This window comes from Ruminococcus sp. N15.MGS-57 (assembly GCF_000980385.1).
Classification (GTDB): domain Bacteria; phylum Bacillota; class Clostridia; order Oscillospirales; family Ruminococcaceae; genus Hominimerdicola; species Hominimerdicola aceti.
The window spans coordinates 1-57,671 of sequence record NZ_LARF01000018.1 but is presented as its reverse complement, the minus strand read 5'-3'; the positions used below and the strand labels follow the sequence as shown (position 1 = coordinate 57,671).

Annotated in this window: 49 protein-coding genes and 1 other annotated feature (1 of these 50 running past the window's edge); of the genes, 35 read left to right on the top strand and 14 right to left on the bottom strand. The window is 42.6% G+C overall.

Annotation, left to right across the window (positions count from 1 at the left end):
* The 3 genes in view from WS40_RS05205 to galT are tightly spaced (at most 11 nt apart) and all read right to left on the bottom strand, a layout consistent with a single transcriptional unit that may run on beyond the window.
* Window positions 1-460, bottom strand: partial view of a YfhO family protein gene (locus tag WS40_RS05205; protein WP_046440748.1) — the 5' end (the start) only. It extends 2,060 nt beyond the left edge of the window; 460 of the gene's 2,520 nt are visible here — the first part of the coding sequence; its start codon is at window positions 458-460; its stop codon lies beyond the left edge, outside the window.
* Complete coding sequence (locus WS40_RS05200) at window positions 447-1,310, bottom strand: PIG-L family deacetylase (RefSeq protein WP_325208436.1); 864 nt, start codon at window positions 1,308-1,310, stop codon at window positions 447-449. Before WS40_RS05200 ends, WS40_RS05205 begins: the two co-directional genes overlap by 14 nt.
* Window positions 1,311-1,321: 11 nt before the next feature.
* Window positions 1,322-2,827 (bottom strand): UDP-glucose--hexose-1-phosphate uridylyltransferase, encoded by a 1,506-nt coding sequence (galT, locus tag WS40_RS05195; protein WP_046440746.1) that lies wholly within the window; start codon window positions 2,825-2,827, stop codon window positions 1,322-1,324.
* Window positions 2,828-3,113: 286 nt separating this feature from the next.
* Window positions 3,114-3,347, top strand: a binding site (T-box leader).
* Between the two features lie 90 nt (window positions 3,348-3,437).
* On the opposite strand from galT, the gene WS40_RS05190 reads away from it, so the two are divergent.
* Complete coding sequence (locus tag WS40_RS05190; RefSeq protein WP_046440744.1) at window positions 3,438-5,108, top strand: 2-isopropylmalate synthase; 1,671 nt, start codon at window positions 3,438-3,440, stop codon at window positions 5,106-5,108.
* An 86-nt stretch (window positions 5,109-5,194) separates the two neighbouring features.
* Here the strand turns inward: WS40_RS05190 and ppk1 are convergent, their stop codons facing one another.
* On the bottom strand, window positions 5,195-7,339 hold the full coding sequence (gene ppk1 / locus WS40_RS05185) for a polyphosphate kinase 1 (protein WP_046440743.1): 2,145 nt from the start codon (window positions 7,337-7,339) through the stop codon (window positions 5,195-5,197).
* A 167-nt stretch (window positions 7,340-7,506) separates the two neighbouring features.
* On the bottom strand, window positions 7,507-7,788 hold the full coding sequence (locus WS40_RS05180) for a hypothetical protein (protein WP_046440740.1): 282 nt from the start codon (window positions 7,786-7,788) through the stop codon (window positions 7,507-7,509).
* A gap of 309 nt (window positions 7,789-8,097) precedes the next feature.
* Between WS40_RS05180 and WS40_RS05175 the strand changes: the two genes are divergently transcribed.
* From WS40_RS05175 to WS40_RS05135, 9 genes are all read left to right on the top strand, one after another.
* Complete coding sequence (locus WS40_RS05175; protein WP_022288297.1) at window positions 8,098-8,541, top strand: MarR family transcriptional regulator; 444 nt, start codon at window positions 8,098-8,100, stop codon at window positions 8,539-8,541.
* A gap of 9 nt (window positions 8,542-8,550) precedes the next feature.
* Window positions 8,551-8,745, top strand: a complete 195-nt coding sequence (locus WS40_RS05170; protein WP_022288298.1) for a DUF6472 family protein — start codon at window positions 8,551-8,553, stop codon at window positions 8,743-8,745.
* 517 nt (window positions 8,746-9,262) lie between these two features.
* Window positions 9,263-9,499, top strand: a complete 237-nt coding sequence (locus WS40_RS05165; protein ID WP_046440739.1) for a hypothetical protein — start codon at window positions 9,263-9,265, stop codon at window positions 9,497-9,499.
* Complete coding sequence (gene lepB, locus WS40_RS05160) at window positions 9,486-10,088, top strand: signal peptidase I (RefSeq protein ID WP_022288300.1); 603 nt, start codon at window positions 9,486-9,488, stop codon at window positions 10,086-10,088. Before WS40_RS05165 ends, lepB begins: the two co-directional genes overlap by 14 nt.
* A 44-nt stretch (window positions 10,089-10,132) precedes the next feature.
* Window positions 10,133-15,883 (top strand): Cna B-type domain-containing protein, encoded by a 5,751-nt coding sequence (locus WS40_RS05155; protein ID WP_325208435.1) that lies wholly within the window; start codon window positions 10,133-10,135, stop codon window positions 15,881-15,883.
* Window positions 15,884-15,911: 28 nt separating this feature from the next.
* Window positions 15,912-17,510 carry an isopeptide-forming domain-containing fimbrial protein gene (locus WS40_RS05150; RefSeq protein ID WP_046440732.1) on the top strand — a complete coding sequence of 533 codons (1,599 nt, stop codon included), beginning with the start codon at window positions 15,912-15,914 and terminating at the stop codon, window positions 17,508-17,510.
* Between the two features lie 132 nt (window positions 17,511-17,642).
* Entirely contained in the window at window positions 17,643-18,497 is an 855-nt protein-coding gene (locus WS40_RS05145) for a class C sortase (protein ID WP_242989509.1), read from the top strand.
* Window positions 18,487-19,467, top strand: a complete 981-nt coding sequence (locus WS40_RS05140; protein WP_046440727.1) for a Cna B-type domain-containing protein — start codon at window positions 18,487-18,489, stop codon at window positions 19,465-19,467. The genes WS40_RS05145 and WS40_RS05140 overlap by 11 nt, the downstream gene beginning before the upstream one ends.
* A 43-nt stretch (window positions 19,468-19,510) precedes the next feature.
* Window positions 19,511-20,146 (top strand): sortase, encoded by a 636-nt coding sequence (locus WS40_RS05135; protein ID WP_325208434.1) that lies wholly within the window; start codon window positions 19,511-19,513, stop codon window positions 20,144-20,146.
* Between the two features lie 39 nt (window positions 20,147-20,185).
* Here WS40_RS05135 and WS40_RS11450 read toward each other — a convergent pair whose 3' ends face one another.
* Window positions 20,186-20,362, bottom strand: coding sequence for a hypothetical protein (locus tag WS40_RS11450; protein ID WP_195246244.1), 177 nt, complete (start codon window positions 20,360-20,362; stop codon window positions 20,186-20,188).
* 350 nt (window positions 20,363-20,712) lie between these two features.
* Between WS40_RS11450 and WS40_RS05130 the strand changes: the two genes are divergently transcribed.
* Window positions 20,713-21,390 carry a TVP38/TMEM64 family protein gene (locus WS40_RS05130; RefSeq protein ID WP_046440726.1) on the top strand — a complete coding sequence of 226 codons (678 nt, stop codon included), beginning with the start codon at window positions 20,713-20,715 and terminating at the stop codon, window positions 21,388-21,390.
* Between the two features lie 46 nt (window positions 21,391-21,436).
* Here WS40_RS05130 and WS40_RS05125 read toward each other — a convergent pair whose 3' ends face one another.
* The 3 genes from WS40_RS05125 to WS40_RS05115 are packed head-to-tail and all read right to left on the bottom strand — an operon-like array spanning window position 21,437 to window position 22,522.
* Entirely contained in the window at window positions 21,437-22,033 is a 597-nt protein-coding gene (locus WS40_RS05125; RefSeq protein ID WP_046440724.1) for a manganese catalase family protein, read from the bottom strand.
* Window positions 22,033-22,296 carry a spore coat protein CotJB gene (locus WS40_RS05120; RefSeq protein WP_046440722.1) on the bottom strand — a complete coding sequence of 88 codons (264 nt, stop codon included), beginning with the start codon at window positions 22,294-22,296 and terminating at the stop codon, window positions 22,033-22,035. Before WS40_RS05120 ends, WS40_RS05125 begins: the two co-directional genes overlap by 1 nt.
* Entirely contained in the window at window positions 22,280-22,522 is a 243-nt protein-coding gene (locus tag WS40_RS05115; protein WP_117876544.1) for a spore coat associated protein CotJA, read from the bottom strand. The genes WS40_RS05120 and WS40_RS05115 overlap by 17 nt, the downstream gene beginning before the upstream one ends.
* Window positions 22,523-22,835: 313 nt before the next feature.
* Between WS40_RS05115 and WS40_RS05110 the strand changes: the two genes are divergently transcribed.
* The 6 genes from WS40_RS05110 (at window position 22,836) to WS40_RS05085 (ending at window position 28,410) form a co-directional block, all read left to right on the top strand.
* Window positions 22,836-24,038: an ABC transporter substrate-binding protein gene (locus tag WS40_RS05110; protein WP_046440718.1), complete on the top strand. Its 1,203-nt coding sequence runs from the start codon at window positions 22,836-22,838 to the stop codon at window positions 24,036-24,038.
* Window positions 24,039-24,257: 219 nt separating this feature from the next.
* Window positions 24,258-25,139 carry a branched-chain amino acid ABC transporter permease gene (locus WS40_RS05105; protein WP_022286764.1) on the top strand — a complete coding sequence of 294 codons (882 nt, stop codon included), beginning with the start codon at window positions 24,258-24,260 and terminating at the stop codon, window positions 25,137-25,139.
* A gap of 143 nt (window positions 25,140-25,282) precedes the next feature.
* On the top strand, window positions 25,283-26,302 hold the full coding sequence (locus tag WS40_RS05100; protein WP_181986089.1) for a branched-chain amino acid ABC transporter permease: 1,020 nt from the start codon (window positions 25,283-25,285) through the stop codon (window positions 26,300-26,302).
* Window position 26,303: 1 nt separating this feature from the next.
* Entirely contained in the window at window positions 26,304-27,062 is a 759-nt protein-coding gene (locus tag WS40_RS05095) for an ABC transporter ATP-binding protein (protein WP_046440715.1), read from the top strand.
* Window positions 27,063-27,075: 13 nt separating this feature from the next.
* Window positions 27,076-27,786, top strand: a complete 711-nt coding sequence (locus tag WS40_RS05090) for an ABC transporter ATP-binding protein (RefSeq protein ID WP_022286767.1) — start codon at window positions 27,076-27,078, stop codon at window positions 27,784-27,786.
* Window positions 27,787-27,798: 12 nt separating this feature from the next.
* The gene (locus tag WS40_RS05085) at window positions 27,799-28,410 is read left to right on the top strand and encodes a cytidylate kinase-like family protein (RefSeq protein WP_022286768.1); all 612 of its coding nucleotides are present in this window, start codon (window positions 27,799-27,801) and stop codon (window positions 28,408-28,410) included.
* A gap of 58 nt (window positions 28,411-28,468) precedes the next feature.
* Here the strand turns inward: WS40_RS05085 and WS40_RS05080 are convergent, their stop codons facing one another.
* Window positions 28,469-29,848 carry an NAD(P)/FAD-dependent oxidoreductase gene (locus WS40_RS05080; protein WP_022286769.1) on the bottom strand — a complete coding sequence of 460 codons (1,380 nt, stop codon included), beginning with the start codon at window positions 29,846-29,848 and terminating at the stop codon, window positions 28,469-28,471.
* Between the two features lie 103 nt (window positions 29,849-29,951).
* A complete protein-coding gene (gene mgtE, locus WS40_RS05075; protein WP_046440712.1) occupies window positions 29,952-31,319 on the bottom strand; it encodes a magnesium transporter in 1,368 nt (455 codons plus the stop codon).
* Window positions 31,320-31,754: 435 nt separating this feature from the next.
* On the opposite strand from mgtE, the gene WS40_RS05070 reads away from it, so the two are divergent.
* Both WS40_RS05070 and WS40_RS05065 read left to right on the top strand, forming a co-directional pair.
* Complete coding sequence (locus WS40_RS05070; RefSeq protein WP_046440710.1) at window positions 31,755-32,999, top strand: adenosylhomocysteinase; 1,245 nt, start codon at window positions 31,755-31,757, stop codon at window positions 32,997-32,999.
* A gap of 151 nt (window positions 33,000-33,150) precedes the next feature.
* A complete protein-coding gene (locus WS40_RS05065; protein ID WP_325208433.1) occupies window positions 33,151-33,597 on the top strand; it encodes a putative ABC transporter permease in 447 nt (148 codons plus the stop codon).
* Window positions 33,598-33,784: 187 nt separating this feature from the next.
* On the opposite strand, the gene WS40_RS05060 is transcribed toward WS40_RS05065, so the two are convergent.
* Window positions 33,785-34,753 (bottom strand): glycoside hydrolase family 113, encoded by a 969-nt coding sequence (locus tag WS40_RS05060; protein ID WP_325208432.1) that lies wholly within the window; start codon window positions 34,751-34,753, stop codon window positions 33,785-33,787.
* Window positions 34,754-34,756: 3 nt separating this feature from the next.
* Window positions 34,757-35,608: a putative RNA methyltransferase gene (locus WS40_RS05055; RefSeq protein WP_325208431.1), complete on the bottom strand. Its 852-nt coding sequence runs from the start codon at window positions 35,606-35,608 to the stop codon at window positions 34,757-34,759.
* 26 nt (window positions 35,609-35,634) lie between these two features.
* Between WS40_RS05055 and WS40_RS11445 the strand changes: the two genes are divergently transcribed.
* From WS40_RS11445 to WS40_RS11440, 10 genes are all read left to right on the top strand, one after another.
* A complete protein-coding gene (locus WS40_RS11445; protein ID WP_147338633.1) occupies window positions 35,635-35,907 on the top strand; it encodes a hypothetical protein in 273 nt (90 codons plus the stop codon).
* Window positions 35,908-35,960: 53 nt separating this feature from the next.
* Entirely contained in the window at window positions 35,961-38,618 is a 2,658-nt protein-coding gene (alaS, locus tag WS40_RS05050) for an alanine--tRNA ligase (protein WP_046440708.1), read from the top strand.
* A 62-nt stretch (window positions 38,619-38,680) separates the two neighbouring features.
* Window positions 38,681-39,022: a histidine triad nucleotide-binding protein gene (locus WS40_RS05045; protein WP_022286776.1), complete on the top strand. Its 342-nt coding sequence runs from the start codon at window positions 38,681-38,683 to the stop codon at window positions 39,020-39,022.
* A 60-nt stretch (window positions 39,023-39,082) separates the two neighbouring features.
* The gene (locus WS40_RS05040; RefSeq protein ID WP_046440706.1) at window positions 39,083-41,083 is read left to right on the top strand and encodes a ComEC/Rec2 family competence protein; all 2,001 of its coding nucleotides are present in this window, start codon (window positions 39,083-39,085) and stop codon (window positions 41,081-41,083) included.
* A complete protein-coding gene (gene holA, locus WS40_RS05035) occupies window positions 41,052-42,110 on the top strand; it encodes a DNA polymerase III subunit delta (protein WP_046440703.1) in 1,059 nt (352 codons plus the stop codon). The genes WS40_RS05040 and holA overlap by 32 nt, the downstream gene beginning before the upstream one ends.
* Window positions 42,111-42,113: 3 nt before the next feature.
* The gene (locus tag WS40_RS05030; protein WP_046440701.1) at window positions 42,114-42,737 is read left to right on the top strand and encodes a toprim domain-containing protein; all 624 of its coding nucleotides are present in this window, start codon (window positions 42,114-42,116) and stop codon (window positions 42,735-42,737) included.
* Between the two features lie 34 nt (window positions 42,738-42,771).
* A complete protein-coding gene (locus WS40_RS05025) occupies window positions 42,772-44,118 on the top strand; it encodes an MBOAT family O-acyltransferase (RefSeq protein WP_325208430.1) in 1,347 nt (448 codons plus the stop codon).
* 20 nt (window positions 44,119-44,138) lie between these two features.
* Complete coding sequence (locus tag WS40_RS05020; RefSeq protein WP_046440697.1) at window positions 44,139-45,236, top strand: DHHW family protein; 1,098 nt, start codon at window positions 44,139-44,141, stop codon at window positions 45,234-45,236.
* A gap of 109 nt (window positions 45,237-45,345) precedes the next feature.
* Window positions 45,346-46,434, top strand: a complete 1,089-nt coding sequence (gene pyrB / locus WS40_RS05015; protein ID WP_242989512.1) for an aspartate carbamoyltransferase — start codon at window positions 45,346-45,348, stop codon at window positions 46,432-46,434.
* Between the two features lie 210 nt (window positions 46,435-46,644).
* Window positions 46,645-47,655: an N-acetylmuramoyl-L-alanine amidase family protein gene (locus WS40_RS11440; protein WP_325208429.1), complete on the top strand. Its 1,011-nt coding sequence runs from the start codon at window positions 46,645-46,647 to the stop codon at window positions 47,653-47,655.
* A 71-nt stretch (window positions 47,656-47,726) separates the two neighbouring features.
* On the opposite strand, the gene WS40_RS05005 is transcribed toward WS40_RS11440, so the two are convergent.
* The gene (locus tag WS40_RS05005) at window positions 47,727-48,026 is read right to left on the bottom strand and encodes a hypothetical protein (protein ID WP_278945439.1); all 300 of its coding nucleotides are present in this window, start codon (window positions 48,024-48,026) and stop codon (window positions 47,727-47,729) included.
* Window positions 48,027-48,220: 194 nt separating this feature from the next.
* Here WS40_RS05005 and WS40_RS05000 point away from each other — a divergent pair, with 194 nt between their 5' ends.
* From WS40_RS05000 to WS40_RS04975, 6 genes are all read left to right on the top strand, one after another.
* Window positions 48,221-49,216, top strand: coding sequence for a LacI family DNA-binding transcriptional regulator (locus WS40_RS05000; RefSeq protein WP_046440692.1), 996 nt, complete (start codon window positions 48,221-48,223; stop codon window positions 49,214-49,216).
* A gap of 87 nt (window positions 49,217-49,303) precedes the next feature.
* Window positions 49,304-50,764: an alanine/glycine:cation symporter family protein gene (locus WS40_RS04995; RefSeq protein ID WP_022286786.1), complete on the top strand. Its 1,461-nt coding sequence runs from the start codon at window positions 49,304-49,306 to the stop codon at window positions 50,762-50,764.
* A 236-nt stretch (window positions 50,765-51,000) separates the two neighbouring features.
* On the top strand, window positions 51,001-52,428 hold the full coding sequence (locus WS40_RS04990) for an ABC transporter substrate-binding protein (RefSeq protein ID WP_046440690.1): 1,428 nt from the start codon (window positions 51,001-51,003) through the stop codon (window positions 52,426-52,428).
* A gap of 177 nt (window positions 52,429-52,605) precedes the next feature.
* Window positions 52,606-53,313: a response regulator transcription factor gene (locus WS40_RS04985; protein ID WP_117876516.1), complete on the top strand. Its 708-nt coding sequence runs from the start codon at window positions 52,606-52,608 to the stop codon at window positions 53,311-53,313.
* Entirely contained in the window at window positions 53,288-55,765 is a 2,478-nt protein-coding gene (locus WS40_RS11435) for a sensor histidine kinase (RefSeq protein ID WP_325208428.1), read from the top strand. Before WS40_RS04985 ends, WS40_RS11435 begins: the two co-directional genes overlap by 26 nt.
* Before the next feature lie 168 nt (window positions 55,766-55,933).
* Window positions 55,934-57,671, top strand: a 1,738-nt coding sequence (locus WS40_RS04975; protein WP_046440688.1) for a CRISPR-associated helicase/endonuclease Cas3, incomplete at its 3' end; no start/stop codon positions are given.

Below are 57,671 nucleotides of genomic sequence, written 5' to 3'. Positions count from 1 at the left end.
TCACGAACATTATGTGCCTGTGACTGTGGAAGATAAGGGGTGCTGAAAAGAGAAACACAAAGCTCAGTGCAAACGCTGTGTTGTCTGTGAATTTCTGACGCATCCATATATAGAATATCCACAGGCTTGCTATAATGCCTATTATGGATACTATCTGTATATAGGTGGACATTTTCACAAAGGGCAGAAGATAAGAAAAAAGTATTAAAGGCGAATAAAGCCCATAATATGACAGATTATAGATGTTCTCACCACAACCTATGTTCGGGGCGAAGGAGGGAAAAAAGTCACCTGTTTTGTAAAAGAGCTTTCTGAAATAATCAGGGATAGCATAGTGCTGTCCGCCCCAATCAAGCTCAGAGCCATAGGCGTATTTAAACCTTGTGAGCGCAAGGACAAACAGAAGATATATCCCCGTAAGCACACAAAGATGTATTATATTTTTCTTACTGAGCTTCATTCACAGCCACTCCCATCGCAGTTGCAGTTTGTTTTTTCATTTCAGGGTGTTCGCTGTAGCGTTTATACAGCGTCCAATCCTCATAATAAGCCATATGCCACAGCTTGTTTACAGTTTTCTTTTGAGAGGTATACATATCCGCAAGCTTTTTCTTGAACTCGTATCTCTCTTTTGATATCTTTGGCAAAGTGTTGCCCACCACTTTCAGACGGCTAGCCTTGTAATACTTGCCAAAGCAGTAAAGGTCGCACTGGATATCGTTCTTATCGTATATCTCAGTGACGTAATTATGCACGTTTACATGGTGGATATGACCATATTCGCCTTTTTGATTATGCACAGCTATAAGCTTCCAATCCTTGCAGGTCATTATCTTTTCAAGGTCAGATTCGATACCGTCCTTAACAAGCGCCCAATCGTCACGCTTACCCCTGACTTTATCAGGATATTCAAGCATTATACACTCGTTGCCCGAGGCAGTCACCACGTCCTTGAACTCCTGAGAACGCACCTTATTTCTTCCGTTTGTTACACACACAACAAGATAGCCTTTATCATAAAGATGTCCTCCGCCCCAAAGCACTTCGTCATCAGGGTGAGCCACTATCATAAGCTTATCAGCCTTTGATGACGAAGCAAGCTGTAACTGTATGGCGGATATAGGCGCAACGTCATAAGCCTGATTAACAGTATCTCTTATGTGTCTTTCATAGCCTAAAAACCACAGTGTGCCTATAAAAATGACTATTGCCAGAATTATTGCTGTTTCCTTTATATGCCGTCTTGTAAATCTGAGCATAAAAATGCCCGCACCCTTGCAGGATCTCTTCTGCGAGATACGGGCGTTCACCTCTTTCTTTATTACTTGTTGTTCACATAGTCTATAAATCTTTCAAATGCAGCTTTTCCGTCTTTGTTTCTCTTATAAACGCCTGCATGTTCAAGCACCTTTGCGAACACGATGCCTATTTCTTTCTGCAAGACCTCGTGAACGTTCTCGGCTGTTATATTGTTTTTCTTTGATATCTCCTCAGCCCAGTCAGCGTGCTTTTCTATCAGCTTGTCACGGCGTACACCCGCTGTTCCCTCTGTGACCAGAACCTGAGCAAGCTTCTCCATTTCGCCTTTAAGTCTTGACGGAAGCACTGCAAGACCCATTACTTCGATAAGACCGATATTTTCTTTCTTTATATGATGAAGCTCCTGATGGGGGTGATAAACGCCAAGAGGATATTCCTCGGTTGTGATGTTGTTTCTAAGCACAAGGTCAAGCTCATATCTGCCGTTTCTCATTCTTGCGATAGGGGTGATAGTGTTGTGCGGCTCACCTTCAGTTTCAGCGTAAATGAACGCTTCTTCGTCGGTGTAGCCCCTCCAGGCTTTGAGTATCTTGTCAGCAAGGTCAACGAGAGCGTTTTTGTCCTCGCTGTTTATTCTGATAACTGACATAGGCCATTTAACGATGCCAGCGTCAACGTTCTCAAAGCCCTTGAAAACTATCTTTTCTTCAACAGGGGCTTTCGCCATTGCAAAAGTATAATGACCACCCTGAAAATGTTCGTGCGAAAGGATAGATCCGCCAACGATAGGCAGGTCAGCGTTTGAACCTATGAAATAGTGCGGAAACTGTCTGACAAAGTCAAAAAGCTTCTCAAATGCTGAACGGTCTATTACCATAGGCGTATGCTTTTTATTGAAAAGGATACAATGCTCGTTGTAATAAACATATGGGGAATACTGAAGTCCCCAGTCTGTGCCGTTTATTTTAAGGGATATAACACGGTGGTTCTGTCTTGCAGGGGAGTTCACTCGTCCTGCATATCCCACGTTCTCATAGCACAGCAGGCACTTAGGATATCCCGACTGCTTTGCAAGCTTTGCCGCCGCAATGGCTTTCGGGTCTTTTTCAGGCTTGGAAAGATTGATAGTTATATCAAGGTCGCCGTACTCTGTTGGAGCTATCCAGCGCATATCCTTCTTTACTCTGTATCTTCTTATGTAGTCCGTGTCCTGCGAAAGCTTGTAGAAATAGTCAGTTGCGACCTTTGCAGACTGGTGGTTGTAAAGTCCCCAGAACTTTGTGTCTACCTCTGACGGTCTTGGAGTAAGAAGCCCCATGAGTTTTGTGTCGAAAAGATCTCTGTATACAATAGAATTTTCTGTAAGGCCCTTTTCCACAGCGTAATCGAGAAGCTCTTTGAGAGTGCTTTCAAGATCAACGTTAGAAAACTCCTCCGCTGGTTCGTCATATTCCTCAAGGTCAAGGGCTTCAAGAAGCCTGTTTGTGGTATAAACTCTGTCGCTCTCCTCAATAAGTCCGCTTTCCAGACCATATGTTACAAGCTTTTTAATGCTTTCAAATATCATGTTATAGATCCCCTTTTGTACAAAAGTATGAGGGGTAACCCCCCAGCCAGCATCTATTATTATAGACCATTGCTTATTCTTTGTCAACCGACAGACAGGCTAATTAAGATACTTTTAAGCATTTGAAAAGCGTAATAAGAATATTTTAAGATTATTTTGCAGGGGACGCCAGCCCCTACATTTAATGCTATGAAAAACGATCTAGCATCGAATATTAACAAATTGTTAAATCGGCAATTGTCCTATTGACAAAAGCGGGAAGTATGGGTATAATAAAAACAATATGACAAAGGCGTTGACAGGAACAAAAGCAAAGTTCTGACATTACAGAGAGCCGTCGGTGGGTGCAAGACGGTATGCGGAATTTGTGATAACTCGTCCCCGAGCCTGAACGGTGAAATCTTACTAGCCGCTCACGGGTTCTCCCGTTATAGAGATACGCATTGATAGATGCGGCTGAGATATGCGGTGTGAGCCGTATATGAATGAGAGTGGTAACACGGCAAAGCTCGTCTCTCCTTTTTGGTAGGAGTGGCGATTTTTTTTTATGACTTTTTCCACATCACTATCAAAATAATTATCGGCTTTATATTTATAAGGAGGATCTGACATGAAAAACGTAGAAAAGTATGAGAGAGGCTATTATATGCCTCCTGTAAAGTGCATGAAGTGGGCTGAAAAAGAGTATGTTGACCATGCTCCAGCATGGTGTTCTGTTGACCTGAGAGATGGAAATCAGGCTCTTATCATTCCTATGAGCCTTGAAGAAAAGCTGGAGTTTTTCACAAAGCTCGTTGAGATAGGCTTTAAGGAGATAGAGATAGGGTTCCCTGCCGCCTCTGAAACAGAGTATGAGTTCTGCCGCACACTTATTGAGAAGAACATGATACCTGATGATGTTACTATTCAGGTGCTCACACAGTCAAGAGAGCATATAATAAAGAAAACATTTGAAGCTATCGACGGCGCAAAGAACGCTGTTGTCCACCTTTATAACTCAACATCTGTTGCACAGAGAGAGCAGGTTTTCCGAAAGTCTAAGGAAGAGATAATCAAGATAGCTACAGACGGTGCAAAGCTCTGTAACGAGTATAAGAAGCACGCAAAGGGCAATATCGTATTCGAGTATTCTCCTGAGAGCTTCACAGGCACAGAGCCTGAGTTTGCAAGAGATATCTGCAACGCTGTTATCGACATCTGGCAGCCTACACCTGATAACAAGGTCATCATCAACCTGCCTGTAACAGTTGAAATGTCAATGCCTCATGTTTATGCTCAGCAGGTAGAGTATATGTGCGACACTCTTCACGACAGAGAGAACGTTATAGTTTCACTTCACCCACATAATGACAGAGGCTGTGCAGTGGCAGACTGCGAAATGGGTCTGCTTGCAGGTGCTGACAGAATAGAGGGTACTTGTTTCGGCAATGGTGAGAGAACAGGCAATGCCGATATCGTTACTATCGCACTTAATATGTACACTCACGGAATTGATCCTAAGCTGGACTTCTCAGATATGCCTGCACTGGTAGAGCTTTATGAGAGAGTTACAAGAATGAAGGTTTATGACAGAAGCCCATATTCAGGCGCACTTGTATTCGCTGCATTCTCAGGCTCACATCAGGACGCTATCGCAAAGGGCATGAACTGGAGAAAAGAAAAGAGCTGTGACAAGTGGACAGTTCCTTATCTTCCTATCGATCCGCATGACGTTGGCAGAGAGTATGACGGTGACGTTATCAGAATAAACTCGCAATCAGGCAAGGGAGGAATAGGCTTTATCCTCCAAAATCAGTTCGGCTACGATCTTCCAAAGAAGATGAGAGAGGACTTTGGCTATAAGGTAAAGGCTGTTTCAGACCACAAGCACGAGGAGCTTATGCCTGATGAGGTCTACAAGATATTCAAGGACGAGTACCTCAACAAGTGCGCACCTGTTGACATTCCTGAAGCACACTATGTTCAGAAGCAGAACGGCACTATCTGCGCCGCTATCACAGCTTCAGTAAACGGTGTAACAGACGATCATACAGCAGAGGGCAACGGACGTCTTGACGCTGTGGCAAATGCTATCAAGCAGGCTTTGAACTTTGATTTTACCGTGGAAACATACACAGAACACGCTCTTGAAAGAAAGTCAACATCTGAGGCTGTTTCGTATGTTGGAATTTCCTGCGGTGATAAGATGTATTGGGGCGTCGGCAGACACTCAGATATCATCGTATCTTCTATCAAGGGACTTGTTTCAGCTATCAACAATGCTTTTGCAGATAAGAAGTAATGAATAAAAATTTAAGGGACAGGCGAAAGTCTGTCCCTTTTTTTGTACAAAAAATGCAGCCATATAGAATATGACCGCATTTTATATTATTTCTTTTTTCTTCTGAAAAGCCTTTTGAGCCAGCCTAAAAAGCCCTTTTTCTCCTTTTCAGGCTCGACAGCCTTGGCATCATTAACAGGAGCAGGCTTTGGTGCATTGGCGTATGCTTCAGCGTAAAATCTGCTTTGTGCGTCAATGGCGATATCTCCACGCTCTGCACGGACATATTTTCCGTCAGGCTGCATTATCCTTGCTTTTACGTTGTCCTGCATCTGGGTGTCAAAAATATCGAGGACACGTTTTTTTACTTCTTCACTGAGGATAGGTGCGGCGACCTCAACTCGCCTTGTGGTGTTTCTTGTCATATAGTCTGCACTGGATATGTATACCTTTTTGCGAACACCTGTGCCGAAAATATATATCCTTGCGTGTTCAAGATATCTGCCCACTATTGAGCGTATCTGCACATTGTCAGTAACGCCCTCCACGCCTGCAACAAGGCAGGATATACCTCTTATAACAAGCTCTACCTTCACGCCTGCCTGAGAACATTCTATTATCTTGTCCATAAGCACCTTATCAGTAAGAGAATTGAGCTTTGCGGCAACATATCCCTCACCGCCTGCTCTTGCAATGCTTATCTCATTATCCATAAGCTCCACTACCTTATTTTGCAGACAGTGGGGAGCGACCATAAGTGCCTTTGAGCTTTCCACAAGCTCGCCCATTGACAGCGTTCTGAACACCTCGCAAGCATCCTGAGCAATGTCATTGTTTGATGTCATAAGGCAAAGGTCGGTATAAAGTCCTGCGGTCTTTTCGTTGTAGTTTCCTGTACCCACCTGAACAGTGTACTTAACGCTGTCGCCAACTTTTCTTGTAATAAGACAAAGCTTTGAATGGACTTTAAGTCCCTGCGGACCATACATTACATGACAGCCTGACTCCTCGAGAAGCTTTGACCACCCTATATTGTTTTCCTCATCAAAACGTGCCCTCAGCTCCACAAGCACAAGCACGTCCTTGCCGTTTTCAGCGGCGTTGCACAAGGCTTTTATCACCTTTGAATTCTTCGCCACACGATACAAAGTCATTTTGACAGACGTAACGCTATCGTCCTTTGCCGCCTCGTCAAGAAGCCTGATAAAAGGCTTTATGGACTCATAAGGATAGTGCAGAAAAAGATCCTTTTCGTCTATTTGCTCTATCATTGACCTTGACGGGTCTATCATCGCAGAGGGCTGCGGCTCCTGTTTCGGGAAGAAAAGTTCCTTTCTGTCAGCAGCCTTGTCAAATACAGAGAAAACATAGGACATATCGAGGGGAGTTTTCTCCACAAAGACTTGCTTTTCTGAAAGCTCCAACCTTGAAAGCAGTTCGTTCAGCACAGTGTCGGATATTTGTTTTGAAAGCTGCAATCTAACAGGACAAAGGCGTTTACGCTTGTTGATAAGCTCAGACATATTTTGTCTGAAATCAAGCTCAGAGTCAAAGCCCTCGTCAACGTCGATGTCGGCGTTTCGTGTCACTCTCATAAGAGCCTTTTCTTCTATTTTATAGCCCTCAAATGCCTTGTCAGCATAATGGAGAATAAGCTCCTCTACAAGGATATAGCTTATGCACCCCTCGTCATCAGGAAGAAAGATCACACGCTGAAATTTCTCGTTACAGCTAACTATACCCACTGTGACGGCAGATTTTGAAGCGAGTTTTGCGACCGCATAAATACTTTGATTTGCAAGAAACGGGAAAGGGTGTCTTTTATCAATGATAAACGCATTAAGGAACGGCTTGACCTCATAGGCATAATAAGCTTCAAGAAATTTCTTATCCTGTTCAGTGAGAGCCTTTATGTTTTTATGTACTATATTTTTAAGCTCCAGTTCCTCGCAGATAGCTTTGTATGTCTTATCTTTTATTGGTATAAGCTCATGAACACGCTCAAATATTGCTGAAAGCTGTTCAGATGGACGCATTTTGGACTTGTTATCTTTATGATCGTCGTCCACAAGCGAGGAATCATAAAGTGAACCCACACGCACCCTAAAAAACTCGTCAAGATTGCTCGCAAATATCGACTGAAAAAGCAATCTTTCAAGAAGCGGTGTAGCACTGTCCTGAGCTTCTTCAAGAACTCTCTCGTTAAATTTAAGCCATGATAACTCTCTGTTATCGTAGACCTTGTTATTCATATTCTTATTTCTCCTAACTCCTATCGTAAGAAAGGCATCTCATATCATACTGTATTATTATACCGCCAAACGAATATGATGTCAATGCAGGTGCCGTAAAAAGCTTGTAAAATCGCCATAAAACAAAAAAACTCCCGCCCGAAGGCAGGAGCAGGTCATCTTGAAGATCAGATCCCGATATATTCCTTAGCGGTCTGGCATATATTTGCACAGTTATTCGCAAGGACGCTGTTGTCTTGTGGCAGATTCGGCAACATGACAATCCAAAAAAGAATGAACACCATTATAAGCATAAGCGTAGCACCAGTCAAAAGTATCAAAGCGGCTGAACGCTTTGATTTCAGTGTTGTATGTACGTCGCTGCACACTTTTTCGGCGGGCTGTGCATTTTCTTTTTCCTCGTTAGGAATACGTTTTTCTTGCTCTTTTTTACACTCAGTACACAACATATACTTTAAACCTCCATAATCTATTTTTACTTCATTAATTATTATACCACATTCTTACCGTCTTGTGTTAAGCTGGCAGCTATAATTTACAGAAATTTCGACTGAACTTTTTGTAAATTGGTAAAATTCTAAAACTTGTCATGCACATATAATCTATCTTCATCAACAAAGCCTCTAAAAGAATCACTTAACAAAATCAAATATTGATATAATTCTGCTATTGACAAATGAGAAACATATGATATAATTACTGTGTGTGGAAAAATAATCGACCTATGCTCATATGCGTGTTATGTGGAGGAAGTAAAAATGGTAGACAATGTACGTCGTGAATGTATCATGTCAATGTATGAGATATACCCTCTCAGCAGAAAATTGGTATTTGATACGTTTGATAAGAAAAAGTATGATATAACAAGAACTCAGCAGATAATAATGCTGTCATTATGTATTGAGGGAACGCTCACGATGTCACAGCTTGCAAGCAAGATAAACACTTCTAATGAGCAGGCAACAAGGGCTGTGGCACAGCTTGTTGACAAGGGCTTTGTTATCAGAATGCAAAACCCCGATAACCGCAGAGTTATCAACATCAGGCTCACTGACGAAGCTATGCGCTTTATGGAAAAGATGAAAAACGAGATACTTGATGATATACTTGGTAAATTTTCCAGTGTTTCAGATAGTGATATGAAAAAAATGAAGGACGCACTTGTATTTATAAATAGTATACTTAAAAAGGTGCTTAAATAGGAGGCTGTTATGACAAAGGCGAAAAAAATAGTCAGCCGTTGCGAAAGCTGTGTGAATTACGTTTTTGATGAGGATTGTGAGTGTTACTGCTGCATGGTCGATCTTGACGAGGACGAAGCATACAGATCAATGAGCGATAGCGAATATAGCTGTCCTTATTACAGGCTTGATGATGAATATGCTGTTGTGAGAAAGCAAAATTGATGATAGATCGGTGAATACATGAAATTTGCCGATTTTTTCTTGCTTTGTTGAAAGTATAAAGTTCAAAAGCTTGTCAATATAGACGTGTAAAGTTTATTTGCTTTGCAGTGAACATTTGTCGTTAAATAAAGACCGATCTGGGGCAGGATTAATATTTGGCTAATGATAGAAAGTTATTTATCAAAGTTTACAAAATATTAATAAATACAGTATTAGTATACAATGTTAAAATATTGACTATGCAGGTTGCTATAATCAAAATAGGAAAGATTTTTTGGGGGAAAGTTGCAATTAGCGTAAAAACGCAGGTTTAGTATTGTTTCATGTTCAAGGCTAATAAATATGCCGTTTTATCATCTGCCGGCACTGTGAAAATGATAAATCAATATTGTGTAAACTATCAGTATATTTATATGTAATAAAATACAAATATGATATATTGTGGGATTGACAAATGGAAAATCAAGTGATATAATACTTGTAAATATATAGGCATACTGCGTCGGAGGTGAGGCTTTTGAAGGATAAGGCGCTTGAAAAACTGTCGAAAAATGAGCTGCTCGAGTTAATGCTTTATCTGCGAAAAGAATATGATAAGCTTAACGCAGAGAATGAAAAGCTTCTTCAAAAGCTCGAAGATAAAAAAAGTATCACTGACCGACTTGACAGGCTGGAGCGGCAGGTAGCTGCACTGACAGGTCACAAGCTGGTTGTTGAGCAGCCGGTAGTGGAGGAAGATCATGGCAGCAGATAGCAAGAACGAGGTGTTAAAAAAACCTGAGCTTCCTGATGTCCAGACACTTGAGCGGGTGGTAAAAAAGCATCATGAAAGGCGGGAATATCTGAGGATACTCCGCAGCACCGTGGCGTCGCTTCTTGTTGTGGCAGCGGCAGCAGTGATCATATCAATGTTATTTTTGCCTGTTTTGAGAGTAACGGGTACAAGTATGACGCCGACTTTGCATGACGACGAGCTGGTGGTGTGCAGAAAGCGTGGAAGCTTTCAGAAGGGCGATATAGTTGCGTTTTATTATAATAATAAGATACTGTTGAAACGTGTTATCGCTACAGCAGGAGATGTGGTGGATATTAAGGAGGACGGTACTGTTATCGTCAACGGAAAAACCTTGAATGAGCCGTATGTTGATGGCAAAGCTCTGGGAGAATGTGATATCGAGTTGCCTTATCAGGTGCCTGACGAGAGAATATTCGTTATGGGCGACCACAGATCTACGTCTGTTGACAGCCGTACAAAGAGGATAGGCTGTATTGCTGAGGAAGCAGTGCTTGGAAAGGTCTCACTGAGGATATATCCTTTTAAAAGGATAGGCACAGTGGACTAGCGTTTATTATAAATAGTGTATAATTTCGGAGGGAGTGATCCGTTTTGCAGAATTTTAACGGTAAAGTTCGGCAATATCTAAAAGAAAATGAAAGGAAAAAACGCAGCCGCTTGTTTGGTGTGGTGCTGTCTGTAGTTATGACAGTGTCAGTGCTGGCGAGTCTTGTTATGCCTGCAATAAGTGCCACTGAGGGTACTTCCGTGGCAGGTGGAGATGTTTCCTATAACGGCGGAAGTTATTCTTATAAGGATGCGAATAGCGTCACGATAAAATCCTATGATGCGGTCGGTTCAGGAAAAGACCAATCTAAAAAGATCGAATTCAATGTGGAATTTGATTTTGACAAGGGCGAAATGACCAATAGGTATATTTATTTCCCTATCGACGATAATGTTAGCCTGCCCGAGGGCGGTATACCGTCAGACGGAACCTGGGGCGATGTCGAGGATACTAACTTCCTTGAAGGACATGGAATTTCAGGTAAGTACAGAGTCGACGAGATAGATGGAAAGAAGTATCTTTTTATTGAGTTTGACGAGCGATATCAACATAAAAATGAGAAGGACGCTATAAGCGGCAAGGCAAGCTTTGAGGGTAATGTAAAGCGTAAGGATACAGATACAGGTGATAAGACCACTGTTGAGATAGGCGGTCAGACGGTTGAAATAGACGGTTTTACTCCGCTCACTATGTCTGCCATAAAGGACGCAAGCGAAACTGCTGACGGAGTTAGGTGGACTATCACAGTGGACAATCCTGCAAAGAAGCCTCTTGACAGGATCGAGGACGAGCTTTTTAAGGATGCTGTTGACGGAAGCTTCACTGTTTCACCTGAGGGTGCAGGAAGCTATGACGCGTCAAGCGGAAAGTTTGTTTTCAGCGATGGATTCAGCGAAGAAAATGTTACCATAAGCTACACGACCCCATATCCTACAAGCGACCCGAATTTCGTTATGTCAGGTAAGGTGGAAAACAAATCCACCACATATGATAAAGACGGAAATGGAGTAAAAGCAGATAAAACTATTTATTCTGAGTCAAAGAAGGATAAGATCTCAAAAACAGGCAAGAATGTTGACTACGACAATAACGAAGTCACATGGGAAATTGTTGTAAGCAACCCTAGCGGTGCAGACCTCAAGGGCTATCACCTTTATGATGAAGCATTCCCTGATGCAAAGCAAGGAAGCTTTGCACTTAAAGCTGATGATGGTTCAGATGTAAAGTACACACTTAATGGAAACACGCTTACGTTTGACGATAAAACAACAGCGTCAAAAATTACTATCGAGTATGTGACAGCTATCGATCCTGACAAGGCGGAAACTACAAATACAGTTAAAATGCAAAGACCTGATAAAAGCCAACCATGGTCTGATATCACATCAAGTGAAACTGTTTATAATAGGTATCAGATATCAAAAAGTGGTTGGATAGATAATAACACGTTAGGTATACTCAAATGGGAAGTAACTGTTAAATGTAATGACAAAAATTCTACCCTTAAAGGCAAGACAATAACTGATAATATGCTTAAAGCAGGACAGATTGTCAGCATAAAGGTTGGAAATGATACCTTTGATGCAACAGTTGCAAGTGACGGTGAGCTTGTTTTGCCTGACAGAATAGGTGACAATAACGAGGTAGTTATTTCCTATGAAACAAAGGTTGCCGACTATGATCTTGGCGACCCTGACAGCAATGGAAATTATGCAGTGAAAAATACTGCAGGTATTGACGGATTCCATTCTGACAAGACAGTTTATTATAAGCCTGTAAACGAGAAGTCAAAAACAGTTCTTGACATTTCTCAGGACGGAAGCAGTGTTACATATAAGTGGCAGGTAGAGGTCAAGCAGACAAACGGTTCCTTTAGGGGCAAGACTATAAGCGATATAATGAACGCTACGTCAAATGATGGCAAGTCAATAAAGAGCGTTCTTGACACTGATTCCATTATCATGTATGTTCAGAGAAATGGAACAGGAAGCTATGAACCGCTTGACAGTTCAAATTACACTGTAGTACCTAATGACGACAACACTTCGTTTGAGATAAAGTTCAATGATAGTGAAGAATTTGACAATATAAACCTTGTGCAGATACAGTATAGCAGTACCGTAGATGTAACAGGTCTTGACGAAGGTACTATTATAAATGTAAATAACAAGGCTACTTATAAAGGTGAAATATTCGAGCCTAGTGCAGATAAGACTAAGTTTACTATAGGCGACAGCTCCAAAGCGCCTTATGAAAAGTATGACGCTGCAAGCAGTGTAGCAGGCGACACAGTGCATGATCTTAGCAGCCTGCCTGTTGTTACTGTAAATGGTGTTGAGTATTACAGGTTTGATTGGCGGCTTGATATCAACAAGGACGGCACTTATAAGCGTAACGATAATGTCGAGATCGTGGACACGCTTCCGGCGGGAATGATATTCTACGAGAACAAGGATTATCTCAAGTATTCATTTGGAAATAGTTCTGATAAGTATGATTTTGCACAAACAAATCAGTTTGAATATTTCTATGATAAGACAGCCAATACAGTAACTTTCAAGACTGCATGGAATCAGCAGGACGCTTGGACAGCTTACTACAGTACACTTGTAAAGGTCGATGATGTTAAGAATGGTGTTTACAAGAATGGTACTGCAGCGTTCAAAAACACAGTTCAGGATAAAGCTGGAAAATATCCGGAGAGAAGCCAGACGCAGACAGTTAAGGAAAAGAACTTGAAGAAAACTTCTTCTCCGAAGTCCACCGGCTGTGAGATAACTTATACCATTGATGTTAACCCTAAAAAGCTTAAATGCTCAACAAACGGAATGATAACTCTCAACGATGTTATCAAGTGCGGAGGCACGGCTGTAGTTAAGACAAAGGACGCTCAGGGTAACATTCAGACAAAAACGGTAAGCATAAATGGCAATTCCGCTGTTGACATGGATCTGAAGTCTATCAAGGTATTTGACGCAGATACGGGTGCAGAGCTTGCTGTGAGTGATTACAGTTATGTGATATCAGATCCGGAGGCAGTTGACGGCACAGTTTCTTGCAGTGCAGATGTTATTACCAACGAAAAGGGCAAGTTTATCGCTAACTTTATTCCAAGTGAAAGTATTGTTGGCGCTAAGGGTACTATTGATCTAACTTTGCCTGAAGGCTACGAAACCGGAAATATAAAGAGTTACTATGTGGCTTATGGCTATATGGACGGCAACAGCTTCAAAGAAGTAAAAGCCTTTGCCAACAAGAGAAGCGAGTGGTCAGATTTTGGCTCAAGCATATCCGTCCCTGTGGAAGAGGTTTCTTCTGAGAAGGCGGGCGGTGTTTTCAGAGTCGAATATGAATACAGGGATAGCAGCGGCTTTTCAAACACTGAAGTCAGCAATGAAAAAATGCTTTCGGCTGTAAAGTGTTCCGCACTGACTGCGAAGACACGAGATTTTGTAAAGAAACTTGAAATAAACGTTCCAGATCAGCGTCACCTGAAATTAGTTTACGTTTATACAGGAAGTCCTGCAAATGATGAGGACGCTGAGAACGGTGGCTATAAAGTCCATGTGTTCAATAATATATCATTTGACACAAACGGCTCTGCTGTAAATGACAGTGAAGATAATGATTCCGAGTTTGAGTTGATAAATCAGTCAAAGGCGTCATCAACAACTGTTGAGCCATTTAAGATTATAAAGGTAGACAGCGGAGACTATAGTATTATGCTTAAGGCTTCTTTTGAGATCTACAGATACACTAAGCTGGAAAATGGTACATACGATTGGCTTCCGGCAGTAGATTTCAAAGAAAATGCTGCGAAAGACAGAAAATCAGTTATCTGGGGAAGTTCGGCGCAGGATAAGGCGCAGACATTCAATGTAAATGCTGACGGGTCATACAACCTTGACCTTGAACCTGCCGCAGGCACCGGAGATACTGAGGGCCATCTTTATAAGCTTATAGAAAAGCAAAGTCCAGAGGGTTATCTTCTTGACGAAACTCCTATTTATTTTGCTTTTAAAGTGCGTCCGGCTGTAGTTCCAAGTGAAGTCGGTGAGGACGGATATCAGTTCGTGAAGAACGGAGATATGTTCAGAGTAACAAATCTGCTGAAAGAGTTTAAGATAACTGCAAGCAAGGTTTGGAGCGATGGAAACGGCAATCATTCGGCAGAGAGCGTAAAGTTTCTTCTTGGCTCGTCTACAACTAAGGTTTTAAGCGGTGTTCCAGATGATATTCAGTGGGGCAGTGCTGAGGTAACTCTTAACGAAGCTAACAATTGGAAACATGAGTGGACAAAGCTTCCTGGATATACAAAGGTCGGCAATGATTACAAGCAGCTTTACTACTATATCAAAGAGATCGATCTTGCAACAGGATATGAGGCTGTATACAGTGCAACGGCAATGAGCAAAAACACTGATGTTACAGTTACGAACGTCAAGGGACTTAACATTACGAAGGAATGGCGTGATGAGCTTGGAAACAAGCTTGCTGACAGTGAGCTTCCTGCTGGTATCGACAAGATCGAGGCAGATGTTTATGAGTCCTCTGTTGCACCAAATTCAACTTCAAGAGTGAATGGAGATAACGGAATACCAACAGATTGCAAACTTATAAAAACTGTTTCTCTGGAAAAGTCTAAGAATTGGACGGTAGCTCTTGACGGTCTTGACAAGGACAAGTATTACTATGTTCTTGAAAAGAATATACCTGACGGCTTTGGCGTTACGTATACTTATTCAAATAACGGCAGTGCCACGGGCTTTGATACGATCGTCAATACCAAGAACCCGCAGAAGGTAGAAAATATGGATGTTCGCCTGCAAAAGGCATGGTCTGACGGCGATAGCAATACCCATACCAATGATAAGGTAACGTTCAATATCTATAGGTCAACAAATAAGGCTGATGTGCCTGAAAAATATAACAAGTTTACAGGCACAATGGATAAGGGACAGAATGTTAAATTCAAGATCCTTACAAGCAATGGAACAGAAATGGCTCAGAACGGAAGCTTCGCCTCTGAGTATGCCATGTATGGCTCGGCTAAGTTCAGTTTTGATATGACAAAGTCATGGATAAATATCGGTGAAACTGAGGGACGTGTTAGAGTTCTTGACAGTTCAGGAGCTGTTCTGGCTGACATCTATAAGTCAGGTGAAAATTGGGTGGACGGCAAGCCTATACCTATGTGGAGCGGTGATAGCAAGTATGTCAGCGTTAGTGATTACGTTACACCGTCTTGGGACAAGAGTCAGTTTGTTCTGAATCTGAATAATATCACTTCAGATATTACTGTTGAACTTACACTTAAGGGCGATAGTGGCTGTTCATATGCAGTGACAGCTAATGAACTTGGCACACCTGAGAAGACGAACGTTACACCTGTTCCTAATAAAGATGCGACACCTAGCGGTGAAGTATTCTTGTGGAAGCAGATAACGCTCACGGCTGATAACAACTGGTCAAATGCCGTTTCTCTTGAAAAAAATGACATCAAGGGTAGTAAGTATTACTATTGGTTTGAGGAGACAGACGTGAACGGTCAGCCGATAATCACATCGTCATACAAAGCTTACTACAGATACAATGGCTCAGAAAATGAGAATTGCATTGATATGACAAAGAACGGTGATCAGTATGTTCAGGTCTATAACAACTCTGAGGAAACCTTGGGAGAGCTGCCTGAAACAGGCGGCATGGGTGTTATCCCATTCGTGGCAGCAGGCGGAACAGTCACTGTTGCTGCAACATTACTTTTAGTTACAAAGCGTCGCAAAAAAACGCTGTAAATAAACCAATATGAAAGAATAATTAATTATGAAGATGAAGAAATTCGCAGCTCTTGCTGCCGCAACCGTTATGTCAGTTTCAGCTATTGCTGCAACATCAGCATTCGGAGTATTTGCTACTGCTGATTTTGGCGTTAATAACATTGTTATCAAGGATTCTGATACAAACAGAGTATATAAGGCTTATCAGATCTTTGACCAGGCATCTGCAACAAATACTATCAAGTGGGGCAAAGGCATTAATGGCGATGCTCTGCTTACCAGCCTGAAAACTCCTGGCCTTAGCACTTATATGTCACAGTTCGACAGTGCCGAGAGCGCAGTAGACGTTGCAAAGATAATCTCAGACGCAGATCATTGGACAAAGGAAGATACTGCCAAGTTTGCAAAAGCCGCTTCTGCCTGCATCATCGACAATAAGTCTGTAACCGCCTATGAAGATAACGGTGAGTACACTATTCCACTTCCAAATGCTGGCTATTATCTCGTTGTCGATGCAACAGAAAATAATGGTGTTGATAAGGCTAACTCAGCTCTTATCCTTAACGTTTCAGGTACAACAAACGTTACTCCAAAGAGGACAAAGCCAACACTTACAAAGCAGATCAAGCACAATGAGAATGACTCATGGGGCGATGTTGGTGACAACGCAATTGGTGACGATGTAGAATTCAAGATCACAACAACTATACCAAGCGATGTATCAGCTTATGACAAGTATACATACACAGTTCGTGACCAGCTCAGCGAGGGCTTTACATTCAATGATAACCTTACATACAAGTACTATGATGCTGACGGTCAGGAGATCACTTCTGTTACAGTAGGTCCTAACACAACAGTTGGCGACGACAGCAGTACGACCGACTATAAGGAATCTTTCTATGTTACTTTCGATATCAAGGAACTTGTAAAGAACTATCCTACAGTTGCTAAGATCGAAACTTATTATTCTGCTAAGCTCAATGAAAAAGCTAAGGTAGCAGTTACTGCTCCTGACAGCGTGAACAATAACCCTAACACAGCTTATCTGACATATTCAAACAATCCTCAGGACACAACAGGTAAGGAGAAAGGTGAAACACCTAAGGTCACAGTTTATGACTGGACATTCTCACTTGTTGGTAACAAGGTAGACGAAAAGGGCGAGCCTCTTGCAGATGCTAAGTTCCAGCTTCAGGATAAGAATGGTGCAGTTCTTAAACTTGTTGATATAAGTGATGGGGAAAACAAGAATGTTTACAGACTTGCTATTGGTAACGAGGCAGGTGCTATCGACACTATCGTAACAGACGCAACAGGTAAGTTCACTATCAAGGGCATTGATGATCAGACAACATACAAGCTTGTTGAGACAGAAGCTCCTGCTCAGTATAACAGAGCTGATCCATATGAGTTCAAGTTTGACACAACATATGATCCTGCTAATACACTTCAGTCCATTCGTATGCTCGACGGCACTGACTCAGGCACAAGCGGTTCAACAGTTAAGATCATAAACCAGAAGGGCGGCTCACTTCCAACAACTGGCGGTATCGGTACTCAGATCTTCTACGGTGTAGGCGGAGCTATCGTACTGGGCGCAGGTGTGCTTCTCATTGCTAAGAAGAGAGCTAAGAACGACTAATTTTTGAATTTATTTTTACCTTTGTCCTGCCGATCTCGGTCGGCAGGCATCAGGGAGGACTCCATGAGGAAGAAAAGCGGTAAATCAACTACAATTTTATTGGTCTTGTTATTGCTTGTGGGGCTCTCCGTGATGTTATATCCAACAATAAGCGATTGGTGGAACTCAAAAACGCAAAGCCGTGCGGTGGCGACTTATCAGAAAGCGGCAAATGACCTTTCTGACAAGGAGAATGAAGAGATACTCAGCCGTGCCAGAAAATATAATGAAGAGATAGCAAAGCTTGCCCGACCTTTTGTGGATTATGATCAGGTCAAGGGCTATGAGGATATCCTAGATATCACGGGGACGGGTGTTATGGGCTATATTTCCATTCCGACTATAAGGGTGGAGTTGCCTATTTATCATGGCACAAGTGACGGCGTGTTAAATGTCGCTGTGGGACATCTGCAGGGTTCGAGCCTGCCTGTTGGCGGAGCGGACACTCATTCGGTCATTTCAGCACATAGAGGTCTGCCGTCGGCAAAGCTTTTCAGCGACCTTGATAAGCTTGCAGAGGGCGATGAGTTCACTATAACAGTGTTGAAAGAGGTCTATACATATGAGGTCGAGGCTGTTTATATAGTTCTGCCTAATGAAATGGATAAGCTGAACATTATTCCAGGTGAGGATCATGTTACGTTGACTACCTGTACACCATACGGAGTCAATTCTCACAGGCTTCTTGTTCGTGCAAAGAGAGTTGAAACTGCGGACGATACAAAGAGTGTTTCAAAAATAACGGCAGATGCTGTTCAGCTCGATTCTCTTGTGGTCGTGCCTTTTGTAGCAATACCGTTGTTTGTGGTACTGCTTGTGTGGTGGTTTGTGGATTCAAAACGCAAAAAAATCTCTCATGATGAGCTTGTGGCAATGCTGGATAAGCCAGAGAGTGACGATAATGTTGAAAATCTACCTGATAAGGAGAGTAGCAAAGATGAAACTTAAATTTTCTCAGCTTGCAAAGGCTGTTTTGTGTACGGCGGCAATGGCTGTTTCAGCCTTGGGAAGTATGACGATCTCAGCTTCTGCAGCGGATAATATCAATGTGGATATAGTGTGCAAAAATGATACGACGACTGTTAGTAATGCTGAGTGGAGCATATATAAGGTCGGTGAGCGTAAAGAAGCTGACTTTGTCCTTACCGGCGAGTTCAGCGATTATCCTATAGATATGTCTGATTTTACTGACGCTTCAAAAATGCAGGCTGTCGCTGATACTCTCGACAACTACGTAAAAACTGATGGCATAACACCAGTTTCAACCGGCAAGACGGACGCAAACGGTGAAGTAAAGCTTTCTGCTGATTCTGTGGGTCTGTATCTTGTTTCAGGCAAGAGTTTTGAAAACACAACAGCTAAGTTTACACCTTCTCCATCACTTATCGAGATAGATAAGGATATCGTGGCTGAGGGTCAGATAACAGTTTACACCAAGTTCACATACGAAGAGATCCCAGCAGGGGACAGTGATTATGGTGTAAGAAAGTCGTGGATAGTTCCTGATGGTCAGGAAAAGCTCATACCTGATAATATTAAGGTGGAGATATATCGTGATGGCAAGCTTTTCGATACTGTTACTCTTAACGCTGACAACAACTGGGAGTATTTTTGGAAAGACAATTCTGCGGCTGAGTGGACAGTTAAGGAGATAGATATTCCTGCCAACTACACAGTTGTTACCAAAAACAATGACAAGCTGTTTCTTATAGAGAACACATATAAGTCAGACAGTTCGAGTAATACAGATAGTAGTTCAAGCACACCTGACAGCAGTTCGTCAGGCTCTGATTCATCAAGCTCAACGCCTGACAATATACCACAGACTGGTTCCCTCAACTGGCCGGTGCCTGTACTTATAGGCGGTGGAGTTATCCTTATCGCGGCAGGCTGGAGAGTAAGCAGAAAAGAGAAATAAAGGCGAAACCACATAGGCTCGCCTTTACAACAGGAGAAAAATAGTGACTAAAAAAAAGCTAGGACTTTTGTTGATAATAATGGGGATAATGCTGATAGCGGCGGCATTATCCCTTAATTATTACAACTATTTTCATGAAAAGCAAAGTAATAAAAGGATGGAGGCTGTGCTGAGTGACCTGAAAACGCAGATCTCAGACAGTTCAGAGGACAGCGACAGCAGTTCACCCTTTGACATTTTTGACGATAGTCGATCCACGGACAGCGAGATAGATGACTCGGATAAGGATATCGTGCTTGACGGCAACTCTTATATAGGTTTGATTTCATTCCCGACACTGGGGCAGGAGTTTCCTGTGACTCGTGGCTGGAGCTATGCTGCAATGAATACTGCAGCTTGTCAGTACAGCGGCAGACGTGTAGACAATGATCTTATAATCTGCGCTCACAATTACACAGGCTTTTTTGATAAGCTGGATAAGCTCAGCTCAGGTGACCAGGTCATTTTCACCGATGTTTACGGCAGAGAATTTAACTATACTGTCACAAACAGCGAACTGCTGAGCGGCTGGGATTCGCCATCGCTCATAAAAGGTGGTGGCAGCGACTGGGATCTGACCTTGTTCACCTGCACATGGAGCGGTTACAGCAGAGTGACTGTAAGACTTGTTTATTCATAAATATATCAAAAACGCACAGAGTTCTACACCCTGTGCGTTTTATATTCCTGCGGCAAGTCTTATTTTTTTTATATCAAAAGTTTTTAGTTTGTCATCGTATATGCAGTGTCGTCTTGACTTTCTTGGGTGGCGGCGTGTATAGTCAATGGCTTCTTCAAGGTTGTTTGTTTGAAAAACTGGACGTTTCATTGCTTTGTTGTATACTGTGTATCTCATAAAAATACCTCCCAAATAATTGTTATAATTAATTATAACATTAATTGGTACGTTGGTCAATAGCAATATTGTACAAATTTAACCTATTAATCAGATATACATAAATTAAAACAGAAATCGACTTGTTTAAGAACAATTCACGACATAAGACGACATAATTCTACTTATAAAAATTATAGTGATAGTGGGATATTGTGCAAAAATGAGAATGGTTGGTCAATTTGACGAACGATAAAGTTATAAATTTGTTTTGACAGCGAAAGTTGTAACACAGTTTTCATTGATTGATAATTAATTGAACATTCAAATATGGTATAATACCCTAAAGAATCGGAGAGGAGCGAGGAGTTTTGGATAGCTTTGTGCGAAAATATGGAAGATATGTACCCTTTGCTTTAACTATTATCATAATATTTTGCTGTGCTCTTTTTCTGAAAGACCATGAGTTTTCTGAGATACTCAGTTATTGCCCGGACAATTTGTGGCTTGCCGCATTTGTTATTCTGGGATTTTATGGATTGAAGTCCTTGTCGGTGGTATTCCCGCTTGCGGCTATTTTTGTGTGCGTGGGTGCAATATATCCGTTCTGGGTGGGCATTTTGTTGAACGTAATAGGACTATCGGTTTGCTTTACTGTTCCTTATCTTGTGGGAAGAATATCGGGTGGCGATATCATGCGTGTTATTGAGATGAAATATCCTAAGGCACGAAAGCTTGTAAATTATGGACATGACAATAATCTGTTCGCCTCCTACATTTCAAGGGCAGTGGTAGTTGTGCCGGGCGACCTTGTTTCAATGATACACGGCGCACTGCGAATGCCTTACAGACCATATCTTCTTGGCTCGATAATGGGAGTGATGCCTGAAATGCTTGTGCAGACATATATTGGAGCACAGTTGAAGCATTTGACAATAAAATCAGTGCTTGTGATGATAGCACTCATAGCCGCAACGCTGGCTTTTTCGCTGATACTTAATAAAAAGGTCAGCAGGAGCGGCAAGCAGATGGACAAGGAAGATTTTTGATATATGTACAAAAAAGCGGACTGATAACAACAGCCCGCTTTTTTTATTATTTGTCAAAGCTAGGATTGAAAGCGTAGAAATTTTTGCTGTCAAGCATATCCTGAATAAGTCTTAGTCCTTCGCCGAAGCGCTGATAGTGGACTATCTCACGTTCACGAAGAAACTTGATAGGGTCACGGACATCGGGATCGTCAGCAAGCCTGAGAATGTTGTCGTAGGTCAGGCGGGCTTTTTGCTCAGCAGCAAGGTTTTCGTGTATATCAGCAATAGCGTCACCGGTACTTTGGAAGATTTCCGCAGAAAATGGTACACCAGAGGCGGCTATAGGGTAAACGCCTGTAGTGTGGTCAACAAAATAGGTGTCAAAGCCACTGTCTTTTATCTCCTTGAGGGAGAGGTCACGGGTCAGCTGATAGATAATAGTGCCAATCATTTCGATGTGGGCAAGTTCTTCTGTGCCGATATCGTTGAGTATTGCCTGCACCTCACGACAGGGGGCTGAGTAACGCTGATTGAGATAGCGAAGCGCTGCACCAAGTTCGCCGTCGGGGCCACCAAGCTGCGAGATAATGACCTTAGCCAAAGCAGGATTAGGGTTAGCGATCTTAACGGGGTATTGCAGCTTTTTTTCATATTGCCACATTAGTCAACACTCCTTTCCCACGGAAAAGGTGATGTTACCCATTCCCATTTCTTGGACGAATTGTTCTGCGTGATCGTCAATGGTCCGTATTTCTCATTGTATTGCGCAGTAAGCTTCTCTTTTTCAGTCTTGTGGCGTGCAAAATATGCCAGACCATCTCTGCAGGTAGGGTGGCTGTCGAGGTAAAGATTAGCCTCTACAAGGGCAAAGCTGCACGCCTGTATCTTTCTAAGAAGCCTCTCCTTTTCACTTAGTATGGGCATTCTTTACAGCCTCCTCTCCTATAAAAGGTTTGTCTATGGACGGGAAGATAGTTCCTCTTGAAAGTCCTACATCTGCTTCATAAGGCTTCTCCCACATCTGAAAAGGCACATATGCCATTGCCAGCGGTGTATCCTCAGGAAATCTTCCTTTCGGAAAAGGGCAGGCAGGTGTGTTATCCTCTGTGTCGTCAGCAAGTATCCTGCCTAACGACAGATTGTCAAACATATCCAAATAAGTTCACTCCTTATGTTGTCTGAATCTCATATACCACAGGTTTCGTGTGGCTGTTTTATCATATGCAGCTTATAAGTCAGTGGTGTATGTATGCAGGATATTATAAAAAAACTTGCAAATCGTTCATTGAAAATACACAAAATTAATTTTCTGTGAACGCGCATATTGTTTGTAACAATAAACATAGTTTAAATAACGTTAAATTTGTAAGATTTAATATTGACAAATCGGGCTTCTGCGTGTTATATTAATACTATTGAAAAAAGCATATGCAGTGACATATGTGAACGAAGGAGAGATTATTATGAAAAATGTCAAGAGAATTCTTGCATTAACAGTTTCGGCTGCCCTTGCAGTTTCTTGCTTTGCAGGTTGCGGAAACGGTGCAAAAAAGAACAGCGATACTATCGTTATCGGCTGCAGCGGTCCGCTCACAGGTGACGCTGCACAGTACGGCGTTGCTGTTAAGAATGCTATCGAGCTTGCTGTCAAGGACGTAAATGACGCAGGCGGAATAAACGGAACAAAGCTCTCATACGTTTTCGAGGACGATGAGGCTGACTCAGGCGATAAGGCTGTAAATGCTTATAACGCACTGAAAGACAATGGTATGCAGGTAATGGTCGGAACAGTAACAACAGGTTCTTGCCTCGCAGTTATTGAAAAGACAAAGCAGGATAACATCTTCCAGCTCACACCTTCTGCTTCAGCTCAGGACGTTATCAAGAACGATAACTGTTTCCAGGTTTGCTTTACTGACACTAACCAAGGTAAAGGTTCTGCCGACTATATCGCAGAAAACAAGCTTGCTACAAAGATAGCTGTAATTTACGACAGCTCTGACGCTTATTCATCAGGTATCTTCAACACATTCAAATCCGAGGCTGAGGCTAAGGGTCTTGATATCGTTGCAGAGCAGTCATTCACAAAGGACAGCAAGACTGACTTCTCAGCTCAGATAAGCGCAGCTAAGAATGCAGGCGCAGACCTCGTGTTCCTGCCTATCTACTATCAGCAGGCTTCACTTATCCTTACACAGTGCAAGTCAGCTAACTACAACCCAACATTCTTCGGTTGTGACGGTCTTGACGGACTTCTTTCTATCAAGAACTTTGATACTTCACTTTGCGAGGGCGTAATGTTCCTTACACCATTTGCTGCCGACGCTCAGGATCAGGCAACTCAGGATTTCGTTAAGAAGTATAAGGACGCTTACAACGGCGAAACACCTAACCAGTTCGCTGCAGACGCTTATGACGGCGTAATGGTACTTGCAGAACTCATGAAGAAGGAAGGCATCACAGCTGATATGTCTGCTTCTGATATCTGCGATAAGCTCAAAAAGGCTATCTCTGATAAGGACTTCTCATATGACGGACTTACAGGTACAGGCATGAAGTGGGGCGAAGACGGTGCCGTATCTAAGGACCCTAAGGCTGTTATCATCAAGAATGGTGCTTATTCTGCACTGACAGCTGATGACATTGCCGCTTCTACTGCTCAGTAATAGCTGAAATGAAGTGCGTACAAAAAGTACGCTTAATATGAAAAAACCGGCAATTGCGAAAAATTGTCGGTTTTTTTGATTTATTTCATTAAAATGTGTTGCAAAAACTACGGGGTTATGTTATAATTTATTGTATATTGTGTTTATGACAAGGACAGATGTAATATATGTGATTACATCTTGTGCTTTGTCTATTCCAAAAGGAAGGAATGTTTGTATATGGGTTTTCTTAATAACCTCATCAACGGAATAAGCCTCGGCAGTATATACGCAGTTATAGCTTTGGGCTATACGCTTGTATACGGTATTGCCAAAATGCTTAACTTCGCACACGGCGATGTTATTATGGTGGGCGGATATGTTATATTCACCTGCATGACCACATGGGGACTGAACTCTTGGCTATCTATAGTTCTTGCAGTTATTGCCTGCACACTTCTCGGTATAGTCATCGAAAAGGTGGCGTATAAGCCGCTCAGACAAGCTACTTCGCTTGCGGTGCTTATCACTGCCATAGGCGTCAGCTACTTTTTGCAGAACACCGCACTGCTTATATTCGGTGAAAAGCCTGTAAACTTTACATCAGTTGTAAACGTGCCGAGCATCAAGCTTTTTGACGGACAGATAGTTATTTCCGGAGAAACATCAGTTGCAATAATCGTATCTATACTCATTGTAGTTGGTCTTTCATTGTTCATCAACAAAACCAAGAGCGGACGTGCAATGCTTGCAGTATCTGAGGACAGAGGTGCAGCTCAGCTCATGGGCGTAAACATCAACCGCACTATCTCTCTTACATTCGCTATCGGCTCAGGTCTTGCCGCAATTGCAGGCGCACTGCTTTGCTCAGCTTATCCTACGCTTCAGAACACCACAGGCGCAATGCCTGGTATCAAAGCGTTCGTTGCGGCGGTATTTGGCGGTATCGGCTCAATACCGGGCGCTATGATCGGCGGTATCCTTATCGGTGTTATCGAGATACTTGGACGTGCCTATATCTCACCGCAGCTTGCCGATGCTATCGTTTTTGCTGTTCTTATACTTGTGCTTATCATCAAGCCTACAGGTATACTCGGCAAGAAGATCAGCGAAAAGGTATAAAAGTCAACTTAAAATTTTCGAGCAGACTTGCTTTGCAGTTCTGTTTTATCTGAAAGGATTGGTTTTTTGTGAAAAAAGAAGGGGCTAGCGCAAAAACAAAGTTTTTTAAGCCGCAGACCAGAAAAAGCTTTATCACATACGCAATGGTAATAGTTGCCTTTGTGGTAATGCAGATACTCAGCAGCGGCGGATATATCTCAAGTATGCTCACAGGACTTCTTGTTCCTCTGTGTGTATACTCTATACTTGCAGTATCCCTTAACCTGACAGTTGGTATACTTGGCGAGCTTAGCTTGGGTCAGGCAGGCTTTATGTGCGTTGGCGCATATACAAGTGCGATATTCTCTATCGTTACTTCTGAAACTATTGAAAATGTGTGGATCAGATTTCCTTTGGCTATACTTATAGGCGGAATAATTGCCGCAGTGTTCGGCATACTTATAGGAATTCCTGTTCTCAGACTTAAAGGCGACTATCTCGCTATCGTTACACTTGCGTTCGGTGAAATCATAAAGAACGTTTTCGCAGCACTTTACCTTGGTTATGATTCTAAGGGCGTTCACGTTTCTCTCAAAAGTCTGTCAAACCTTAACCTTGAGCCTGACGGAAAGCTTATACTGAACGGCCCTCAGGGTATCAGCGGCACACCTAACGATTCTACATTCATTATCGGCGCTGTTATGTTGCTTATCACTCTTATCATTGCCTATAACTTTGTATATTCAAGAACGGGCAGAGCAGTAATGGCTATCAGAGATAATGTTATCGCAGCCGAGTCTGTAGGTCTTAACATCACAAAATATAAGCTTATTACTTTTGCATTGACTGCATTCCTGGCAGGCTGTGCAGGTGCGCTTTATTCTCATAACTTCTATACGCTCCAGGCTTCTAAGTTCGACTATAACCTGTCTATCCTTATCTTGGTATTCGTTGTTCTGGGCGGTATAGGCAGTATCAGAGGAAGTGTTATCGCAGCTATCGTGCTTGTTCTGCTTCCAGAAATGCTAAGAAGCATAAACAGCTACAGAATGCTTATCTATTCTATCGTTCTTATCGTTATGATGATAATAACTTCAAATGAAAAAACAAAGACTTTTATCAGTGCAAATACTGCTAAGTTCAAGGCTTTGTTCAAGCGTGAAAAAGTAAAGGAGGCTGAGTGATATGGCACTTCTTGAAGTAAAAAACCTCGGCATCTCATTCGGCGGACTCCGTGCAGTTGACGAGTTCAGCATAACAATAGAAAAAGGTCAGCTTTATGGTCTTATTGGACCGAACGGAGCAGGAAAGACCACTATCTTCAATATGCTCACAGGCGTTTATAAGCCAGCTGACGGCACAATCGTTCTTGACGGAAAGAACATTACCGGCAAAAACACTATCGAAATAAACCGTGCAGGCATTGCCCGTACATTCCAGAACATCAGACTTTTTAAGGATATGACGGTGCTTGACAACGTCAAGGTCGCTCTTCATAATCATTATAAATACAGCACCTTTACAGGCGTTTTCAGACTTCCAAGATATTTCAAGCTTGAAAAGGCAATGGACGCAAAGGCGCTGGAGCTTCTGAAGGTTTTCGAGCTTGACGATAAGGCGAGTCTGCTTGCTTCCGGACTTCCGTATGGCGATCAGAGAAAGCTTGAGATCGCAAGAGCCCTCGCAACACAGCCGAAGTTGCTGCTTCTTGACGAGCCTGCTGCCGGCATGAATCCAAACGAAACAGCGGAGCTTATGGATACTATCCGCTTTGTAAGAGATAATTTTGATATGACGGTGCTGCTTATCGAGCATGATATGAGCCTTGTTTCAGGTATCTGCGAAAAGCTGTCTGTGCTGAACTTCGGTCAGCTCCTTTGTGAGGGTAAGACAGCGGAAGTGCTTAAAAATCCTGAAGTTATCACCGCATATCTGGGCGAATAAGGGGGTAAGTAAAATGGCAATGTTGGAAATCAATGATCTGCACGTCAATTATGGCATGATAGCCGCTTTGAAAGGTATCTCCTTTGAGGTAAACGAGGGCGAGGTCATTTCCCTTATCGGTGCAAACGGAGCAGGAAAGACCACCACTCTGCACACCCTTACAGGTCTTATCTCTGCAAAATCGGGTTCTATCAAATTCAACGGTGTGGAGCTTACAAAAACTCCTGCACACAAGATCGTGGAAATGGGTATAGCACACGTTCCTGAGGGAAGAAGAATATTCCAAAACCTCACAGTGCTTGATAACCTTAAGCTTGGAGCATTTACAAGAAAAGACAAGGAGAATATACCGAAGGATATTCAGGATATATACGAGCGTTTCCCTAGACTTGCAGAAAGAAAAAATCAGATAGCAGGTACTCTTTCAGGCGGTGAGCAGCAGATGCTGGCAATGGGCAGGGCACTCATGTCAAGACCTAAGATAGTTGTAATGGACGAGCCGTCAATGGGTCTGTCACCGATACTTGTGTCAACCATATTTAAGATAATCGAGGACATAAGAAAGAGCGGAACAACTGTATTGCTTGTTGAGCAGAACGCAAAGAAAGCCCTTGCTATCTCAGACAGAGCTTATGTTCTTGAAACGGGCAAGATAGTTCTGTCAGGCAAGGCGTCTGATCTTATCAATGATGAGTCGGTCAAGAAAGCATATTTAGGTGAATAGGAGTTGAGCTTTATGGCAAGGATCATAACCATTGCAAGGGGCATCGGCAGTGGCGGAAGAACTGTAGGAAAAATGCTGTCAGAGGATATGGGTATAAAATATTATGATAAGGAGCTTATAAAGCTTGCAAGCGACGAAAGCGGTATAAATGAACGCTTTTTCGGGCTTGTTGATGAAAAACTGAAAGGTTCTTTTCTGAGAAAGGGCGGAGTTTACAAGGGTGAGCTTCTTGACCCTGATGATCACGACTTTACTTCTGACAGAAATCTTTTCAATTATCAGGCGAAGATAATAAAGCAGCTTGCAGACAGAGAGCCTGCGGTAATAGTTGGCAGGTGTGCTGACTATATTCTCCGTGACAGAAAAGACGTGCTTAAGGTTTTCATATATTCTGATATGGAAACTGCGGTCAAGAATATCGTCGATCTGTATGGTGTTTCTGTAAAAGAGGCTGTCAAGATAATCGAAAAGACAGACAAGGAGAGAAGCGATTATTATCGTCACTACACAGGCAGGGATTGGACAAATGCGAAAAACTACAATCTGTGTCTTGATACCAGCGACATGAGCTATGACAAGTGCGTTGATATCATTAAGGGATATATAAAGCTTCTTGAAGAGTAAGGCATAAAAATAAAGCCGCATTGCTTTTTTGGCAGTGCGGCTTTTGTGATATATGAAATCAGTTGAATTTTTCTGAAATAGTCCTTGCGGCAAATACTCCTGATGCAGAAGCCTGCGACAGAGAGTGCGTAACGCCTGAGCCGTCGCCAAGGACGTAAAGACCTTTGACAGCAGTTTCAAGGTTCTCGTCAACGTCAACTCTTGAATTGTAGAACTTGACCTCAACGCCGTAAAGAAGCGTGTCGATATTCGCCATACCGGGTGCTATCTTATCCAGAGCGTATATCATTTCGATAATATCGTCAAGCTGTCGCTTTGGGATAACAAGGCTCAGGTCGCCCGGAGTTGCTTTGAGAGTAGGGTTAAGGAACGTCTGACCAAAGCGGTGTTCATTTGTACGTCTGCCTGCAACAAGATCACCGAAACGCTGGACAAGCACTCCACCGCCAAGCATATTAGACAGCCTTGCGATAGACTCACCGTATGCGTTTGAGTCCTTGAAAGGCTCAGAGAATGTGTTGGATACCAGCAGAGCGAAGTTTGTGTTCTCAGTTCTCAGTGCAGGGTCAGCATAGCTGTGTCCGTTTACTGTGATGATGCCGTTTGTGTTCTCAGTAACTACCTCACCGTATGGGTTCATGCAGAATGTTCTTACAAGGTCGCCGTATTTCTTTGTGCGGTAAACTATCTTGCTTTCGTATACCTTGCTTGTGATATGCTCAAAAACAGCCGCAGGTATCTCAACACGAACGCCGATATCAACTCTGTTTGAACGTCTTTTGATACCAAAGTTGTCGCATATCTCAGATATCCATTTTGAACCGCTTCTGCCTGCCGCAACAACAGCGTTTGAGCAGTGATACTCGTCCTTGTCTGTGATAACAGTGAAGTCGTTCTCCTTGCCTGTTATACCCTGAACACTTTCATAAAATTTTATGTCTATCTTGTCTTTAACAAAGTCATAGATGTTCTGGAGTATCTGCATATTTCTGTCAGTGCCAAGGTGTCTTACCTGAGCGTCAAGGAGGTGGAGGTCATATTTCAGAGCCATTGCCTTGATGTCGGAAGAAGTTGTGGAGTAAAGCTTAGCGTCCTGACCGCCCATTTCAAGGTTTATCTTGTCAACATACTGCATAAGCTCGATAGCCTTTTCCTTGCCGGTAAATGTGTAAAGGTCACCGCCGAAATTGTTTGTGATGTTATATTTGCCGTCTGACATTCCGCCTGCACCGCCGAAGCCGTGCATAATGGAACATACCTTGCAGTGAATGCAGGACTTAACTTTTTTGCCATCTATAGGACACTTACGCTTGCTGACAGGTCCGCCCTGATCAATAATGCAAACTTTTATGTTTTTGTCAAGCTTGACAAATTCGTATGCCATGAATACGCCGGCTGCACCTGCACCGACAACAACTACGTCATAATTCTGAGCCATAACTATTTCCTTTCAAATCAAAATCCAGTTTATTTTTCCATAAAACGGGCGGCCGCACCTTTGCAGAAGATAGCCTGAAAGGAGATAACCGCCATATTTTTTTCTATTTTATATCAAATACGATAGTAGCCAATGTGAAGAATATCAGTGTTGAGCAAGTGTCAACGATAGTGGTGATAAGCGGGGCAGCCATGATAGCAGGGTCAAGATGAAGCTTCTTGGCAGCCATCGGGAGCATACAGGCGATGAGCTTTGAAAGCACAACAGTTGCCATGATAGCCATACTCACCGTGAACGCAAGCTTGTAGCAATCCACAGATGTGTCACCGTGATACACAAGAATTATTCTTATAGCATTGACTATAGCAAGGATAACGCTGCAAAGAAGCGCGACTCTGAACTCTTTCCACATGACCTTGAAAAAGTCTTTCATTCTTATCTCACCAAGCGCCATGCCTCTTATAACAAGGGTCGAGGTCTGAGAGCCGCAGTTTCCGCCTGTGCCACTAAGCATTGACAGGAACGATACCAAAACAGGGACAGCCGCAAAAGCAGACTGATATTTGTTTACGATAGCACCCGTAAGGGTAGCTGACAGCATAAGTATCAAAAGCCATGCTATTCTGTTTTTCGCATGAGTGAAAACAGAGGTCTTGAAATAGGAATCGTCACTTGGCGCAACGGCAGCCATTTTCGAGAAGTCCTCAGTGGTCTCCTCCTCGATAACGTCCATAGCGTCGTCAAATGTAACGATACCGACCATGCGGTTTTCTCTGTCAACAACAGGCAGAGAAAGAAAGTCATATTTTGAGAACATGGAAGCAACATACTCTTTATCCTCAAGGGTATCAACGGAAATAACGTTGTCCTCCATTATGTCCTCTATTTTATCGTTATCATCAGCAGTTACGATATCAAGCAGTGAAAGCACGCCCACGAGCTTTCTGTTCTCAGTGACATAAAGTGTATTTACAGTTTCCTTGACCATACCAACGTGTCTTATCCAATCCAGTGCTTCCTTGGCGGTGTAGCTTCTGTGAAGATAAACGTACTCGGTGGTCATAATAGAGCCTGCACTGTCTTTAGGATATTTGAGTATCTGATTTATCTGTTTTCTCGTTTCAGCGTCAGCAGACTTGATTATCCTTGCAACAACATTTGCAGGCATTTCCTCGATAATATTTACCGTATCATCAAGATAAAGGTCGTCAACGATCTCCTGAAGCTCCTTATCCGTAAAGGCATTGATAAGCATCATTTGTGTATCGCTGTCCATATAAGCGAAAACGTCAGCCGCAACGTCCTTGTTCAAAAGACGGAACAGCAACGGAAGCTCGTATTTCTCGACCTCGTGATCGTCATAAAACTGCTGCAAAAGAGCAGCCACGTCGGCTTCGTTCATATCCATAAATATTTCACGGATAGCCTTGTAGTTTCTTTTCTTTAACAGCTCCAATACTGTGTTAAACATAATGTTTCCCCCTAACAGCAGCGGTAATAAGCACAACAGTACAAATAATCGTACTTATACCAACTCTGTACAAATATAAGGATCTACCAAAACACAGATCGTCCTATTCAATTAAAATTGATATTTAGATCACAAAAAGGCTGCCACAAACGGGCGAGCCGCTCTGCAATCGAGGGGCGATCGTATTCTGACTGGCGTCGTCCATTTGTACACACTCCTTAAAAATCATGATTTATGCACGTTTTTACTATTCGCACACATAATATTATTATACGCTTACCTTGTTTTTTTGTCAAGAAATTGTTTAATTTAATTTTATGAACGTGCTGTAAATTTGCGAAGTATAATGAATTGCTTTTGACCTCTTGCCAAATGGGGAGAAATAGGGTATAATTATTATATGGATCGAATAATAAACCGAAAGGAATTGATAAAATGAGCGAAATAAGAGATGAAAGCTTGTGGGAAAGCGGTAAAAGAAAGATAGAATGGGTAAGACAGAATATGTCATTGCTCAGAAGCGTCGAGGAAGATTTCAAGAGAGATCAGCCTTTTAAGGGGCTGAAAGTTGCACTTTCTATCCACCTTGAAGCTAAGACCGCTTATCTTTGCAAAGTCCTTGCAGCAGGCGGTGCTGAAATGTACATCACAGGAAGCAATCCGCTGTCTACTCAGGACGATGTTGCGGCAGGTCTTGTGCATGACGGCTTGAACGTTTTTGCATGGCATGGTGCAACTGACGAGGAGTATCACAGACATATATCCGAGGTAGTTAAGGTAGGTCCAAACATTATTATAGATGACGGCGGCGACCTTGTAAACCTTATCCACAATGAATACCCTGAGCTGATACCGAACGTTATCGGTGGTTGTGAGGAAACTACTACGGGCATTATCCGTCTTATTGCAATGAACAAGGACGGTCAGCTCAAATTCCCTATGATGCTTGTAAACAATGCAAAGTGCAAGTATCTTTTTGATAACAGATACGGCACAGGTCAGTCTGTATGGGACGGAATAAACAGAACAACTAACCTTATCGTTGCAGGCAAGAACGTTGTTGTTGCAGGCTACGGCTGGTGCGGCAAGGGTGTTGCAATGAGAGCAAAGGGTCTTGGTGCAAGCGTTATCGTCTGCGAAGTCGACCCAATAAAGGCTATGGAGGCTGTTATGGACGGCTTTAAGGTAATGAAAATGGTTGACGCCGCTAAGGTGGGCGACTTCTTTGTTACTGTAACAGGCTGTAAGGATGTTATTACTGAGAAAGCTTTCATGAACATGAAAGATGGTGCTATACTCTGTAACGCAGGTCACTTTGATTGCGAGGTAGACGTGGCTGGACTTAAAAAGCTGTCTGTTGAAAGCAAGCTTGCAAGAAACAATATTGACGGTTATAAGCTTCCGAACGGTAATTGGTTGTATGTTATCGGCGAGGGCAGACTTGTAAACCTTGCCGCAGGCGACGGTCACCCTGCCGAGATAATGGATATGTCCTTTGCTATCCAAGCCCTTTCTGCGGCTTATCTTGTTAAAAACAAAGACAAGCTTACAGACAAGATAGTTTATGTTCCTGATGAGATAGACAAGGAAGTTGCAAACAGAAAGCTTAAATTCTGGGAGCTTGAGATAGATAAGCTTACATCTGAGCAGGAGAAATATCTTAACAGCTGGCAGGTATAAAATATCATATTAGTACAATATAACGGACAGCTTGGGTTGTCCGTTTTTTGTATCTTGAAATTGCCATAAATTTATTTTGTCTTCAAGGTTTTAAATCACTGATTTCTGTACATTTTAATATTAGGGCGATAAAAAACAGGGCGGTGAGAATGTGGCGGCAAAGATGTATAAGATACTTACGCTTTTTTCGGTGGGTGCAATATGCTATGGTTTCATGGAAATACTTAACAGGGGATATTCTCATATCACAATGGGGGTGCTTGGGGGAATTTCAATGCTGGTTATCCATATCATGAATGGCGAGCGCAGGCGAGGAGTGAGCCTGCTGTCTGTGCTTGCAGTGTCGGCAGCATTTATCACTGCCATAGAATTTCTTGCAGGGGAGTATCTCAACCGCTATCTCGGCATGGGCATATGGAGCTATGAGGAAGTGCCGCTGAATTTTGACGGACAGATATGCCTGCCATTTGCTTTTGTGTGGTTTGGGTTGTCCTATATTGGTGTGCTTGCGGATAATTTTATACGCAGACATATTTTCAAGGAATACCCTGTCATTGTTAAACGAGGAAAAGAAAAAATACCTGCGGCGGTTGGATAAGAGTGCAATTATTTGTACTGCTCAGTATGTAAAAATATAATTAACTGGCGACCTCAGTTCGCCCCTACGCAAAAATTGTAAATATAGGGGACGGCGACACGCTTACATTCGCCCGTCATTCACCAACGCATATAAAAACAAATGGACTGTCTATCTATATGATAAGCAGTCCGTATTTTTGTACATATCAATCTTTTGTGTACCACTTTTTCAGCACTTCTTCGCCAAGCTTGCCATAAACTGTGAAGTCACGGTTTTTCTTGTCTTCCTCTATTGGCGGCAGGATAGCTTTCCAATCCCACCAAAAGTAACCGCAGAACCAATCCAGATCCCAAGTTGCTTCCATTGCAGTGTCGTAGAAATCTGCCTGTTCCTGCTCGTCAAGTGGTTTGTCGAGCCTGTCATGGAAATCCCAAGGGTACTGCGTGCAGCCCTCTTCGTTTCGCACGCCTATCTCAGCGAACATTATAGGCTTGTTGAAATGCTTGTGAGCCTTTTCAAGGGAGCCGACAACTTCGCTCCAGCGACTGAGCATATGCTCCTTGCTTCTGCTCACACCGTCTGTAACAGGGTAGTAGCCTGAGATGCCAATGATATCCACGTCGCTGAGCCAATCGAAACGCTGTTCGTCGCCGTGATTGATGTTGTGCATAACGATACCGCTGTAGACCTCTCTCACCTGTGCGATAAGCTTTCTGCATCTGTCGGACTGCTTGTCCATTCCTGCCATTTCACAGCCTGTGCAGAGCATTTCACAGCCGAGCTTTTCTGCAAGCTTTGCATAGTGGAGCATGAAAGCTGTGTATGACTTGAACCACTTGTCCCAATATTCAGGGTTCTCAGGCGGAAAGTCTATCCTTGCACGCCATGAGCGGTCAAGGCAATCCACCATAGGCTTAAGGCAGACTTTAAGTCCCAGTGACTTTGCTTTTTTTATAGCGAAGGCAATGTCTTCGTCAGATTGTGTTCTCTCATAATCACTGAAAACTCTTGTGCTTGCAAAGCTCTCCTGCAATGCGTTTACAGGGATACATATCCAGTTCAAGCCGTTTGAAGCAAGCCTTTCCATTGACTTTTCTGCCGCTTCCGTCTGAAAATCACCTCTCTTGGAGAAAAATCCCCAAGTATATCCTTTGCAGAAAATATCTTTATTCATGTATCAAAAACCTCTCTTTTTTGTAAATGTCCTGATAGAAAAGCCACAGGTAAGTTCAAGCCTGTTCACCTTTTTAAGCTTCTCCACTGCCACGGCAGATGTTTTGTAGTAATACGGAGTCATTGTAAAAAGATTAAAAATATCCTCCTGACTTTCAAGCACCACAGGATATTCAAAAATGATCTCCTCTGACTCGTCAAATTTATTAAGTCCATATACATTGGGCTTGTTTTCGTAAGGCTTCTCATAAAGCACTTCTTTAAGCTCAAACAGATGTCTTGGGGACGGAGAAACTACTACAAGCTTTCCGCCGTTTTTCAGCACCCTTGCGTATTCGTCATTTGAAACAGGTGCAAATGTGCATACGATAAGGTCTGCAAATTTGTCTATAAACGGAAGCTGAAATGACGATGCCACTGCAAATTCGCAATTTGTGATATTTTCGCAATGTATCCTCGTCATGCAGTGGGCAACTGCCGCCTTTGATATGTCAATGCCGTAAAACTTCGCCTTTGGCAGTGCCTTGGCATAGTTCACAGTGTAAAAGCCCTCACCGCAGCCACTGTCGATAATATAAGGCTGTTTCACATTTTCAAGCAGACCGCCCATTACCTCAGCTGTTTTCTTCGCAAGCGGCAGATAATAGTCACGGTCGAGGAAATCCGTTCTCGCCTTTACCATTTCCGCATTGTCGCCTGCATTTTTAGGATTTCTGCCCTTTGTGGTAAGCAGATTTACATATCCTTTTCTCGCAATATCAAAGCTGTGACCGTTCTGACAGTGCCATACGTTGTCAAGCTTTCTGAGCCGTTTTTTGCATATCGGACAAACATACATATAAATCACCCTGAACATTATAGCATTTCCCTCTGCTTTTAGCAATGGATATTTTATTAATAAAAAAGTGCTTGACAATCGTCGGGTTATGCTTTATAATATCAATATATGCAAAATGCGGTGACGGAATTATCCGAAACAGTGTCGGTAAAGAGAAAAGGCGGTGGGTGAAAGCCTTTGCGGCAAGTTCGGTGGCTAACCTGAGCGGTGCTGAAAACAGCAACGTATGCTCTGCGTTAAAGGGCTTCGAGTGGTCGGGCGATGAGTTCGGCAATTTGGGTGGTAACACGGAACTGTCGGTTTCGTCCCATGTTTAGGGACGAGCCGTTTTTTATTTTGCGAATAATTTCATTTGGAAGGATCTGAATTTATGGAATGGACAGGACTTAACGAACTGCGTGAATCTTATCTAAAATTTTTTGAGAGCAAGGGCTGCTTAAGACACAAGAGCTACCCTCTAGTACCTCAGAACGATAACAGCCTGCTGCTTATCGTTGCAGGTATGGCGCCTCTGAAGCCTTACTTCACAGGTCAGGAAACACCTCCTAGAACAAGAATGACAACTTGTCAGAAGTGTATCAGAACAGGCGATATTGAAAACGTTGGTAAGACGGCAAGACATGGCACATATTTTGAAATGCTTGGTAACTTCTCATTCGGTGATTACTTCAAGAAAGAAGCCATTGCATGGGCTTGGGAGTATGTTACACAGGTACTCAAACTGCCAAAGGACAGACTTTATATTTCTGTTTATGAGGACGATGACGAGGCTGAGAAGATATGGCATGAGGACGCCGGCGTTCCAATGGATCATATCGTAAGAATGGGCAAGGAAGACAACTTCTGGGAGGCAGGAACAGACGGCCCTTGCGGTCCATGTTCAGAGATCTATTTCGACAGAGGAGAGAAATATGGCTGTGGCAAGCCTGATTGTAAGGTCGGCTGCGACTGCGACAGATACATGGAGTTCTGGAACCTTGTGTTCACACAGTTTGAAAGACATGAGGACGGCACTTATACTCCACTTAAGCAGAAAAATATCGACACAGGTATGGGTCTTGAAAGGCTTGCTTCTATCATGCAGGACGTTGACTCTATCTTTGACGTTGATACAGTAAAGGCTATCAGAGATCATGTTTGTAAGATAGCAGGCTGTGAGTACGGCAAGGAGTACAAAAAGGACGTTTCTATCAGAGTTATCACAGACCATATCCGTTCTGTAACATTCATGGCGTCAGACGGAATTCTGCCGTCAAATGAGGGCAGAGGATACGTTATGAGACGTTTGCTCAGAAGAGCAGTTCGTCACGGAAAGCTTCTCGGCATAAACGGACTTTTCCTCAAAGACCTTGTAAAAACTGTTGTTGACTGCAACAAGTGTGAGTATAACGAGCTTGAAGAAAAGTATGACTATATCGTAAAGGTGCTCACAACTGAGGAGCAGAACTTTAATGCCACTATCGACAGAGGTATGAAGATACTTGACGATCTTATCGCACAGATGCAGAAAGACGGCAAGACGGAGCTTGACGGTGAGAGTTGCTTTAAGCTTTCCGACACATACGGTTTCCCTATCGACCTTACAAGAGAGATCCTTGAAGAAAAGGGCATGACCTGTGATGAGGAGGGCTTTGCTGAGTGCTATGCAAAGCAGAGAGAAACAGCCAAGAACGCTCATGCTGCAACAAAGTATATGGGTGTAGACGAAACTGTTTTCCATAAAATAGACAAGGATTTCCACACAGAGTTCATCGGCTATGACAAGCTCGAGGGCGACAGCGAGATATCATTCATCACAACTGATGATGAGCTTATCGAAAACGCAAAGGCTGGCGATGAAGTATATATTGTATCTTCACAGACGCCATTCTATGCAGAGAGCGGCGGACAGGTGGGCGATATCGGTACTATCGTTACAGAAAGCGGTAAGTGCAGAGTCGTTGACACACAGAAGGTCGTTGCAGGCAAGTTCGCTCATAAGGCAGTTGTTGAAGAGGGCGAGATAGCTGTAGGTCAGAAGGCTCACTTCACTGTTGACAGAAAGACACGTTATGCTGTTATGAGAAACCATAGCTGCGCACATCTGCTTCAGGCTGCACTGAGAAAAGTTCTCGGTGAACACGTTCATCAGGCAGGTCAGCTCGTTGACGCCCACAGACTGAGATTTGACTTCTCTCACTTCAACGCAATGACAGCAGAGGAGAAGCTCAAGGTCGAAGCACTTGTAAACAAGTATATCCTTGAGGCTCTTGATATAAAAATGGAAGAAATGCCTATCGCAGAAGCTCAGAAGCTTGGCGCTATGGCTCTGTTCGGTGAGAAATACGGCGAAACTGTAAGGGTAGTAACAATGGGTGACGGTGACGAAACAGCTTCTATCGAGTTCTGTGGCGGTACACATCTTGACAATACTTCAAGAATAGGTCTGTTCAAGATAATCTCCGAAAGCTCTGTAGCTTCAGGCGTAAGACGTATCGAAGCCGTAACAGGCAGAGGCGTTCTGGAGCTTGTTGAGGAAAGAGCCGCAACTATCCAGCAGGCGGCTGAAAGCCTTAAGCTTGCAAATCCACTGGACATCGTAAAGAGATGCCACACTATCATGCAGGAAGTCAAGGACCTTGAAAAGGAAAGAGACGCTTTGCAGGCAGAGATAACAAATCTCAAAACAAAGTCGCTGTTCGATAATCCGTATGAGGTCAACGGCGTTAAGGTAGTTACTGCAATGCTCACCAACACAAGACCTGATATGCTCAGAAAAATGGGCGACGAGCTTAAAGCAAGAGAAGCTGACGCAGTTGCAGTTGTTGCAGGCGTTGACGGTGAAAAGGCAAACCTTGTTGTAGTTTGCGGCAAGAATGCTGTTGCAAAGGGTGCACACGCAGGCAAGATAGCAGGCAAGGTAGCCGCACTCACAGGCGGCAAGGGCGGCGGACGTCCTGACTCTGCTATGGCTGGTATAGGCGACAGATTCAAGATCGACGAGGCACTTGACAAGGTAAACGAAATAGTTGGCGAATTTGTAAAATAATATGGGCAAAGGCTGTGCAAAATGCTGTGCAGCCTACCCCTTTATGAAAGGCGGAGAGATAAATGGAAGATTGTCTTTTTTGTAAAATTATTTCCGGGGAAATACCTTCAAAGAAAATATACGAGGACGAGCTGACATACGTTTTTGAGGACATTGCTCCTACAGCTCCGATTCATTATCTTGTTATCCCTAAGCAGCATATTTCAAAGCTTGACGAAATAACCCCTGAGAACAGTGCAGTTATCGCACATATCTATGAAGTTATCGCAAAGCTTGCCAAAGACCTCGACCTTAAGGACGGTTTCAGAGTTGTTTCCAACTGCGGCGAGCAGGCAGGACAGAGTGTTTTCCACATTCATTTTCATCTTCTTGCAGGCAGACCACTTGCTTGGCCAGCCGGTTAAAGAAATAAAACGGGCGGGTAAATTTCTTATCCGCCCTTAGTTTTAAGGGGGACGGCGGCAGTGGTGAGAAAAAGCTGTTATATCGGCTTTTCGTATTTTGCAGGACTTTTTCTCTGTACCATTGGCTGGGGAAGGAACAATGCAGTTTTTGCACTTGCGTCAGCATGTGTAGCCATTACAGCCTTTGCGCTTTTTAAGAGATGCCGAAAGCATATAGCTCTCTGCTTTGTTTCGTTCCTGATAGCGGTGGGAGTCAATACCGCTTATACTCACATTTCCTATGATAAACTGACAGCTTTAGACGGAAAGACCGTCACAGTTAAAGGCGAGATAACCGACATAAGCTATATAGGCTCTGACACTTGTCGACTAAGTGTCAATGGTACCGTTGGGGGAGTAAAAGGCAGGCTGACCTTTTATGCAGATGACATTGAATATGATTACTATGACAATATCGTGGCGACAGTAAAGGTCAGCAAGATAAAAGACAGCATCAATTTCAAATCAGAGCAGTATGACCGGCCTAAAGGCGTTTTTCTCCAAGGTTCGACCGCTGAAAGCATAGAAGTCACAGGCGGCGGAAACACCATTTTACGCAGTATAATGCACTATCGTGACAAGATGTTCATGTTGATAAACGATATCATAGGCGGAGATGAGGGCGGTTTTGCCGCTGCAATGCTCTGCGGAGATAAAACTGAGCTTTCAAAGCAAACGAAGCTCACGGTCTATCGTAGTGGCATAGGTCATATATTTTCCGTGTCGGGAACTCATGTGGTCATAATAAGTGCCATGATAGGCTGGCTCATGCAGAAACTAAGCAAGGATAAGCGTGTGATATTTGCTGTCCAAACTGTGGCCATATGGGCGTTTGCGGTCTTTGCAGGATTTTCAGTATCCGTTGTGAGGGCGGCTGTTATGCTGACCTTGGTCACTGCCGCACCGCTCCTTTACCGCAGACCAGACCCAGCAAATACTCTCTGCCTTTGCGCTGTTGTAATACTCACTCTTTCACCCTATGCGGCGGCAGACAGTTCGTTTTTGCTGTCATTCACAGCTGCGTTTGTTATAAGCGTTGTATGCCCGAAAGCGGTGACGATGGTAAAGCGCAGGGATATTCTTGGCAACATTGAGCGTGAAATAGTCACAGCGGTGACGATACTTCTTTGCACAATGCCTGTTCAGCTAATGTTTTTCAGCGAAATATCTCTTGTTGCACCACTATCAAATATCCTGCTGGTGCCTGTCTGTACCCTTGCTCTGGGTCTGACGGTAATAACTGCGGTAACAGGCGGTGCGGCAATAATAGCCTATCCTGTGCTGACGGTGGTAAAGTATCTTCTGAAAGTTGTTCTGTTTCTTGCTGAGCTGTTTTCAAAATTCAGCTTTGCCTATCTTCCTCGTGGAGTAAGACCACTTGGTATTGTAATGCTCGTTACCTGCCTTGTACCTGTGGCGGTCATGTTTCTGAGAAAGTCAGTAAAGCTTGGGGCTTTTTGCACTGCTTTAATGCTTGTATGTTGGACAGCGGTGTATAATTTTTCTCTTGCTTTTGGAGGCTCGGTAAAGATAGTTGTAATGCCAAAAGGAAATGCAGTGCAGGCTGTGCTGTATGATAAAACAAAAGGTATGGTTTTCGATATGGGCAGTAAGGGCAAGCTCAACAGCGGTATGGAAAGCTTTTTGGAGCTTTACGGCATAAAAGAGCTAAAAGGCGCATTTATAGAAAGCGAACAGTATTACACTATAACGAAATATAACGAGCAGATGACTATACAACCTGACAGATTTTATATAAATGGCGAGCCTGATAATGACAGCGAACTGCCGTTCATGACAGGCGCACAGCTTGATTGGAACGGTGTTAAGATAGAAGCACTGGAGGACGGCTATAAAATTACCACCGAGGGCTGTGTGGTCACTATAGAAAAAGGTTCTGTCACCATAAACGGCAGAAACCTTGACACAACAGATGAAGAATACCCATTGATGATAGATATGAAAAATTCGCAGATAAGGAGGACGGACTATGGCTTTGCTTACGGCTTCGGCTCTTGGTAAAACGATAAGAGAGAATGATATCGACAGCCTTTATTATTTTTACGGACATGATACAGCGGCACTTGAAAGCTTTACAAAAAGGCTTGTGAACAAGCTTTGCCCTGCTGACGCTCAGGTCATGAACTTTCATAAGCTTGACGGCAAAAATCTTGATTTTCCAATGCTTACAGACGCTTGCGAAGCTCTGCCTTTTATGGCTGAACGTGTGGTGGTGACTATAAACGACCTTAATATAGACGCAGTGACTAAGGACGATTTGGACGACCTGAAAAAGATCCTGGGCTCTCTTGGCGAAACCACCACAGTGATAATCTATGCCACAGGAGTTGACCTTTTCAAGAACAAAAAGTATCTTACAGACAAAAACAAGCGCTTTGCAGATTTCTGCGAAAAGCATGGCACTGTCTGCAACTTTGAATACAAAAGGGCTTCCGACCTTGGAAAGTCTATATCCACCTATCTTGCAAAAAGCGGCTGTACCATAACAAAAAGCAACGCAGAGTATCTTGCAAACCTCTGTTTGTGCGACACTGCATTTATCAGCAAGGAGCTTGAAAAGCTTTCGGCTTATGCAGAGGGCAGGGAGGTAACAAGAGAGGATATCGACTTGCTTTGTATCAGGCGTATCGAGTCGGACGGATATTCTCTTGCAATAAATATCCTCAGAGGCAATGCGGCAATGGTCTTTACACGTTTGCGTGAACTCGATGTGCAGAATTATGAACCATATGCTATAATAGGAATAATCGGCTTTTCCCTTGCGGATATCTATAGGGCGAAGCTTGCACGTTCCTCTGGCAGGAGCGTTGCAGACGTGGCTAAAGATTTTTCCTATGGGAAAAACAGAGAGTTTGCAGTAAAAAACGCCTATTCCGAGTGCGGAAATATCTCGGCGGAGCGTATAAGAAAAACGCTTGAGATACTTTCTGAAACCGACCTTATGCTCAAAACAAGGTCACGGGGAAAAGACGGAGATATGCTCACCCTCGAGCAGGGGCTTGCAAGGTCAATGGCGTTAAGGTGTTAGTAAATGGAAAAACTTAAAATATCAAGGGCAATAATCGTTGAGGGAAAATATGATAAGATAAAGCTTTCGTCCATAGTTGACGGTGTTATAATCGTCACTAACGGCTTTCGTATCTATAAAGACCCTGACAAGGCAGCGCTTATAAGATACTATGCTCAGCATGGCGGAATAGCAATTCTTACAGACTCTGACACAGCAGGCTTTCGCATAAGAGGGCATATAAAGGGTATCGTCCCCAAAGGCGATATCGTGAACGTGTATGTTCCTGAGATATTCGGCAAAGAAAAGCGCAAGACAGAGCCGTCAAAAGAGGGCTTGTTAGGGGTCGAGGGCGTTCCTGCGGATATTATCAGGGAAGCCTTTGAAAAAGCAGGCATTATAGGCGAAAAGGTCGCAGAAAGAGAACTCATGACCAAGCTTGACTTTTATGAGCTAGGTCTAAGCGGCAGACCCGACAGCAGCAGGCTCAGACAGCTTGTGTGCGAAAAGCTGTCGTTGCCCCAAAAGCTCACTGCAAACGCACTGCTTGAAGTGGTGAACACAATGCTCGATAAAGACAGCTTGCAAGCACTCATAGAGAATTTGACCTCAGAAAACAATAAAGACAAGGAGAATAGCGTTGGTTAGTCTTGAATTTTTATATTTCTTTCTTCCTGTTTTTATGGGAGTATACGCTTTGTCAGGGGTGCGTTTCAGAAAAGCCGTGTTCCTGCTTGGAACAGTTGTGCTGTGTCTGTGGGTGTCCACATGGGGGATAATACCAATGGCGGTGTGTGCTGTTGTATCATACTTTTGCGGCAGGCTTATCCACCGCTTTGCAGACAAAAAAAGAATTAAAAGGCTATGGCTCATATTATCGGTGGTAGCAAATATGGCAGTGCTTCTTGTATTCATAAGAAGCGGTCACAGCAGCTATGACGTGACGTCTATATTCACAGGCAAAGGCGCAATGCTAAAGCTTTTCCCGGTGTGGGGAGCGGGCATTTTCACTCTCCATGGCATCTCCTACTGCATGGATATTTATAGGAAAGAAATAGAGCCTGAGAAGAATTTTCTTTTGGTATCTCAATATATATGCTTTTTCCCATGCTTTAGCTGTGGACCGATACTCAGATTTTCGGATATGAGCGCACAGCTTAGAAAACCTGTCATAACCTCTGGAAAGCTTGCAGAAGGCATAAAGCTTATGCTTATAGGCTTTGCGGAGAAGCTTTTTCTGTCGGATCCTATGTACGAGATGTGGCAGCATATAAGGGGAGTAAGTGCAGACTCGCTCTCCGCAGCTTGTGCATGGCTTGGGATAATAGCTTTCTCCTTTGCGTTCTACTATGAGCTTAGAGCTTATTCGCATATTGCACAGGGTATTGGTTCAATGCTCGGCTTTGAACTTCCTGATAACTTTGATCTGCCGTTTATGTCAGCAGGCTTCAATGAGCTTATAAAACGATTTGCCTGCACCTTTTATAGTTGGGTGAGAGATTATTTCTACAGACCTATATGTAGAAATAAAGACAGCGTTTGCCTTTGGGCATTGATACTGTCTGTGCTTGCAGGCTCGGTTTGGTATGGCTACGGCAGACACACAATGCTGTGGGCAGCGTTTATTTGTGTTATGCTTGGCATAGAATATCTCTTGAAAAATATTCTTGCGGCTGTGCCGACAGGGGTAAGATGTGCGGTGATGAATGTTCTGTTTCTTATAGGTTTGCCGTTTCTTGCGATAGACAGCCTGCCTTCAGCCTGCGGATATGTTGCTGCAATGCTCGGCGGGGGAAGCTTTGCAGGAGATGTACTTGCATCGTATGTGATAAAAACAGGAGTTGTGATGTATCTTATCTGCGGCTTTTTTGCAACAGGTATCGGCAGATATCTCAAACGCAGGATAATGCAGCTCAATACTAATATAGTTTACATAATCGAGCCAATGCTCACTATAGGATTTCTGCTTATCAGTACAGCGTTTCTTGTGGGCGGAGGTAATTCGTCTATGAATTTGTTCGTGAGATAAAATGGGAGGAGTGAACATTAATGAAAAAGGCTGCTGATTATATCGCAGTAAGCGCATTTTTTGTAATAGTCATAATGTTTGCGGCATATACTCTCGTGGTGGGCAGACATGGATCTGAAATTGAAAAGGCAGACAGTTCAGATATAAGACATAACGTTCAGACCTATGTTAGCAATAATTTTCCTCTAAGCTCAAATTGGAAGTCGCTCAGAACGAACATGTTTGTAATGACTGGTAAGAAAAATTTTGATAATATCTATATCCTTAAAGATCGTCTTGTAGAGATCACAGATTTTGATAAGGACAGGCTTGATAAAAATATCTCGCAGATAAATGATTTTTCAGAAAACACAGATACACCTGTATATGTTATGTTAGCTCCGACTGCCGCAGGTATCTATTCTGCTAAGCTGCCTGCTTATACTTCAAACACAGACCAGCGTGAAATGATAGATAATATCTATTATGACCTGGACAGCAGGATAGACACCATAGATACGTTTTTTCCTATGTATTCTGCAAGAAATAATTACGTTTACTATCGTACAGATAGAAAGTGGACTTCCTTCGGGGCATATTTTGCCTATGCGGACGGCATAAAAGAGCTGGGTTTTGAGCCGGTCGTTCTGTCCAATTACGATCAAGAATATACCTCAAATTCTTATTATGGGGGACTTTACAGTGAACTTTGCTATAACAGCATAGGCACAGACAGAGTGAACATCTTCCGTTCAAAGTATAAGACTACTGTGGATTCTGTGGAGCTTTACAGAGAAGATCAGGTGCTTACCTCAAAATCTGTTTATTTTAGATCTGCACTGAAAACAGCAGATAAAACGGCTATCTTCCTGCAAGGTGACAACTTTACTAAGGCAACGGTCAAGACAACTGCAGAGGACGCACCAAAGCTTCTTATCATCAAAGGAAGCTATGCCAATACCCTTGTGCCGTTTCTTACCCCACACTACAGCGAGATAACCTTGGTAGACCCTGACAAGCTCAAAGAGGAGGGCAAGACCCTTTCTGACGTGGCAGATACGAGTGCATATGACCAGATATTATTTATGTATGACTGCGACCAGTTTGCAGATGAAACAAATTTTGACCTGCTCAAATAATATGGGCTATGTACTTGAAAAAATGGAACAGATGTGATATAATAAAGAAAATGCCGTACAAGGAATGTGCGGCATAATGTATGTCTGAATATTTGAGAGGGTGTTTGATGTGAGTGAGCAAAAAAACAGACTTGATCTTATTGATCTTAATGACTATCCCGTATCTTGGTGGCTGAAACTTCTTGACCTCGGTCATAAGATAGTTCAGGATCCTGCCGCCTACAGCGAGGCTTGTAAGGGCAAGATAATGGGTACTCTTTTCTATGAGCCGTCAACAAGAACGCAGATGTCTTTCCAGACCGCTATGCTACGTCTTGGGGGAACGATAATTGGCTTTGACAATCCTGCCACTTCTTCCGTTGCAAAGGGAGAGAATATCAAGGATACTACAAAGATAGTTTCCGGCTATGCTGATATCATGGTAATGCGTCACCCTACCGCTGGATCGGTAAAGGCTGCGGCACTCACTGCTGATTGCCCTGTTATCAACGCAGGCGACGGTGGACACCTCCACCCAACACAGACACTTACAGACCTGCTTACACTTAGAGAAGAAAAGGGCAGACTTGATAACCTGACCATAGGCTTCTGCGGCGACCTTAAAAACGGCAGAACAGTCCATTCCCTTATTAAAGCAATGGTATGTTTTCCAAACAATAAGTTTATATTAGTTTCAACTTCTGAGCTTGCTTTGCCTGTGTATGTAAAGGATATCCTTGAAGCGGCAGGCATGGAGTACAAAGAAGTTACCGACCTTGAAGAGGTTATCGGTGAGCTTGACGTGCTATATATGACAAGAATACAGAAAGAGCGTTTTGCTTCTGAGGAGGAGTATCAGACTCAGAGCGGAAATTACATACTCGATACAAGAAAGCTTTCAATGGGAAAGCCTGACCTTATCGTGCTTCACCCTCTGCCAAGAGTCAATGAGATAGCTATCGAGGTGGACGACGACCCGAGAGCAATGTATTTCAAGCAGGCAAAATATGGTATGTATATCAGAATGGCACTCATACTTACAGTCATAAACGGCGATGGTGCTTCGCAGCCGCTTATGAAGGGCAGAGTGCATAAGCACATTGATTGTTCAAATCCTAACTGTATCACTCACCACGAAAAGTATCTGCCACATTGGTTCAAAGGCGACGGCACAACGCTTGTTTGCGAATATTGTGACGAGAGAACATTGGTGGAATAAAATAAGAGTTTAATGGGGTAAACAAAGGCTGTGTGTCAGTCTTTGCTTGCCCTTTTTTATTGTGCAGATAGCGTATATTAATAGCCTTGTGATCTGCAAAATCGTTAAAAGTAACGAAATTCTTACAATATGGTAACAAACAGTCTTGAAATAACGTTGAGCGTGTGGTATAATTAAAATGGATAAATTTTTTACAGGAGCTTTGATCTAATGAATACACTTTCAGATGAGGAGTTTGAACAGATCTACGGACGAAAGCCTGTCAGAAGGGTGAAAAAGAAAAAAATATACTGGAACAGAATTATTATTGCTTTGATAATACTTATCGGCATTGTGACTGGTCTGGTAAAGCTGACAGCCTTGGTAGTATCAAAGATCAAAGGAGACGATACGCAAAAAACAAACAAGGTATTGAATAATACATCTTCTGTCGCTGTGAAGGAGGACGCTTCTTCTGCTGAGGATAAAAAAGACGAGCCTGCGAAGTATTCTAATATGGACTTTACAGTGTGTGTGGACGCAGGTCACGGTGATTATGACGGCGGCACAACTGATGCCTCAGGAAAAAGATATGAAAAAGACGATAACTTAAAGGTCGCACTTGAGGTGCAGAAATATCTTGAAAAATATGGCGTCAATGTGGTGATGATAAGAGATGATGACTCTTTCCTTGAGCTTGACGAAAGATGTGCAAAGGCAAATAACGCCAAGGCTGATATGTATGTTTCACTTCACCGGAACAGCTATGACGGTGATGTTTCGGGCGTTGAGGTCTGGGTGAACAATTCTGAGCCTGAATATGACACAAAGCTTGCACAGAATATACTTGATGGTCTTGAAAAGGTAGGTATATCTGAAAATAGAGGAGTACAGTATGGCTACGTTGGCAATTCCGGTGTAAACTACTACATAAATGCCGACACTGTTATGCCAAGCTGTCTTGTGGAGCTTGGATTTATAACCGAGGATATCGACAATAAGCTTTTTGACGAACATCTTACCGAGTATGGACAAGCTATTGCTGATGGTATAGTTCAGACAGCTATTGATGTTGGTCTTGTTGATGAAAGTGGCAAAAGACTTATGTCTGAGCAGCTTATCTCACCTGAGAAGCCTGTGAACAATAAGGATTCTTCATCTGCGGCTGACGCTATGACAACGCCGATGGAGACGGATTCTTCTGCTGACGTTTATAATACTCAGGAAAACGAGTGGTATTGATAACAAAAAAATAAAAGCGAACACAGTTCGTTTCTGCTAATGCAGAGAAACCGTGTTCGCCTTTTTTGTTGTTAAAGCTCTTTTCTGATGAGTTTGAATTTCTCAAATTCTTTCGTCAGGTCTGCCAGAACGTTTTCAAGACCATTTTCAGAGTATTCTTCGTGATATTCTGCCACAAAGTCTGTTACCTCCGTGACGCACTTTGTGCCGTACCATACTCTGACATAAAGCTCTTTTTCATCGCCGAGAATAGGGTCTATGCGGTAGCTGAAATTGGTGTAATTGCTGCCAGACCAGGTGTTTTTTTCTTCAAAATAGTGAAATGTGGGTATATCAAAATAACCATGGAGCATTGCGTATTTTCCTTTCAAAAATCATTCGTTTATGATATTATAGCATATCACTGTTCCTTTTTCAAGCATTTAGTCTGCTTCTTAATTAAATTAACCTAAAAAACGTTTACAATTTTGTTAGGAATGTATATTGGAGAATTGTTCAAAATATGTTATAATTGATAATGGTATGACTATTTCAGCGGTATGCTGTCGCAGAAAGGATAAGATCTATGAGCATTACAATAAAAGATGTTGCCAAGGAAGCCGGTGTTTCAGTGGCGACAGTGTCAAGGGTTCTCAACGGAAGCTGTAACGTATCAGATGAGTCAACAAAAAAAGTCAATGAAACTATTGCAAGGCTCAACTATTCTCCGAATTTTCTGGGAAGAAATCTTAGAAAGTGCGAAACGAATGTTATTCTTGTAATTATGCCGACCTCTGAACATTCCCTTTATTCAAAGATAGTCATGGGTATGCAGGATTATGCAGGACAAGTTGGTTACGATATCATAACTGCAGTTTCCTATTCAACCTCGACCGCTGAAACAAGGCAGATGAATATGCTTTTTAATAGAACTGTTGACGGTGTTATCCTTCTTGGCACTCAGTATGACGCAGATTCACTTAATAAGCTCGCAGAGAATTATAACGTTGCTCTGTGCTGTGAGGGCGTGAAGGGCGCAAATGTGCTTACTGTCGCTGTTGACGATGAACAGGCTGCGTTTGACGCTGTCGCTGCTCTTATCAAAAAGGGTCATAAAAGGATAGGCTTTATCGGAACGAACTCTTCGGCTATCTCCTCCACTGCAAGAGAGAACGGCTATATAAGAGCATTAAAAGAATATGGCATAGAGATAAAGAATGAATATATCTATAAAGAGTCCTATGACTATGACTGCGGAGGCAGAGCGTTTGAATATTTCAATGCACTTGCTGAGAAGCCTACGGCGATTTTCGCTGTGTCAGACTTGCTTGCTATCTCTGCAATGCACAAGGCAATAGATATGGGCATTGATGTGGGCAAAGATGTCGCCATAATGGGATTTGACAATATATCCATGTGTGAGTGGATAATCCCTACACTTTCAACGGTTGAACAGCCTTGCTCAAAAATGGGCGAGCTTGTTGTGGCAAAGCTTATTGAGAACATGAATAAGACTACTAAGGATAATCATTATTATACTGTTGACCACAGGATAATTCTAAGAGAGTCCACAGGCGACTAATTACTTTCGTAAAAATAGATAGGGGAGAAATAAGGCAGTTTTTCCGTAAAAACTGCCTATTTTCTGTAAGAAAGGATTTTTTAGGGCATGGAGAAATTTACAAAAATACTTGAAACGATAGATGGCTATGTCTGGGGCATACCGCTTATCGTACTCATTATGGCTGTGGGAATATTCCTCACCTTTAGGCTAAGGCTTCTTCAGATATTCCACCTGCCAAAGGCACTGAAATTTATGTTTCAGAACGAAAATGGTGGCAAAGGCGAGATATCGAGCTTTGCAGCACTTTGTACCGCACTTTCCGCAACCATAGGTACGGGAAATATCGTCGGTGTTGCAACAGCCATTGGTGTGCTTTCAGGCGGACCTGGAGCGCTCCTCTGGATGTGGATAGCTGCTCTCCTTGGTATGGCAACAAAATTTTCCGAGGGTTTTCTTGCTATCAAATACCGACGTATGGACGCTGACGGACACGTTTGCGGCGGACCATTCTATTACATAGAATACGGCATGGGTAAGAAGTGGAAGTGGCTTGCAAAGGTATTTGCGTTCTTTGGCGCTTGCGTTGGTCTTTTTGGTATCGGTACTTTCTCTCAGGTGAATGGTATCTCATCGGCAGTTCAGGCTTTCTTTGATCCAAAAAAGGAACATACAGTGAATATTTTTGGCGCTGACTATACATGGGCTGTTATAATCTCTGGACTTTTGATAACTATTTTTGCCGCACTTGTTATTATCGGAGGAATAAAGAGGATCTCAAGTGTTTCTCAGGTAGTTGTGCCTTTTATGGCGGTCGTTTATATAGTTGCTTGTCTTTCACTTATTGTTATAAACATTCAAAGACTCCCTCACGCTGTTGCCCTTATTTTTGAACAGGCATTCAGCTTCAAGGCTGTCGCAGGCGGATCTCTTCCTACAATGTTCATTGCTATACAAAAGGGTGTTGCCAGAGGAATTTTCTCAAATGAGTCAGGTCTTGGTTCGGCACCTATCGCAGCCGCAGCAGCTCAGACAAAAGAGCCGGTAAGACAAGGTCTTGTTTCTATGTGTGGCACATTTATCGACACTATCATTGTATGTACTATGACAGGTCTTGCTATTGTAATGATGGGAAGCTACGAGGCTATCAACCCAGTAACAGGCAAGCCTTTTGAGGGCGTTGAGGTCACAAATCACGCTTTCCAGAACGGCTTCTCGTTCCTGCCGTCAATGATACCTGCATTTATTCTTATGGTCTGTCTTGTGTTCTTTGCTTTCACAACTATCCTTGGCTGGAACTATTACGGTGAAAGGTGTATGGAATATCTTTTTAACAGCAACATGAAGGTGGTCATGGTCTACAGATATCTCTATATCCTCGCTGTATTTATCGGACCATATATGACGGTTTCTGCCGTTTGGACGATCGCTGATATCTTCAATGGACTTATGGCACTGCCAAACCTTATAGCGTTGCTTGCTCTCAGCGGTGTTATCAGTAAGGATACAAGGCGTTATGTGGCGAAGTATTCCAGAGCAAAACGAATCAATAAGCTGGTAAGAGCGTAGATATCGTATTTTATATGAAGCGGAAACGGCTGAATGTTGTTTCCGTTTTTTTTATGCTGTAGGCTTAATCACCAAAAAAATGAATGATTATTTGTTGAAATCACCAAAAGTATTTAAAAGAATGTAACAGTAGTTGTAACTTTGTTGACAACGATTACATTCAGTGATATAATAGCTTTGTAAGAATCAAGGATACGTTTTCTAATGAAAACGATCTGTTACGGAGGTTATATATAATGAAAAATTCCAAGCGTGTTATTGCCGGTGCAATGGCTCTCTTGTCAGCAGTGAGCGTAGCTTCATGCGGTAGCTCATCAGGCGGCGATTCAAGCAGTTCTTATGTTGATAAGGTAAAGGTAGCAAGCACCGACGATATTGCTACTATCCCTGATGGTTCGGAAAAGGAGTTGGAGTGGCTTTCTTATTTTGACATAAACCCAACTAAGAAAGAGCCGGAAAAGAGAACCGACCTTACTCTTTTTGAGGAAAAGGGCGGTAAGATCAAGTATTCTCAGACATCATCAATGAACAAGTATGATAAGCTCGCTGCGAGACTTATGTCTAACAATCCACCGGATATGTTCTGGTATGAGCAGTCTATGACATTCCCTGCAAACTGTATCAAGGAAATGTTCCAGCCTGTTGATGATATCGTTGATTTCGATAGTGCTATGTGGAGCGATGTTAAGGACGTTGCAGAGCAGTTCACTCTCAACGGCAAACACTTTGTTGCACCTATCAACTTCCTGCCAGGTTCTGTTATCACATATGATAAGTCTATGATAGACGCTGCTGGTCTTGATGATCCATATGAGCTTTATCAGAACGGCGAGTGGGATTGGAACGCATGGTATGATATGATGTCAGAATATGTTGAGGGCGCTGCTGCTGACGAGGAAAGATATGGCGTAAACGGTTGGTTCGCACCATTTATCTTCCAGTCAACAGGTAAGACTCTTATCACATATGACGCTGATAAGGACGAGTATGTTTCAAATCTTAACGACGCTGACTTTGTAAGAGCATCTGATATGCTTTATGATATCGCAAAGAATGGTATGTACTATCCTGATTGGGTAGGACAGGCAGGCGACGCATTCAAGAAGAATATCCTCTTCTATGCAATGGGTCCATGGGCTTCTACCGGTACACATTCACCAAAGGACGGCGACAATTGGGGCGTAGTTCCAATGCCAAAAGATCCTAACTCTGATACGCTTTATACAACTATCGACATGAATGCGTATATGTGGGTAAAGGGTTCGACAAAGAATGACGCTATGAAGTGCTGGCTCGAGTGTGCAAAGATAGTTTATACTCAGGATACATATAAGGATATCGAGAAGGAGAAGTTCTTTGTAAACAATCCTAACTGGACAGAAGATATGTATAACGTAGCTTACGTTGACCTTGTTACAGACAAGTTCACTAAGATATTTGACCCTGGTTATGGCATCTCCACAACTCTGTCAGATAATGACGCTGCAACAAATGATACTAAGGAAGCTGTTATTCCTTATCTGTATACTTCAGTTATGAAGACAGATGAGAATGGCTCACAGTATACGTGGACACAGCTCAAAGAGCAGTATAAGGGTACTGTTGATTCAGAACTTAAAACTCTCAACGATCAGTATCACGCATATTTGGAAAAGAATAAGTAATATAACTTGCCATATAAAGACGGACGGAATTTATTTCGCCCGTCTTTTTTTGTTGTAATGTCAGAAAAAATGTGATATAATCATAGAGTACATTAAGATTTAATTAAGAATTATGTTGAGCTGTTTTTAAAGAATGTGGCTTATAATAATAAACGTAAAAGAAAGGATCGTGCCGATATGGAGATAAAGGAGCCTGTAATCCTTGTTGTAGATGATGATAAAGATATAGTGGGAGCTATCGCAAAGCTGCTTGAAATGGAGGGCTATAAGGTAATAAAAGCCTATGACGGTCTTGAGGCTTTGGAAAAGCTCACTGAGAACAGCATACAGCTTATACTCATTGACGTCATGATGCCTAAGCTGGACGGACTTTCTACAATGATGAAAATAAGGGCAACAGAGAATATCCCTATACTTGTGCTTTCCGCTAAATCTGAGGATACAGATAAGGTGCTTGGGCTTTCAATGGGCGCTGACGATTACATAACAAAGCCTTATAACCCTATGGAGCTTGTGGCAAGGGTAAGAAGCAACCTGAGAAGATATATGCAGCTTGGCGCTATCGACACGGCAAACAAAACGGATATTATAGAAATAGGCGGTCTGGAGCTTGACACTAAGGCAAAAAGCTTAAAGGTTGACGGAGAACCTGTCAAGCTCACCGCCACGGAGCTTAAAATTCTTGAGCTTCTTATGAAAAACGCAGGCAGGATATTTTCTGCCGAGGAGATCTATTCAAAGGTATGGAACGAGGACGCATATGCCGTTGAAAACACGGTAATGGTACATATTCGTCACATCAGAGAGAAAATAGAAATAAACCCTAGAGAGCCGAAATACTTGAAGGTGGTGTGGGGAATTGGCTACAAAATCGAGAAAATTTGAGCAGGCAGAATGGTTTAAGATATTCTCAGCTAAAAAGATGAGAATTATAGCATTTGTGCTTGCCTGCGTTATTGCAGGCGGCTTTTGCTTGTCTTTGGTGCTTTATGCTAACAGCCATGCTGACAGCAGCAGTAAATCTTATCTTAAATCAGAAAGCTATAAGCTGGCTTCCAATGAAATGTATGAGGAACTGTGTGTTACAGCTTCGGCTTATCTCAGATATGTTGATGAGGATCGGAATTACACTCAGTCTAGACACCTGCTCAATGACTATCTGAATTATCTTGATTACAACCGCTATAAATACAAAAAAACAGAAAGCGGTATCCAGCTTATTGATAGTCAGTTTGATTACTATGTGGGGATTACTCAAAATGGCGAAACAAGATATCTGTCAAATATAAAAGATATAGAAAATTATGACAGTGAAACGGATAAGATAAAAGCTTTTAAATCGTCGCACAAAAACTATATACTCCGCCGTGATAACGAGGTAATGAGCGACAGAACTTCATCAGGACAGATAGTTGACTACTATTACAATACAGCGGAGTATCAGGATAATGTGACAGAAGAGTTTTATGCCGACAATCTTGTGCCCGTAGGAGGAAGTTATTATGATAACTACGGCAGATATTTTTACAATTACGGCAATTATGATCCAATAGCTTTCTATAATGTAGACTCAAGATATAATGTTATTAAAGGTTTTGATTTGAAAAACGGTCTGAAATATTCCGACAGGCTTGAAGATGAAGAAATTGGTGACGATTATGACACTGATGACGGCAATGAATACTATGACTATGACAACGGCATATATTATTATGAGGACGATTACGGAAACACATGGGCAAAATGTGAAAACCTCTATGACCTGCCTGATTACAAAGCGACAGACAATGACGATTCAGGTATAACGGTATTCTTTGCACCGAAAGCTGAAAAGCTTACGGCAATGGAAAAGGAATACACCGAGGCTTTGAATGATATGTATCGTGCAAAGCTTTTTGTGATCGTTTTTGGCGTTATTGAATTTATGCTTGTGTGCTATCTACTCCTGATCTGTGCATATAATGCAGAGCCTGAGAGCGTTGAACGCTGGAAGCAAGGCAATTTTCTAAAAAAAGTGCCTACGGAAGTTTACCTTATCCTAATGGTACTGGCTATTACATTTGCTTTTGTATTTGGCGCCTGCTGGAATTATTATGTGAGCATCACAAAAAATATTTTTGACAATGCTTTGGCTAATTCCGTTTTCAGAAATATACTTGCTGTAGCATTGTTTGCATTGGCATATTTTGCAGGCTTCGGCTCGCTTATGGAGTTTGTTGGCAAGATAAAGACAAGAAGCATATTCAAAGAAAGCCTTATTTGCAGATCATGTAAGTTCCTATGGCGCAAGTACAAGGAAACATCACTGTATCACTATTTTCATGGACTTCCGCTTGGAGTGAAACTATCCATAAGAACGATAGCCATAGGCGTTATACTGTTTTTGGAATCCGCTTATTATTCCAGTGCAGATGTTGAGCCGTTCTTGCTTGTTGTGGCTTTGATACTGATGGTGTTAGATATTCGTGACTTCTCACAGCTTTCAAAGCTCAGCAAACAGATAGACAGCCTTGGAGAAGAAAAGCCATATGAGGGCAAGATAAGAAAAACTTCGCCTGTGTATGCTGAATCTGAAAAACTTAACTCAGTTCAGGATAAGGTGAGAGAGTCGGTGGAGCAGCAGATACAGTCTGAGCGTTTGAAAATAGAGCTTGTGACAAACGTTTCACACGACCTGAAAACACCGCTGACTTCCATTATCAGCTATATCGACCTGCTTAAGAAAATGGATCTTGACGATGAAGCTTCGAGCTATGTGAAGATACTTGATAAAAAGGCGCAGAAGCTCAAAGGCATTGTGTCTGACGTTTTCAGCATAGCAAAAGCCACAAGCGGCGTTGATGTAAACCTAACAAAGCTTGATTTTGTGATGCTGTTAAATCAGTGCATCGCAGACGCAGAGGACAAGATAGCTGACAGTGGCAAGATAGTAAAGATAAACATAAATGCCGACAGCGCAATGGTAATGGGCGACGGCGACAAGCTTTACAGAGTGTTCCAAAACATTGTTGACAACGCTCTGAATTACTCTATGGACGGCACAAGGATATTCCTTGATGTGTACAAAAAAGCGGACAGAATAGTATTTGCCGAGAAGAACATTTCGGCAACGCCGATAAACTTCACAGAGGAAGAGATACTTGAAAGATTCGTGCGAGGGGATAAGTCGCGAACAGACGGCGGAAGCGGTTTGGGATTATCCATATCAAAGAGCTTCACGGAAGCCTGCGGTGGTATCTTCAATATCGAAATAGACGGAGATATGTTCAAGGCGATAGTCGAAATGCCGATAATTCAGGAGGATACGGTAGAAAAAACCGATGACAAAACGGAATAGCGTAAATAATAATAGCGGTGCTTTGAGTTGCACCGCTATTTTTAATGTCGGAAAATGTAGATAAAAAATTAAAATATACCAATATTTTTTTGACAATTTGTTGAAAGTTATATACTAATATGTTATAATATAGAAGTAAGGTGATCTTAGCGGACGGGAAGTGACATAATGAACTTTACAGAACAGATACTGTATTCGCTAATGGCGAAAACAGGCAAAAATTCGTCTGAATGGCTGCCGCTTTTGCAGCATTTGCAGGATACGGCAGATATCATGAGCTGTCTGTGTGATGAATTTCTGTCGCCGTCATTTGCAAAGGCTTGCGGATTAGAGGAGAATGAGTTCAAAAAGTTGGCTATTTTTCTAGCAGCAGTTCACGATATCGGCAAAGCAATAGTGGTATTTCAATATAAAATAGGTGATAAACTTCCTGAGAGAAAGTCTTCACTTGAAGCGTCAGGAATCAATTTTGATGTTTCTTATGATAAAGAAAAAGCCAAACAAACTCCTCATGCATTTGCAGGTGAGGAGATTCTTAATTTGTTGGGTTGCCCTAAATGTGTAAGCACTGTTGTTGGCTCTCATCATGGTGTACCTGCTGAGAGCGTACAGGATTTGTCATGGCCACAAAAGGATATAGCTTTCTATGAAAATTATTACGGAGATGACAAAGAAAATGTTGAAGTTTTGCAGGATATTTGGCAGACGATATCTGATATGGCACTTGATTATGCAGGCTTTTTAGATGTTAGTGAGTTGCCGGATATAGACCGTTCGTCGCAAATGCTTTTGAGTGGTCTGTTAATAATGGCGGATTGGCTTACAAGCAACACTGAGCTTTTTCCACTTTTGTCAGTGGAGGACCTCAAACCTGACGACAAGCTGAGGGCTGAACGCGCTTGGGCAAAGCTTGATTTTCCGCAGATGTGGAATCCTGAGAGATCGGTAATATCTAATGAGGACTTTAAAGAAACTTTTGGTTTTGAACCACGTTCGGTGCAGTCAGAGGTCCTTAAAATAGTTGAGAATTCGGAAAATCCGGGAATATACATATTTGAAGCGCCAATGGGCTGTGGCAAAACAGAAACATCACTTGCGGCAAGCGAGATATTGGCATCAAAGTGCGGCAAAAACGGCGTGTTTTTTGGACTTCCAACTCAGGCAACTGCAAACGGCATTTTCCCAAGAATACTCAGTTGGGCTGAAAAGCAATCTACAGAACTTTATCATTCTGTTCAGCTCAACCACGGAAGCGCAGCACTCAATTCGCTGTTTCAGAACATACAAAGGGGCATACCGCAGGAGGAAAGCGACAGCGGATTAATTATCCACAACTGGTTTTGTGACAGCAAAAAAGCGTGTCTTGCAGATTTTGTGACGGCGACAGTAGACCAAATGCTCATGCTTGCATTGAAACGAAAACACGTTATGCTCCTTCACCTTGGATTGTCAGAAAAGGTCGTTGTCATCGATGAGGTCCATGCCTATGACGCCTACATGAGCGAGTATCTTGAAATGGCTTTGCAATGGCTTGGAAGCTACAACACCCCTGTTATCCTGCTGTCGGCAACGCTGCCCTCAGCAAGACGAATGTCGCTTATCCGTGCTTATCTTGGAATAAAAAAGTCTGATGATAAATTTGAAAAAGAGCAGGGCTATCCTCTGCTCACATGGACAGACGGCAAAGATATCTGTCAGCAGCGACTCAGCTATGACGGAGTGCACAAAACTGTGTCAGTCAAGACCTGCGTTAGTGACGATGTTGTGCAGCTTGTGAAAAATGTAACAGAGAATGGCGGCTGTGTAGGTGTTATAGTAAATACCGTAAGACGTGCTCAGATGTTCGCCGAGCTTTTGCAGGATAATGCAAAAGTGCTTTTGTATCATGCTGAGTTCGTGCTCCCTG

Bases quoted from the DNA above. Each gene is read 5' to 3' on its own strand.
- WS40_RS05030 (WP_046440701.1), top strand. From the start codon at position 42,114: ATGGAAAAACTTAAAATATCAAGGGCAATAATCGTTGAGGGAAAATAT.
- WS40_RS04985 (WP_117876516.1), top strand. From the start codon at position 52,606: ATGGAGATAAAGGAGCCTGTAATCCTTGTTGTAGATGATGATAAAGAT.
- WS40_RS05175 (WP_022288297.1), top strand. From the start codon at position 8,098: ATGGTAGACAATGTACGTCGTGAATGTATCATGTCAATGTATGAGATA.
- mgtE (WP_046440712.1), bottom strand. From the start codon at position 31,319: ATGTTTAACACAGTATTGGAGCTGTTAAAGAAAAGAAACTACAAGGCT.
- WS40_RS05060 (WP_325208432.1), bottom strand. From the start codon at position 34,753: ATGAATAAAGATATTTTCTGCAAAGGATATACTTGGGGATTTTTCTCC.
- WS40_RS05100 (WP_181986089.1), top strand. From the start codon at position 25,283: ATGGTAATAGTTGCCTTTGTGGTAATGCAGATACTCAGCAGCGGCGGA.
- WS40_RS05000 (WP_046440692.1), top strand. From the start codon at position 48,221: ATGAGCATTACAATAAAAGATGTTGCCAAGGAAGCCGGTGTTTCAGTG.
- WS40_RS05170 (WP_022288298.1), top strand. From the start codon at position 8,551: ATGACAAAGGCGAAAAAAATAGTCAGCCGTTGCGAAAGCTGTGTGAAT.
- WS40_RS04990 (WP_046440690.1), top strand. From the start codon at position 51,001: ATGAAAAATTCCAAGCGTGTTATTGCCGGTGCAATGGCTCTCTTGTCA.
- WS40_RS05110 (WP_046440718.1), top strand. From the start codon at position 22,836: ATGAAAAATGTCAAGAGAATTCTTGCATTAACAGTTTCGGCTGCCCTT.
- WS40_RS11445 (WP_147338633.1), top strand. From the start codon at position 35,635: ATGGATATTTTATTAATAAAAAAGTGCTTGACAATCGTCGGGTTATGC.
- holA (WP_046440703.1), top strand. From the start codon at position 41,052: ATGGCTTTGCTTACGGCTTCGGCTCTTGGTAAAACGATAAGAGAGAAT.
- WS40_RS05095 (WP_046440715.1), top strand. From the start codon at position 26,304: ATGGCACTTCTTGAAGTAAAAAACCTCGGCATCTCATTCGGCGGACTC.
- WS40_RS05025 (WP_325208430.1), top strand. From the start codon at position 42,772: ATGGGAGTATACGCTTTGTCAGGGGTGCGTTTCAGAAAAGCCGTGTTC.
- WS40_RS05055 (WP_325208431.1), bottom strand. From the start codon at position 35,608: ATGTTCAGGGTGATTTATATGTATGTTTGTCCGATATGCAAAAAACGG.
- lepB (WP_022288300.1), top strand. From the start codon at position 9,486: ATGGCAGCAGATAGCAAGAACGAGGTGTTAAAAAAACCTGAGCTTCCT.
- WS40_RS05020 (WP_046440697.1), top strand. From the start codon at position 44,139: ATGAAAAAGGCTGCTGATTATATCGCAGTAAGCGCATTTTTTGTAATA.
- WS40_RS05105 (WP_022286764.1), top strand. From the start codon at position 24,258: ATGGGTTTTCTTAATAACCTCATCAACGGAATAAGCCTCGGCAGTATA.
- WS40_RS05125 (WP_046440724.1), bottom strand. From the start codon at position 22,033: ATGTGGCAATATGAAAAAAAGCTGCAATACCCCGTTAAGATCGCTAAC.
- WS40_RS05115 (WP_117876544.1), bottom strand. From the start codon at position 22,522: ATGTTTGACAATCTGTCGTTAGGCAGGATACTTGCTGACGACACAGAG.
- WS40_RS05150 (WP_046440732.1), top strand. From the start codon at position 15,912: ATGAAGATGAAGAAATTCGCAGCTCTTGCTGCCGCAACCGTTATGTCA.
- WS40_RS04995 (WP_022286786.1), top strand. From the start codon at position 49,304: ATGGAGAAATTTACAAAAATACTTGAAACGATAGATGGCTATGTCTGG.
- WS40_RS05180 (WP_046440740.1), bottom strand. From the start codon at position 7,788: ATGTTGTGTACTGAGTGTAAAAAAGAGCAAGAAAAACGTATTCCTAAC.
- alaS (WP_046440708.1), top strand. From the start codon at position 35,961: ATGGAATGGACAGGACTTAACGAACTGCGTGAATCTTATCTAAAATTT.
- ppk1 (WP_046440743.1), bottom strand. From the start codon at position 7,339: ATGAATAACAAGGTCTACGATAACAGAGAGTTATCATGGCTTAAATTT.
- WS40_RS05070 (WP_046440710.1), top strand. From the start codon at position 31,755: ATGAGCGAAATAAGAGATGAAAGCTTGTGGGAAAGCGGTAAAAGAAAG.
- WS40_RS05140 (WP_046440727.1), top strand. From the start codon at position 18,487: ATGAAACTTAAATTTTCTCAGCTTGCAAAGGCTGTTTTGTGTACGGCG.
- WS40_RS05120 (WP_046440722.1), bottom strand. From the start codon at position 22,296: ATGCCCATACTAAGTGAAAAGGAGAGGCTTCTTAGAAAGATACAGGCG.
- WS40_RS05085 (WP_022286768.1), top strand. From the start codon at position 27,799: ATGGCAAGGATCATAACCATTGCAAGGGGCATCGGCAGTGGCGGAAGA.
- WS40_RS05145 (WP_242989509.1), top strand. From the start codon at position 17,643: ATGTTATATCCAACAATAAGCGATTGGTGGAACTCAAAAACGCAAAGC.
- WS40_RS11440 (WP_325208429.1), top strand. From the start codon at position 46,645: ATGAATACACTTTCAGATGAGGAGTTTGAACAGATCTACGGACGAAAG.
- WS40_RS05090 (WP_022286767.1), top strand. From the start codon at position 27,076: ATGGCAATGTTGGAAATCAATGATCTGCACGTCAATTATGGCATGATA.
- WS40_RS05080 (WP_022286769.1), bottom strand. From the start codon at position 29,848: ATGGCTCAGAATTATGACGTAGTTGTTGTCGGTGCAGGTGCAGCCGGC.
- WS40_RS11450 (WP_195246244.1), bottom strand. From the start codon at position 20,362: ATGAGATACACAGTATACAACAAAGCAATGAAACGTCCAGTTTTTCAA.
- WS40_RS05045 (WP_022286776.1), top strand. From the start codon at position 38,681: ATGGAAGATTGTCTTTTTTGTAAAATTATTTCCGGGGAAATACCTTCA.
- galT (WP_046440746.1), bottom strand. From the start codon at position 2,827: ATGATATTTGAAAGCATTAAAAAGCTTGTAACATATGGTCTGGAAAGC.
- WS40_RS05190 (WP_046440744.1), top strand. From the start codon at position 3,438: ATGAAAAACGTAGAAAAGTATGAGAGAGGCTATTATATGCCTCCTGTA.